Here is a 57671-nt window from a genome sequence, read left to right as displayed (position 1 = left end):
GATTTTGTTTTCTCTTCATCCGAAGCAAAAACACGTAAAGCATAACTTTCTGTTTTCTCAAATTGGCTCAATGCCTCATTCATAGCAATTACCTTTCCTCCTTTTGCAATCCAATTTTCTAATTGTTTGCTAAAATCTTCAGAAAAGTTATAATTTCCATCCGCCAAAATTAGCGTATTGTATTCTGACCAATCTATTCTTCCTACATTACTAACATCTACAATACTCGTTGGATATTGAATAACTTCGTCTAAATAATGCCAAACCGCTCCAAACTCTGTTGGATTTACTCCTTTTCCTGACAACAATAGAATTTTTGGCATCTTAATTAATGAGAAGTTTTCTCCACCTAAATCACGTGCATTCACTGAAAAACCTGAAGTTAAGTAATTATAATCCGCTTTTGATTGAATTAAATCACCTACAGTTTTTTCAAAGTTAGTTATGGTTGGATTGTCCCCTTTACTAACAATCAATCCGCCAGACTCAACAATAACATCTCCGAAAACGGCTTTCTGTGCTGCTGTTCTCACTTTTATTCCGTTTTGAAGCAATTGAGAAACTATCTTTGCGGAAGTTCTATTATTCCAAGGAATATGAAAGGCGTATACTTTTTCTGGTGCATTGAATTGCTTTTTCTCAATCGCAGCTTTGGTGCTTAAAGCCACACTATTTTTTAACGCATATCCTTCTAATCCATAAGCCAATGGCAAATCCCAAGCCGTGATATCATAAGACAAACTATCATTCAATTTTTGGTTGGGTTCAAATAAAACTTGGGTCATTACACCTCTTGGTTGATCTGCCTTGATGATTAAATCATTTGGCTCGATAGAAAATGTATTGTCTTTTTTGGTTTTATAATTGTATCCAATGTTTTTTTGACTAGCATTGGCGTACGAATATTCAATTCCATTTTTCTTTAATAATTCAACTAATTGTTCCGACTTCGGATTGTTCTTCATCACATAAGTGGCATATACTCCTTTGGCTTTTTTTCTGGAATTAGTCATAAAACCTCTAAAACCTTTTAACAATTGATCCGACTGATTAGATGCCGTTTCAATTATGGTCAAAACTGCTTTTGCATGATGAGTTAATCGATCTTTAGTAGTTAAATGAGTTCCGTTAGCTAATTTAATTTCGCGACCAGCTCCTATCCCCCCTTGCTCCAAAGTCATACCAACCGCTCCATTATAGGTTGGATACGTATCTCCATAACTTGGATAAAACAAATCAAAACGTTCACGCGTATTGTACAACCAGTTTTCTTTATCAAACTTGGCTGCGATATTTTTTCCAAGAGAAAAATGAAAGTCTTTTTGGTATTGGTCAATAAATTCATGCAACGGCTCCGCAGATGGTGGAAAAAAATACGGAGATTCATACCCCATTTCGTGAATATCTGCGTGAACTTGTGGCATCCATTGATTGTATAACGCAATTCGCTTTTGAGATTCAACTTGTGTTTGCCAAGCCCAGTCTCTATTCAAATCAAATACATAATGATTGTATCTTCCGCCTGGCCAAACTTCCATATGTTCTCTATCAGACAAACCTGGATGGGTTTTCTTTCCTGAAATTTCACGCAACCAATTAGCATAACGAGATTGACCATCAGGATTTTCACAAGGATCTAAAATTACGATTGTATTTTTTAACCATTCTTTGGTTTCTTTATTCGCAGGATTTAATAATTCATATGCCACAGTCATAGCACTTTCCATCCCAGCATATTCATTTCCATGCACACTAAAACTAATCCAAACAATCAGCTTATCGCCAATTTTCTGATTTTGTTGATTGGAAAGACCAATAGCGCTCAAATTATTTTTCCTAATTTGATCCAAATTAGCCAAGTTTTCAGGAGTCGAAACAAAATAAACATTCAGGTTTCGCTCTTCATTGGTTTGACCATAGACCTGGTGTTTAATCAACGATGACTCTTTAACTAAATGACTAAAGTAGGCTTCAGCTTGATGGTGAAATGTAATTTGTTTGCCATAATTAGGCAAAAATTCAGAAGGAGATTTAATTTGAGCTTGTGAGTGTAAACCATACAAAAACAAAAAAGAAATCAAAAAAATAGATTTTTTCATAGGAATAGTAAAACTAATTTATAGAATATCAAATGTAGATATATTTAGAATATACATACAAAAATTAAAATTTGAAATGCAATAATTACGATTAATTAAAAATATCATTGTTAAATCAAATTAATTATCAAAATATTTCTAATTATTTTTATAATTTTGAGAAAAGTTTAATTTTTATGGAAGAATGTATTTCTGTTTTCGATATGTTGAAAATCGGTGTTGGACCATCGAGCTCCCACACCTTAGGTCCGTGGAGAGCTGCTGAACGTTTTTTAGCAGAACTTCGAAAAGAAAATAGACTAATTCAAGTTAGCTCCATACGAGTAGATTTATACGGTTCACTTTCGCTTACAGGCAAAGGACACGCAACTGATTTAGCAGTAATGCTAGGACTTAGTAATCAAAATCCAGAAACAATTCCAGTTGAAGACATCAAAGGAATTACAGATCAAATTATAAAAGAGAAAAAAATTAATTTAGGTGGAGAAAATACAATTGAATTTGATCCAAAAACTGCAATTGTTTTCAACAAAAACTTTCTTCCTTTTCATTCTAACGGTATTAAATTTTCCGCTTTTTTCAACGAAAATGATCATTATGAAGCCACCTACTATTCTATTGGAGGAGGTTTTGTTGTCGTTGAAGAACGAGTGAATGCGAAAAAGAAACAAGCCATCAAATGTGCTTTTCCGTATATTATAAATAATGCAGCCGACTTACTACAGTTTGCTACATCAGAAGAAAAATCAATTTCAGAAATCGTTTATGAAAATGAAAAATCAATGCGTTCTGAAAATGAGATCCATGAAGAACTGCTACGTATATGGAACACAATGCTAGAATGCATGTATTTGGGTTGTCATTCTGAAGGTGTTTTACCTGGCGGACTCAATGTTCGAAGAAGAGCTTTTGATATGCACCAAGATTTGATTGGACTATCGAACTATGATTCGCCACAAACTTGGTTAGAACAAATCAGAAAAACAGATGTAAAATTCCGCCAAATCTTAAAATGGGTGAGCTGTTTTGCTTTGGCTGTTAATGAAGTAAACGCTTCCTTAGGCCGAGTAGTGACTGCACCAACTAACGGAAGTGCTGGAGTTATTCCTGCTGTTCTGATGTATTATATGGTGATTGAAAACCACCAAGCAGGAGAAAAAGAAGTCAAACAATTTTTATTAGTTGCTGGAGAAATTGGCAGTATTTTTAAACAAGGAGCCACTATATCAGCTGCTATGGGTGGTTGTCAAGCAGAAATTGGCGTGTCATCCGCTATGGCTGCGGCAGCTTTGTGCGAACTGATGGGCGGAAGTCCGAGCCAGGTTTTAATTGCTGCCGAAATTGCGATGGAGCATCATTTGGGATTAACTTGTGATCCAATAGAAGGCTTGGTACAAATTCCATGTATTGAAAGAAATACAATGGGTGCAATTAAAGCGATTAATGCTGCTGAATTAGCATTGGCTACTGATCCAAAAAATGTAAAAGTTCCTTTGGATAAAGTAGTAGATACCATGTGGCAAACGGCCAAAGACATGAACTCTAAATACAAAGAGACTTCTCAAGGAGGATTAGCAGTAGCTGTAAATATGTCGGATTGTTAGAATTCGAAACACAAGCTGGAGGTGAAAAATAAATTGGATGTAGTGTTCATTGTACTAGTAGTAAACAAATTGTTTTCACTACTAAAATGACGTAATTCGGTTCTAAATTTAGTTTTGTCATTCAATAGATAATCCAAGTTCATAGAAAAACCAACAGTTTTAAATTCATCTAAAGTGGCGATGAGTACATTGTGTTTGTCTTGATAATACTCTGCTCTGAATGCGGTTTGCCATTTCGGGCTAATGGTATATTGAGAAATTACTACTGGACTATACCACAACTTTGTTGAATTACCGACTTGACTTTTATTTTGCAAACCAAAATCAAATCCTACAATAGTTCGCCATCGCGAATCCCATTTTTTATCCCAATACAAATTACTAAAATAGCGAGGGGAAAAATCAATCCCATTAAATTCTTCTCCTACAAATGTACTCCAATTGAACAAAGAGTTATTTGCGGTAGTATATACCAATTGAGTACCTATTGAAGGAGTCTGTTTATTATCAGCACGACTAATTCTTTGCCATCCGTTAGTTATAAAAATTGAAAAATTTAATCGCTCACTAAGCGTATTATTGTACTTTATACCAGTCATAAAATAAGGAGAATTTTCGGCTAAAATAGATCGTGTAAGTGTCAAGTTGGTAGCAGTAGCCGCAGACTCAAATCCAATATAACTTGGCATTATTCCAACCTCAATTGAATGCTTTTTTAGATTATCCAAATACAAGCCTATAAAGGCTTCGTTGATGTATTTTATTTTCTCATTAGCATAATTATCATCTACATAGGTTCCCGAATGAAAAGCAATACTGGCATAAGTATTATCGTAATCTACTTTAGCACGAAGTAATCCAAGGTTCAGATTAACTTCGTTATGCCTATTGTAATTGTACATAAACGGCAATTTTGATTCAGAACCACTAGAATTAAAATCATAAGCATAGTAGGTTTCTACAAACCCTGATAAAGTAATTGCAAACTTTTTGTCATTTTGGGCATTTAAAATTAATCCAAAAAAAAGGAGCCCTTTTAAAAAAATAGATTTCATTTCAGTGGTGTAATATTATCCTAAATTAAAGCATAAATTGGGTTTACATATATATAATCAAAATTACTTTCGCCTGGTATCTATTAAATACACAATCTTCCAGAGTCCATTATCCTTGAATAAAGTAAATGCATTTACTCCTTTGTGGCTCAACTTATTGTTCACATAAAATTCGTAAGGTGTCCATACGTGAGCCATAGCGCCATCTACTTGAATAGAATAATCCAATAGTCTTTCTTCAAAAAGCATCGTGCTAGGAATTGAAGCAATCGAACGATAAAAGTCTTGAGGAATTTGATTCTTTAATTGAGTACCTTTTGAAGATTCGGCAATAGATTGTAAAATCATATTCTCAGCACAAACCGATTTAATTATTGTAGAGTCTTTGGCATGAAAGCCTTTAAAAAAAGTAACGATTACGCCTTTTACTTCCTCGTTTTGAGAATATAATGAACTGGAAAATACAAGTAATAAAACAAATACAATTCTTTGCATAGCACTAAATAATTAAACAAATATCAAATTAAACAATAATTCTACAATGTAGAGCTAAAAAAAATTGATTTTATTACCTTTACCGCAATTAAACACATTACTATGTCTGTCGCAAAAAAAGATTACAAAAGAATTACTACAAAGTCATTAATTGAAATGAAAGCCAATGGCGAAAAAATTTCAATGCTTACTGCCTATGATTTTACTATGGCGAAAATAGTAGATTCGGCCGGAGTTGATGTAATTCTCGTGGGAGACTCTGCTTCCAATGTAATGGCAGGACACGAAACTACCTTACCAATTACTTTGGACCAAATGATTTATCACGCATCATCTGTAGTTAGAGCAATTGAACGTTCATTAGTAGTGGTTGATTTGCCTTTTGGAAGCTACCAATCAGACTCGAAAGAAGCACTTCGTTCAGCAATTCGAATTATGAAAGAAAGTGGCGGTCATGCTGTTAAATTAGAAGGTGGAAGTGAAATTAAAGATTCTATTAAAAAAATATTAAACGCCGGAATTCCAGTGATGGGGCATCTAGGTTTAACTCCTCAATCCATATATAAATTTGGAACCTACACTGTTCGTGCCAAAGAAGATGCTGAAGCTGAACAACTAATGGAAGATGCTAAAATGTTAGAAAACTTAGGGTGTTTTGCAATAGTTGTAGAAAAAATTCCAGCCCATTTAGCTGAAAAAGTAGCCAAAAGCATTTCTATTCCTGTCATCGGAATTGGTGCTGGCGGTGGCGTTGACGGACAAGTATTAGTTATCCATGATATGTTAGGGATGAATAACGAATTCAGTCCGCGTTTCTTGAGACGCTATATGAATTTATACGAAGGAATGACTTCGGCTATAAGTCAATATGTAGACGATGTTAAATCATCTGATTTTCCAAATGCTAATGAACAGTACTAGTTTAGATTGTTAGATTGTTAGATTGTTAGATTATTAGATAGTTAGATAGTTAGATTGTTAGATATTCAGATTTTTGGATTCTTAGATATTTAAGAATACTAGGTTAGAAGAAAATTGAGTTTTTATTTAAAAGATAATTAGGGTTTTATGCATCGATTTAAAGATCTAGAGATTTGGAAAAGAAGTAGAATTTTTTGTTCCAAAATATATGCTGAAACCGCCAACTTTCCTGAGAATGAAAAATTTGGAATAACTAATCAATTGCGAAGAGCTTCTGTTTCAATACCATCCAATATTGCAGAAGGTTTATCAAGAGCATCAAACAAAGAATTTTCTAGATTTCTCGAAATTGCAATTGGTTCGGCCTATGAAATTGAAACTCAATTATTAATTTCTAATGATTTAAAATTTTTAGAATTTGAAACATTGGAATCACTATTAAATGAGTTAGAGGAAATTATCAAAATGATTTCGAAATTTAGGTCTACTCTAAAAATCTAATCCTCTAAAAATCTAAATTATCTCAATGAAAATCGTTTCTAATAAATCCAACCTACAAGTGCTTCACGAAGACAATCATCTTATCGTAGTGAATAAACGCGTGGGAGATATTGTGCAAGGCGATAAAACCGGCGACAAACCCTTAAGTGAAGTGGTCAAAGAATACATCAAAGAAAAATACAACAAGCCCGGTGAAGTTTTTTTAGGAGTGGTGCATCGTTTGGACAGACCTACAACTGGTATCGTAGCTTTTGCACGAACAAGCAAAGCGCTATCACGAATGAACGAACTTTTCAGCAACAGAGAAACTCAAAAAACCTATTGGGCAGTTGTCAAAAACAAACCTGAGAAATCTAAAGATAAGTTAGTTCATTATCTTAAAAGGAACGAAAAAAACAATACTTCTAAAGCACATCTTAAAGAAGTTCCTGATAGTAAATTGGCTAGTTTAGAGTATCAAATTATCAAAGAACTCAACAATTATACTGCTTTAGAAATTGAACTGCATACGGGAAGACATCACCAAATTAGAGCACAATTAGCTGCTATTGGTTCGCCAATTAAAGGCGACTTAAAATACGGATTTGACCGAAGTAATCCCGACGGTGGAATACATTTGCATGCAAGAAAGCTTTCTTTTATTCACCCTGTTTCCAAAGAAGCTTTGACTATTGTTGCTCCTACTCCAGATGATGTGATTTGGAATGCTATCTAATTTTATTTAGAGAATTAGTTTATAATTCAATTTTATAAATTAAATTGCATATCAATTTTAAGTAGCTTTAATTATGAATTACAAATCGGATATTGGTTACCGCAAACAAATTTTAACTCGCTTATTGAACACAATAATCGTTCACGAAAACGAAATTGTTAGTGCTTTAAAAGCTGATTTCAATAAACCTGAATTTGAAACCGTCGTAACTGAAACTAGTTATGTCATTTCCGATTTAAAATATACCATAAAAAATATTTCTAATTGGGCCAAACCTGAAAGCGTTTTTCCTTTCATAGTGAATATACCTTCTTCAGACACCATTTATAAAGAACCTTATGGTAAAGTACTTGTGATTTCACCTTGGAATTATCCTTTTCAATTGGCACTTTGTCCAGTAATTGCTGCTGTTGCCGCAGGAAATCAAGTCGTTTTAAAACCCTCTGAATTAACTCCCAATACGGCGGCAATTATTCAGAAGATAATTAATGATGTTTTTCCTGAAGATCATGTGTCAGTGATCCAAGGTAATGCCGAAGTAGCCACTCAATTATTAGAACAACGTTGGGATTATATTTTCTTCACAGGAAGTGTGGCAGTTGGTAAAATTGTAGCCCAAGCTGCAGCAAAAAACTTAACTCCAGTTACTTTAGAATTAGGCGGCAAAAACCCATGTATCGTTGATGAAACTGCCAATTTACAATTGGCTGCCAAACGAATTGTTTGGGGTAAGTTCGTCAATTGCGGGCAAACTTGTATTGCACCTGATTATATTTTGGTTCATCAAAAAAGTAAATCCCAATTCATTGATTGTTTGAAAGCAGAGATTGTAAATGCATATGGTGAAAATCCTGAAATTTCTCCTGATTTTGCTCGAATTATTAATGGTAGAAATTGGTCTCGATTAATAGAGATGATTGAACCTGATAAAGTAATTTTTGGCGGACAATACAATAACGAAACGAACTACCTTGCTCCTACCCTAATTGAAGAGAATAATCTTGATAGTTTGATAATGCAGGATGAAATTTTTGGACCATTACTTCCCATAGTTACCTATACTGAAGAATCAGAAATTGATAGTATTATTGCTCGATACGAAAAGCCTTTAGGATTGTATATTTTTAGTGAGAGAAAGAAATTCTGTGATACAATAATTGCTAAACATTCTTTTGGAGGTGGTTGTATTAATGACACCATGATTCATTTTTCGAATAAAAAATTACCTTTTGGAGGCGTAGGACACAGTGGAATTGGAGCTTATCATGGTAAATTAAGTTTTGATATCTTTTCGCATCATAAAGGAGTGGTTAAAAAAGCAACTTGGATTGATTTACCTTTACGCTATGCGCCTTACAAAGGAAAATTAGCTATTGTAAAGAAAATATTAAATTGGCTATAATACTAACTAATCATTTAATCCCAAACTAACCTAAATATGAAAACAATTTCTGAAAAAATAACAGACCTAAAGAAAAACGGATACGAATTACAATTTGAAACGGTATTCAACAAAGCATTCGAAAACTATAAAAAAATTGCTATCTACGCAGGACTTGCTATTCTTGTATTTGGATTTCTTATAATCCTTATTGCCGGATTAGGTGTCGTTGGTTTTATAGGTGCCGAAAATATCAATCCCCATGCTATGAAACAATTGGAAGCTAAAATGCTCCAACCCGAATATATAGGGTATCAATTAATTGGCGCAATAATTTTCAGCACACTATTTAGCCCAATAAGTGCAGGGTTTTTAAAAATGTGCCAAGCGGGAGATAAAGATACCGAATTTAAAATGCGTCATTTCTTCTCTTTTTATAATTGGTCTTTTTTTAAAGAATTAATTATAGCTACTTTCATCATCACATTAGTAAGTACAGGAATTAATAGCCTATTCACCTATTACAAAATAACATTTGTTGGGAATCTTTTATCCTTTATTATTGGAATCTATACTACACTCGCCATTCCATTAATCATTTTTGGTAAACAAAAAGCAATAGAAGCAATACAAGCTAGTATTAGTATATCTAGCAAACAGTTTTTCACAATCTTCCTACTATTATTAGTAGCTTTTTTTGGTTCATTAGTGGGTTTAATTGGGTTCTGTATCGGAGTTTTATTTACCGTTCCGTTCAATATATCCATGCAATACGCCATTTATGATGTGATTATTGGTACAGAAGCAATAGATGTTATAGAATCAAAAGAAAACTAACCTAACCAACCGTCACGATCTAAACTTCGGTATTGAATTGCTTCTGCAATATGATGAGATACGACTCTTTCGGCAGCTTCTAAATCGGCAATAGTTCGAGCTACTTTTAAAATTCGGTCATAGGCCCTTGCTGAAAGATTCAATCGCTCCATAGCGTTTTTTAATAATTCTTTTGAGGTTTCGTCTAAAGCACAAAATTCCCGAATATGTTTGGTACTCATTTGGGCATTATAATGTATTGTTGGCATCAATTCAAAACGAGCCGATTGAATTTCTCTAGCGTTTGTAACTCTTTTGCGGATTTCGACACTACTTTCTGCTTTTCTGTCATCGGATAATTTTTCAAAGGGAACGGGAGTTACTTCTATATGAATATCAATTCGGTCTAATAATGGTCCTGAGATTTTATTCATATAGCGTTGCATTTCGTGAGGAGAAGAAGTTTGTGGTGCATCAGGATCGTTAAAAAAACCACTCGGACTAGGATTCATACTTGCTACCAACATGAATGATGACGGATAGGTAACTGTAAATTTCGCTCTGGAAATAGTCACTTCTCTGTCCTCTAAAGGTTGGCGCATTACTTCAAGAACGTCTCGCTTGAACTCTGGCAATTCATCCAAGAACAAAACCCCATTGTGTGCCATCGAAATTTCACCAGGTTGCGGATAACTTCCGCCTCCAACAAGCGCCACGTTGGAAATCGTGTGGTGTGGACTTCTAAAAGGGCGTTGATTCATCAATCCGACTTCTTTCAATTTACCAGCAACACTATGAATTTTAGTCGTCTCCAAAGCTTCTCGCAAAGTCATGGGAGGCAAAATACTTGGTAATCGTTTGGCTAACATGGTCTTTCCAGCTCCAGGTGGACCTATCAAAATAATATTATGACCTCCTGCAGCGGCTATTTCCATACACCTTTTAATACTCTCTTGCCCTTTAACATCAGAAAAGTCGAATTCAGGAAAATCTAAGGTTTTATAAAACTCAGCTCTTGTATCAATAGTTGTAGGTTCTATGGTTCCCTTTCCTTCAAAAAAATCAATAACCTCTTGCAAATTTTCTACACCATACACCTCTAAATCCGAAACAATGGCAGCTTCCTTTACATTCTGTTTTGGCAAAAAGAATCCTTTAAATCCTTCTTCCTTAGCCTTAATAGCAATTGGTAATGCTCCGCGAATGGGTTGTAAACTGCCATCCAAAGACAATTCACCCATAATTATATAACGATCTATTTCATCTCCTTTAATTTGGGACGAAGCAATTAAAATCCCGATCGCCAAAGTCAAATCGTAGGCTGAACCTTCTTTTCGTAAATCAGCCGGTGCCATATTGATGGTGATTTTTTTACCTGGCAAAGTGTAGCCGTTATTCTTTAAAGCAGCAGCAATTCTATAGCTACTTTCTTTAATAGCATTGTCTGGCAAACCCACTAAATGATATCCAATTCCTTTATCGATATTCACTTCAACAGTTATTGTTGTAGCTTCTACACCAAAAACTGCGCTACCAAAAATTTTTGTCAACATAATTCAATGATTTATAACCAAAATAAAAACTTAAATATAGTTTATTTTAAATAAAATAAACATATAAATTAAAATTTTACTGATAATTTGAATTAAAGGCATAAAATATTCTTATGTAACAAATGTTAAATTTTTATAATAAGTACAATGAATTTTAAATAGTATTATATTTATAAAATATTTAAACTAGTAATTATGAAAAAAATTATTCTATTTCTTCTTTTGGTTACTTCTGTAACACCATCAATCTCACAAAATTATTTCCCAAATAATGAGAGTGTGCAGAACAAAAACCAAAATTTTACTGCATTAATTAATGCTAAAATTTATGTTACACCTAGACAAGTAATTGAAAAGGGAACCTTACTTATTCAAAATGGAAAAGTAATCAGTACAGGAAAAGACATTGTAATTCCAAAAAATTCGATTATCGTCAATCTAGAGGGTAAGACAATTTACCCCTCTTTCATAGACATGTACACGAATTTTGGAGTTGAAAAACCAAGAAGTTCAGGACCTATGGCAAGAGGTGCGCTTTATGATACTAAAAAATCGGGCTACTATTGGAACGAACATTTAAGAGCTGAAGTAAATGCATTTGATACTTTTAAATACGACGAAACAAAAGCCGAGGAGTTTTTGAAAGCTGGATTTGGAGTTGTTGGTACTCACGTACCAGATGGAATTGCTAGAGGAACTGGTACTCTAATTGCTTTGAATAACTTTGATAAAGGAGGTCGTTTAATTGCTCCAAAAATCACCAATCATTTTGGATTCACACGAAGTGCAATTTCTGGTCAATCCTATCCAAGTTCATTGATGGGTATGATGGCGCTATTGCGTCAAATGTATCATGATATGGATTGGTATAAAAAAGGGAACTCAGATACTAAAGATGTTTCTTTAGAAGCGATGATAGAAAATCAAAAACTAGTTCAATTATTTTCTACAGAAGACAAGTTGAATAGCTTGAGAGCGAGTAAAATTGCTAAAGAATTTGGTATTACATACGTAATGAAAGGAAGCGGAAATGAATTTGAGCGTATTGAAGAAATTAAAAATACCAATTCAAAGTTTATCATTCCTATTAATTTCCCTGAAGCCTATGATGTTTCAGATCCAAATCAAGCCAATCAAATGGAGTTGAAAGATTTCCGTTTTTGGAATCAGGCACCTTCAAATTTAAAAGTATTGGCAGATAATGGAATTACATTTGCATTAACTACTGAAAATATCAAGAAAATGGATCAGTTCAAAACCAACTTATTGAAAGCTATTCAATATGGTTTTGATACTACAAAAGCATTGGAAGCATTAACTACTGTTCCTGCATCAATTTTAGGAAAGAGTAATGAAATCGGTTCATTAAATAATGGAAGCCAAGCTAATTTTATCATTACCTCTGGTGATTATTTTGATAAAAAGACCGTTTTACATGAAAACTGGGTGCAAGGAAATCGATACGTAGTTAACGATATGAATTCACAAGATATCCGTGGAAACTATGACTTAGTTATTGATAATGAAACTTATAAATGGAAAATTTCAGGAGAAATTGGAAGTCCTAAATCAGACTTAACTAAAGCTGATGCTAAAAAAATGAATTCAAAAATTACGATTGCTAACGAATGGATGTCGGCTGTAATTAAGCCAGCTGATTCGTTAAGTACTAATTTTATTCGTTTGAGTTCTTATTTAAACAAGACTTCTAATTTAAGTGGTAAAGCCATTTTTAGCGACGGAAAAGAAGTAAGCTGGAAAGCTACTAAAACTGCTGATTTTAAAGCTGAAGCCGACGGTAAAAAAGAAACTAAAACAAACCCAGTTCAGCCAGTAACTTATCCAAACGTTGCTTTTGGAAATTTACAAAAACCGACCGTTCAAAATATGTTGTTCAAAAATGCTACTGTTTGGACTAATGAAAAAGAAGGGATTTTACAAAGTGCTGATGTTTTGATCAAAAATGGTAAAATTGCTGCAGTAGGAAAAAATTTATCTGATCCAACTGCAACAGTAATTAATGCTGAAGGAAAACATTTAACAGCTGGAATTATTGATGAGCATTCTCATATAGCAATTTCAAAAGGAGTAAATGAAGGAGGTCACAATTCAAGTGCTGAAGTTACTGTTCAAGATGTAGTAAACTCAGAAGATCCTAACATTTATAGAGATTTGGCAGGTGGTGTTACTGTTTCACAATTACTTCACGGATCTGCAAATCCTATCGGAGGTCGATCTGCCATTGTTAAATGGAAATGGGGTATGTCTCCTGACGAAATGTTATACAAAAACCAACCTAAATTCATCAAATTTGCTTTGGGTGAAAATGTAAAACAATCCAATTGGGGTAATGTAAATCCAACTCGTTTTCCACAAACCAGAATGGGTGTAGAACAAGTTTTTACAGATTATTTCCAACGTGCAAAAGAATACGATCTAGCCTGGAAAAGTTACAACAGCTCTAAAAAAGGTAAAGCTCCAAGAGTAGATCTTGATTTACAAACCTTAGCAGAAATTTTAAACAAGGATCGATTCATTTCTTGTCACTCTTATGTACAATCTGAAATATTGATGTTAATGAATGTTGCCGAAAAATTCAATTTTAGAGTAAATACTTATACTCATATTCTTGAAGGTTACAAAGTCGCTGATAAAATGAAAGATCATGGTGTTGGAGCATCTACTTTTTCTGATTGGTGGGCTTATAAATTTGAAGTAAATGATGCCATTCCTTTTAACGGGCCAATAATGCACAATAAAGGAATTGTTGTTGCTTACAATTCAGATGATGCAGAAATGTCAAGAAGATTGAATCAAGAAGCGGCTAAAGCTGTGAAATATGGTAACGTATCAGAAGAAGATGCATGGAAGTTTGTAACACTAAACCCTGCTAAATTATTACATATCGATGATAAAGTAGGTAGTATCAAAGTGGGTAAAGATGCAGATGTAGTTTTATGGAATACTAATCCACTTTCGATTTATGCTAAAGCTGAGAAAACTATTATAGAAGGAGTTGTTTATTTTGACATCCAAAAAGATGAAGAACAAAGAAAAGCAATTGCTAAAGAACGTACTACATTAATAGGACAACTTCTTGAAGAAAAAAACAAAGGAATGATTACGCAAGAACCTAAAAAAGCAGAGCGAACTGAGTATCACTGCGATTCTATGGAATATTAGTATTAGATCCTTTTAATTTAAAAAATATTTTAGTCATGATACATAAAAAAATAGCGCTACTAGCATTTGCATTCACCATTACATTTAATTGTGTTGCACAACAAACACCCGCAGCTAAACAACAAAAATCAATTTTGATCATTAATTCTACCACCCATGTGGGAGACGGAACTGTATTGTCAAATTGTGCTGTTGGATTTAAGAACGGAAAAATTGATCTGGTTTCTAATGCAACAACTGTCAATAAATCAAACTATGAAATAGTGATTGATGCAAAAGGTAAAGACTTGTATCCTGGATTTATAGCTCCTAACTCTACATTAGGTTTAGTTGAGATTGATGCGGTCAAATCCTCTGATGACGAGTCTGAAATTGGAACTTATAATCCTCATGTACGAAGCTTAATTGCTTATACTGCAGATTCAAAAGTAGTAGAAACTGTTAGACCGAATGGGATTTTAATGGCACAAATAACACCTAGAGGAGGTCTAATATCTGGAACTTCATCTATTGTACAATTAGATGCTTGGCATTGGAGTGATGCAGTTGTAAAAGAAAATGACGGAATTCACATGGATTTTCCTTCTAGCTTTAGAAGAAGTGGTTCTTGGTTTGAGCCAGGCACTATCGAAGCAAATAAGGACTATAGTAATCAAATAAAAGATCTAAATTCTTTTTTGGCTAATGCCAAAGTGTACAATGCTACAACTTCTAAAGAGAGAAATATCGTATTAGAGGCAACTAAAGGTCTTTTTACTGGTGAACAAACACTTTTCATTCATGCTAATGAAGAAAAGCAAATGATTGATGCTATTGAACTTGCAAAGAGTAATGGAATTAACAAGATTGCTATTGTTGGTGGTTATGAAGCTTATAAAATTGGTGCCTACTTAAAAGAAAACAAAGTAGGTGTTTTGTTAAGAAGAGTTCATGACATGCCGGAAAACGATGATGACGATATTGATTTACCTTATAAATTGGCTTATTTACTTACTGAACAAGGTGTAACAGTTGGTTTAGAAAATAGTGGTTCTCATGAAAGAATGGCAACTCGTAATTTACCATTTCTAGCAGGTACTTGTGTAGCTTATGGTTTAGACAAAGAGAAAGCTTTGCAATTAATCACTTCTAATACTGCTAAAATTTTAGGAATAGACTCTTTTTGCGGAACTATAACTGTAGGTAAAGACGCTACTTTATTTTTATCTGAAGGTGATGCGTTGGATATGCGTACAAATAAATTAACCGAAGCCTACATACAAGGAAGATCAATAAGTTTAGAAACACACCAAACTAGATTAAATGATCGTTATAAAGCAAAATTCAATCAGAAGTAATTAGTTTTATTTCAAACCATTACCAAAGGGTCAATTGTAATTAATTGACCCTTTTTTTATTCTCTAAATATCCTCAAAACTAGAATTATTTCAATAATTAAAATTGCCAAATCCAAAAAATATAGTATTATATTAGTTAAACCCTAAAAATTTATGGGTATAAATTTATTATTTAATAAAAATTTAAAATATACCCCTACAAAAAATAGAGTGTAATAATAAAATACATACTTTTATTGAAATTTAAAAATAAAAGTTATGCGTAAAATTGTTTTAAGTGTGATTCTAATCACTGTTTTGGGACTTACTTTTTTCTCAAATTATTTTGTTGTGGAATCTACACAATTAGGAGCTCATATTGTTGAGTTAAAATTAGACACCGGTGATACAGCTTGGATGATCGTTGCCTCTGCATTAGTTTTAATCATGACACCTGGTCTTGGATTCTTCTACGGAGGAATGGTTGGAAAGAAAAATGTAATTAGTACTATGCTACAAAGTTTTATGGCAATGGTGATTGTAACTGTATTATGGGTGCTAATTGGCTTCGGTTTGTGTTTTGGTCCATCTATCGGAGGAATCATTGGAGATCCTTCCTATAATTTATTATTCAATGGAGTAAGCGCTAATACTGCTTGGGAATTAGCTCCAACCATTCCATTACTTTTATTCGCATTCTTTCAGGCTAAATTTGCCATCATTACACCTGCATTAATTACAGGTGCTTTTGCAGAGCGTGTTCGTTTCTGGGCGTATTTGCTATTCATGGTATTATTCATATTAATTATATACGCACCACTTTGCCATATGACATGGCACCCTGATGGATTATTCTTTAAAATGGGAGTTCTTGACTTTGCTGGTGGTACTGTTGTTCACATGAGTGCTGGTTGGGCTGCCTTAGCTGGTGCTATTTTCTTAGGAAAAAGAAAAGTTCAAAAAGTAAACCCTGCTCGCATTACTTATGTATTATTAGGTACTGGGTTACTTTGGTTTGGATGGTTCGGATTTAATGCTGGTTCTGCTGTAGGATCTAGTGGTCTTGCTGCACAAGCATTAGGAACAACCACTGTTGCTGCCGCTGCTGCTGCGATGGCCTGGGTATTCCTAGACAAAATTATGGGACATAAATTATCTGCAATGGGTGCTTGTATTGGAGCGGTTGTTGGTTTAGTTGCCATCACACCTGCTGCTGGTTTTGTAAGTATTCCTCACGCTATTTCCATCGGTATTATTGCAAGTATCATTAGTAACTTCATGGTAATGAAATTTCCTAAAGGAAAAATTGATGATGCTTTAGATGTATTTGCTTGTCACGGTGTGGGTGGTATGACAGGAATGCTACTAACTGGTGTTTTTGCATCCAATGCTGTTAATCCAATTGTGGGTGACAACCAAGGTTTAATCTTTGGTGATACAACTTTGTTTTTAATCCAATTAAAAGCATTAGTATTAGTGTCTATTTTTGCTTTTTCAGCATCTTACGCTTTGTTCTTTATCGTAAACAAAATCACACCATTACGTGTGAGCGAAGACAAAGAAGAATTAGGTTTAGATATTACGCAACACGGAGAGTTCTTATAAGCTACTCTCATTTAATAAATAAAAAACCGCAACTAATAGTTGCGGTTTTTTTATGATAGAAAATTAATGTTTATTTTTTAAAGTTCGAGATTCCTATTTTTAACCAAGCTTCATATTCTTCTATTCCAACAAAACTAATAGTAGGTTGTTTAGAATTCAAACTAGTACCTTCTAAATCTGTTAAAACATACAAAGGCTGTGTATTGGTTTTGTATTTCGAAATCATAAAGTCAGTCCATTTATCACCAATAGTTTCTATACTAGATCCTGAAGTTGTAGAAACAGTTTGTTCATTTTTAGGTAATTCTCTTTTATCATCTACATACAAAGAAATAAGAACTACTTCATTTTTCAATAAGGGTAGTATTCGTTCATCTGACCAAACTGTATTTTCCATTTTTCTACAATTAACACAAGCATGCCCCGTGAAGTCTAATAAGATGGGTTTATTTACTGTTTTGGCGTAAGCCAATCCTGTATCATAATCGTCAAAAACTACAATTTGATGCGGACCTAATTTCGCTCCTTCCGGCAAAACTGTTCCTGAAGTACTTGAAACAGAATTAGTACCAATTCCTAATGGACTTTCGCTATACTCCATTGGTGGTGGAAAAGCACTGATTAATTGCAACGGAGCTCCCCATAATCCAGGTATCATATAAATGGTAAAGGATAGTACAACTAATCCAAAAGATAATCTTCCCACCGAAATATGTGACATGGGGCTATCGTGAGGCAAGCTGATTTTTCCAAATAAATACAACGCCAAAGTTCCAAAAATAGCAATCCATATGGCTAGGAATACTTCTCTCTCTAATAGATGTAATTGCAAAACTAAATCGGCATTAGATAAAAATTTAAATGCCAAAGCCAATTCCAAAAATCCCAATACCACTTTTACAGTATTCAACCAACCACCTGATTTTGGCAATGAATTCAACCAACCTGGAAACATCGCGAAAAGCATAAATGGAAGGGCTAAAGCCAGTGAGAATCCAAACATTCCAACAATAGGTGCTATTCCGCCCTTAGAAGCTGCTTGTACCAATAATGTTCCTACAATTGGACCAGTACAAGAAAAAGAAACAATAGCTAAGGCCAATGCCATAAACAAAATTCCGATTACTCCTCCTCTATCCGCTTGACTATCTACTTTATTTGCCCAAGAATTAGGCAACATAATTTCAAAAGCTCCCAAAAACGAAACTGCAAAAACTACTAATAAAGCAAAGAAAAATAAGTTAAACCAAACATTCGTCGAAAGTGCATTCAAGGCATCAGCACCAAAAATCCAAGTCACTAAAACACCCAATATCACATAAATTACAATAATTGAAATTCCGTAAAAAAGCGCATTTCGAACTCCAGCACTTTTAGACTTGCTTTGTTTTGTAAAAAAACTAACTGTCATTGGTATCATTGGAAACACACAAGGGGTTAACAAAGCTGCAAATCCCGAAAAGAAAGCAATAATAAATATGGACCATAACCCCATTTCTTCTTCAGTCGGTTCCGTTGCTGGTGTTGTCTCAACAGTTGTAGCGACCTCGGTTTGATTCACAACTGCAGCGGTGTCAACAGCAGTATTTGTTGTATCCGAAACTGGTTCCGCTGCAACTAAATCCGCTTCTGGAGATGGAATAATAAATGTAAAACTCTTCTCTAAATTGATACAAGCCTCTTTACAAACTTGATAATTCAGAGCCACCTCTACTTTAGCAAGCTTTGAATTTGTCAATTTGATTTCTTGTGTCAACTGCGCTTTCTTCTCAAAAAAAGTTTCGTTAACCTCAAATATATCATTGTAAGCCGTTTTTGTTTTGCTCTCTTTGGTTTTACCAATCAATTCAAAATTACCTTTTTGATTTTTAAAAAGGATCTCTAAAGGCAACGAACCTCCTTCAGCTGTAAATTGTGAATACAAATGCCAATCCTTCTCTATCACTCCATTAAAAGTGAGCAGATAATTGCCATTCGCTTTTTTATCAATTTGTGTAGTCCATTTAACAGGATCTAAAATTTGAGCATTTCCTTTGGCGAAAGCCAATACTATCAATACTAATACGACTAATTTTTTCATTCTATACATTCAATTTTTAATAGGTTTTTTGAATTAGGATCTATTTTAAAACGTTCGTCTTGTCGGATTCCAACCACCCAAACTACTTGATTATTGGAACACAAAAGCCAAACTTTTTCTTTGTCTATCAACGATAATTTCTCGTCTTTGAATAACTTACTTACTTTTTTTGATTTGCCTTCCATACCAAAAGGCTGAAAAACATCTCCCTCATTCCAATGACGCAAAGTCAATGGAAATACTAATTTGTCTTGATCTACAAATATAGTTGAATTAGAAGCGACTCCTATCTTCGAAACAATCGAAAAAACAAGATTTAAGGGAAATTTAACTTTGGATTCGACCGATTCAATTTCGAATTCTTGTTGATTATCTTGAGATGGTAACGGACTTAAAATCAAACAATCTCGATCTTTTATCAATCTAAAATACGGTGCTACCACTTGTTTACCTGACTGACTAGTAACTAATTCATAAATATCATCCCATGCTGTAAAACCAAATTCCTTTAGCCATTGGTATAAATACGAACTGTAATTTGGCAATTGCAATAAGCGAACCAAGTCAAAATAAATATCCTCTCCTTCTTCCCGCGCCACTTGTTGATACACCATAATAGCAGCATCGTCAACTAATTCTTGTGCTTCAGATAGAAACGATTGCGTTTTTTCGAAAGAACTCATAAAATTAGGATTTAGCTCTTTCAACAATGGGACCAAGTGATGACGAATTTTATTTCGCAAATACTTATCGGAGGCATTACTACTATCTTCTCGCCATTTCAACTTATTCACAGAAGCATATTCTTCCATTTGTTGTCGAGAAAAAGACAATAACGGTCGGATTACTTTTTCATTTTGAGCAGGTATACCTGTTAAGCCTTCCAAACCAGTCCCTCTTGAAAGATTAATCAAAAAAGTTTCTAGATTATCATCAGCATGATGAGCAGTTAAAATAAAATCTCCTTTTTGAATCGCTAATTGCTCGTAAAACCAACTATAGCGTAACTCACGAGCGGCGACTTGGATAGAAACCTTACAATCAGCAGCAAATGCCTCAGTATCAAATTGAGTAAACACAAACGGAATAGCATTCGTATTCGAATACTCTTGAATAAACTGTTGGTCTTCAAAACTTACTAAACCACGCAATTGAAAGTTACAATGCAACACTACAATTTCATAGTTCAATTGTTGGAAAAGATGCACTAAAACCATACTATCCAATCCCCCACTAACAGCTAGCAAGAGTTTTTTTCCTTGTAAAAAAGAAAAATGATTAGATATATGATTTTCGAATTGCCCCAACATATTCAAATGTAATTAATTCATATAATTTAACGCAACACTTCGTGCATTGCTTTTGCCTTTAACAAACATTCCTCGTATTCTTTTTCGGGATCAGAAAGTGCCGTAATAGCACTTCCAACCGAAAAAGAAAGGTATTTTTTTTCTTGATTGTACAAAATACTTCGAATGACTACATTGAAATCAAAATCGCCATTCGGACTAAAATAACCAATAGCACCACTGTACAAACCTCTTTTTGTTTCCTCCAATTCTTCAATGATCTTCATTGCCGAAATTTTAGGAGCACCAGTCATACTTCCCATAGGAAAAGTTAACTTCAACACATCAATTAATGAATGTTTAGTATCTAATTTTGAGGTAATTGTGGAAATCATTTGATGTACTTGTTGAAATGAATAAATCCCACACAACTCCTTAACTTCAACTGTTCCTTTTTGTGCTGTACGCGATAAATCGTTCCGAACTAAATCGGTAATCATTATATTTTCAGATCGTTCTTTTGGATCAGAAGCCAAATTTAATTTGGCAAGTTCATCTTCCTTAGGATCTGAAAAACGTTTTGCAGTTCCTTTAATGGGTTGCGAGATTAATGTCTCTCCTTCCTTTCTTAAATACCGTTCAGGTGTAGCAGAAAGTAAAAAATGATTATTATTTTTAAAGTAAACGGCAAATGGAGTTTGAGAAATTGCATTCAATTTATTGAACTTCTCCAATGGATTAATCGTAGCATTCTCAGCATAAAATTCCATACAAAAATTAGCTTCATAGATATCTCCTCGATGAATGTGTTCTAAAAATGTAGTTGCCTTTTGAATGTATTCGTTTTTGGAAAAACGAGCCTTAACCTCAGTACTTTGACTCTTTTCGAACTCAATAGTGGCTAATTCCGTGATTTCCTTATAGTCTATTTCCACCTCATCATCACACAAATTCAAATACTGAATAGTGAGTTGATTCCCTTTCAAAAAAAACAATTTCTTAGGTTGGAAGAAAAACAAATCGGGAAACGCCAATCCGTCAAAATTATCGGATTGTAAATCTTCGCTATCATTCTTTAAATCATACGATAAATACCCAAACAGCCAATCTTTAGTCGTTTGCTGGTATTGCTGTAAATCCTCAAACGCATTGTGATAATCGGTCTGAATCAATGTAAAAGCATCTACTGCTAGAATAGCATCATAGCTTGAAAACTCTTGTGGATAATCATTACTATCCATAAAAACAACCTCCCTAAATTGTTGCGACCAATCCAATAATTGCTTTTTAAAAGCTAATGGGTTGGTAATCGATTTATGAATTTCTGTTCGCAATGTGTTTCCTTTTAGAATGCCAAAAATACAACAAAATTCATTGTTAGAAACGGAAAAATAAAGCTGAATAATAGCTCATTGAAATAAATATATTTGACAAGAATTTTGTATTTATAAAATAAGTATTTTTGAAATACTAACCTTAAAACCAAAAAATAATGAAAATTGCAACATTGATTATTCGAATTTTACTAGGAGCATTTATGGTATTTGCTTCTGTAGCCTATTTCTTTGAATTGTTTGAAGCAGAAGCGCCTACAGGAAACTTATTGACTTTCATGAACGGTATCATGGCTTCAAAATACCTATTACCGTTAGCAAAAGCCGTTGAATTAATTGTTGGTCTAAGTTTGTTAAGCGGTAAATTTATGAAAGTAGCTTTATTGGCCTTATTACCAATTTCAATTAATATCTTTTTAATTCACACTGTAACCCAAGTATCAGAAGTACCTGTTGCTATTTTTGTATTGGGTGCCAATTTATTTTTAATATACGCACATTGGGATTCCTATAAAGGATTATTTAAAGATTAAATATTCTTCCATAAAAAAGCCCGTTCATTTGAACGGGCTTTTTTTATTTAAATAGTACAGTCTTAAACGTGTAATGCTCTATTATCAGTGGCAGCTAAAGCAGCTTCTTTGATTGCTTCTGCAAATGTTGGATGTGCGTGTGACATTCTTGAAATATCTTCAGCAGAAGCTCTGAATTCCATTGCGGTAACCGCTTCTGCAATTAAATCAGCTGTTCTAGCTCCAATCATATGAACACCAAGAACCTCATCTGTTTTAGCATCGGCTAGGATTTTTACAAATCCATCTAAATCGCTACTTGCTCTAGCACGACCTAATGCTTTAAATGGAAAACTTCCTGATTTGAATTCTACTCCAGATGCTTTCAATTGCTCTTCTGTTTGCCCAACAGCCGCCACTTCCGGCCAAGTGTATACCACGCCAGGAATCAAATTATAATTAATATGTGGTTGTTGACCCGCAATAATTTCGGCAACCATAGTTCCTTCTTCTTCCGCTTTGTGAGCCAACATAGCTCCACGAACCACATCACCAATAGCATAAATATTAGAAGCCGAAGTTTGTAAATGATCATTAACTTCTACTTGTCCTCTATCTGTAATTTTTACACCTGCCTTGTCAGCATTCAATCCATCGGTATAAGGGCGACGACCTACAGATACTAATGAATAATCTCCTTCTAATGTGATGATTTCTCCTTTTGCATTTTCTGCTTTTACAGTCACAACATCTCCCGTTCTTTCTACTGATTGTACTTTGTGAGATGTATAAAATTTCATTCCTTGTTTCTTCAAGACTTTTGTCAATTCTTTAGATAACGAACTGTCCATTCCTGGAATGATGCGGTCCATAAATTCCACTACAGAAACTTGCGCTCCTAAACGTAGATATACTTGTCCTAATTCAATTCCGATTACACCTCCACCAATGATAACTAAGTGTTTTGGCACTTCTTTCAAAGCCAAAGCTTCAGTAGACGTGATAATTCTTTCTTTATCAACTTTGATAAACGGTAAAGAAGATGGTTTTGAACCTGTAGCAATAATGATATTTTTTCCTTCAATAGTTTCTGAAGTTCCATCTGCTTTAGCAATTGCCACATGTGTAGCGTCTACAAACGAACCTAAACCATTAAAAACAGTTACTTTGTTTTTGTCCATTAAGTAGTTGATACCTCCCGAAGTTTGATCTACTACTGCTTGTTTACGCGCAATCATTTTTTCTAAATTCACTTTTACCTCACCAGAAAGTTCAATTCCGTGTTCAGCAAAATGTGCAATTTCTGAATAATGGTGTGAAGAAGATAATAATGCTTTTGAAGGGATACAACCTACATTCAAGCAAGTACCTCCCAAAGTAGAATATTTTTCAATAATGGCTGTTTTAAAACCTAATTGTGCGCAACGAATGGCCGAAACATATCCGCCTGGACCAGAACCTATAACAATTACATCAAATTGACTCATGTTTATATAAATAATTTATAGTTTAACTTCAATTAAGACACAAAAGTAAGGCTTTTTGAATTAATTATTCTAAGATAAATTAGTAATTTACTATAGCTCAACTACAAACTAAATGCAGTGGTGTTTTTAACTTCTCCAATCATAAATGAACTATGTGTACTTCCAATATGTTGGAGACTCGTCAACTTTGTTACCATAAAAGCCCTATACTCATCCATGTCTTTCACATTCACTTTCAAAATATAGTCATAATCTCCACTTACATGAAAACATTCTGAAACTTCCGAAAGTTGTACCACTTCACTCTCAAAAGTGTGAATAACATCTTTAGTATGTTGAATTAGCTTGATATGACAAAACACCACAAAAGCCTTTTCTATTTTGTTACGATCTAATAGTGCAACATATTTATGAATTATTTTTTCTCGTTCGAGTTTTTTTATTCGCTCATATACTGCTGTTACAGAAAGATTCAAAACCAACGACAATTCTTTAGTTGTCTTTTTAGTGTCTTTTTGTAATAACATCAATAACTTTTTATCGATTGCATCCATGCTTTATATTTTTTGATGACGATTGGTGAATAACTGAACTAAAAAAGGCTATTATTTGAAACAAATTTAGATTAAAAATCTACAAATAAATTTAATTACCAATTTAAAATCTATATTTTGACTAATGTATTGAAAAATAAATTAAATATAATGAATTTTGATTACATAATTAACTAAAACTATATTGCTATGGAATCTTTTAATCCTGCAGATTGCATTCAAGACTTACAATTTTTTGGCGAATATGGAGATGTTAACCCTTCCATTTCGGACAGCTCAACCTATACTTTTCTTTCAGCAAAAAAAATGTTTGATACATTTGAAGGTAATGTAGAAGGTTGCTATTTGTATTCAAGACATACCTCTCCTAGTAATTTATATTTAGATAGCGCTCTAGCAGCTATGGAGGGTACCGAGTCAGCAAGTGTTACAGCTTCTGGAATGGGAGCCATTACTTCTACTCTATTACAACTTTGTGGTAATGGCGATCATATTGTATCCAGTAGAACTGTGTATGGAGGAACCTATGCTTTTTTGAAAAATTTTGCCCCTCGAATGGGAATCAAAACTAGTTTTGTAGATATAACAAAATTAGATTTAGTAGAGGCAGCCATCAATTCGGATACCAAAATTTTATATTGCGAAACAGTAAGTAACCCACTTTTAGAAGTAGCCGATATTGCTTCTCTATCAAAAATTGCAAAAAAACACAATCTTAAACTTGTAGTTGATAATACCTTCTCTCCCTTATCTGTTGCTCCAGCACGACTAGGAGCGGATATTGTGTTGCATTCACTAACTAAATACATCAACGGAACTAGTGATACGATAGGAGGAGTTGTTTGTTCGTCTGTTGAATTCATCAACAGTTTAAAAAATGTGAATGATGGAGCTACCATGTTATTGGGTCCAACAATGGATAGTTTACGTTCTGCAAGCATATTAAAGAACTTAAGAACGCTACACATCCGAATGAAACAACACAGTCACAATGCAATGTACTTATCGGCTAAATTGGAAGCAGACGGAATTAAAACCGTATATCCCGGTTTACCAAGCCATCCAAGTCATGAATTATACAGAACAATGATTCATCCGGATTATGGTTATGGTGGGATGATGACTATTGATGTAGGTAGTTTTGATAAAGCCAACGCATTGATGGAATTAATGCAAGAGAGAAATGTTGGATATCTAGCCGTTAGTTTAGGATTTTATAAAACTTTGTTTACTGCTCCTGGAAATTCAACCTCATCTGAAATTCCTTTAGACGAGCAAGAAGCTATGGGCTTAACAAATAGCTTGGTTCGCTTTTCAATAGGCCTTGATAATGATATAGAAAGAACGTATCAAATGATAAAAAAGTGCATGCAAGAATTGCATATCCTTTAAACTGGGTTAAAAAAAACACCCTCAAAAAAGTAAAATCTTTTGAGGGTGTTCAATTGTATAAAAGTTTTTTTTACTTCACTTCTATTTGATTCATTTTACTGTTTTTTCGACTGTAACCAAAATAAATCAATAATCCTAGAAGCAACCAAATGGAGAAATAAATCCAATTCCAAACACTCAATTCAGCCATCATATACAAGCAGGAAACCAAACCTAATAAAGGAATCAAAGATAAATTTTCTTTATACGCCCAAAAAGCAAGTCCAATTAAAGAAATTAAAAATATCCACATTGGGATTTTGTGTTTGAACAAATCAAACCCGCTTTCATATTTAACAGTATCAGCAATTGGTAATTGAGCCACAATGGCAGCATAGTTAACCTCATCGTCTTGGTACTGACTTAATAGCTCTTCAACGTCGTTAGTCGTTGGTTTCGATTCTAAGGAAACTAAATAGTGATATACTTTATCTGTATCCGATTTATCCAAAGAGGTAATTATTACTTCTGGAGAATTTACTTGAGTTTCATTATTTAGAAAACCCATAGTAGCTTCATTGTTATACAAAAAAGCATAGGCTAAACCAACAACTAAAGCGATTGGAAAAATGAATTTCGAATTCACATAAGGCGTTTTGAATTTTCCTCTCGGAATATCTTTCTTATTCTGCAATACCAAAACTCCAGCACAAACCAACACAAAGGCAAATAAAGTCCCAATACTACATAAGTCGGTTACCATAGTTAAATTCATAAACAAAGCCGGAATCCCAACTACAAAACCTGTAACAATTGTAGCGTAAGAAGGTGTTTTAAACTTTGGGTGTACTCTTGAGAATTTTTTAGGTAACAACCCGTCTCTACTCATACTCATCCAAATACGAGGTTGTCCCATTTGGAAAACCAATAAAACACTTGCCATAGCAATTACTGCACTTACGGCAATAATTCCTGACATCCATTTTAAATCTAACTTTTCAAATACAAAGGCCAATGGATCTCCTACATTCAATTCATTGTAACTGACCATTCCTGTTAACACCAATGCAATGACAATATACAAAACAGTACAAATGATAATTGCCCACATCATTCCGCGTGGTAAATCACGTTGTGGATCTTTACATTCTTCAGCAGTGGTAGAAATAGCATCAAAACCAATATAAGCAAAAAACACTGCTGAAACACCTTTCAAAACACCGCTAACTCCATTAGGAGCAAACGGATCCCAATTTGTTGTATCAACATAAAAAGCACCAACAGCAATTACTAGTAAAATGATGAATAATTTAACAATTACCATCAAATTACTTGCATTACGGGATTCTTTCATTCCTCTATACACCAATGCAGTTATCACTATAATGATCAACATAGCCGGAATATCGGCCACAAAATGAAAACCTCCAATAACAGGACTTGTAGTCCAAGCTGTATAGGCATCTTGCAAATTAGAACTTAAATTATCAAATGATTTCCCACCTTGCATTAATGCCGTTGCATCTTTGAACCCATTAGAAGCCGATAAATAATCCATTTGAATCCATTGGGGCAGTTCTAGCCCTCCTGTACGTAGTAATCCTGTGAAATAATCACTCCACGAAATTGCCACAGTAATATTACCTACGGCATATTCCATAATCAAAGCCCAACCAATAATCCAAGCAATAATTTCGCCAAAAGCAACATAGGAATAGGTATAAGCTGATCCCGAAACTGGAACCATAGAAGCAAACTCGGCATAGGCAAAAGCAGCAAAACTACAAGCTAAAGCAGTGAATAAAAAAAGAAAAATTACAGCAGGACCACCATCAGCACTTGCTTTACCAATAGTACTAAAAATCCCTGCACCTACAATAGCTGCAATTCCAAAAGCCGTTAAATCTCTTGCGGTCAGATGTTTTCCTAAGGCATTATGTCCATCACTTTCATTTTGCTTGACTTGTTTCAAAATATCTTGAACCGTCTTTTTTCTAAACAAACCTTTTATTGCCATAGTATTGTATTATTCAGATAATTTAATCAGTGACAAACTTAAAACATCATTTTAATCTTTCAGAATTAAATTTCAATTATTTTAAACAAGATTTTAAAATTGTAACCGGATGTTGTGCTTCTCTCGATGTTCCGTCAAATATTTGATGACGACAACTCGTTCCGGCTGCAGCAATCGCAACAGCAGCATCAGTGGCTCTAATTTTTGGAAACAAGGTATCTTCCCCCATTTGCATACTTATCGCATAATGCTCTTCTTCATATCCAAAAGAACCCGCCATTCCGCAACAGCCCGAGTTGTAAATAGTAACTGTGGTGTTTTTTGGAATATTGAGCATTGCAAAAGTTGCTTGAACCGAACTCAATGATTTTTGATGACAATGTCCGTGGATTTTTATTTCTTTTACTTCATCAGAAAATTGATCTGAATGAATTGTTCCTTTCTCTATTTCATTTTTGAAAAATTCTTCAATAGTATAAACGTTCTTAGCCAATTGCTCCGCTCCTGACTTATCTTCTGCCAAACGAATGTATTCATCTCTAAATGTCAATATCGCTGAAGGTTCAATTCCAACTAAAGGAATTTCATCAGTAACCAAGTCCTTGAAAATATCCACATTAATTGTAGCAATAGCTTTGGCTTGTTCCAAAAATCCTTTTGAAATAAACGCACGTCCGCTTTCTTGGTGATCTACCACCAAAACTTGGTAGCCTAAGTTTGTTAAAAGTTCATAAGTATCAATTCCTACTGAAACATCATAAAAATTAGTAAATTCATCACAGAACAAAATAACTTTCCCATTAGGAAAACTTCCTTCTTCAAGTTCTTTATGATGTTTATCCAACCATTTACGGAAAGTCTTTGGAGCCAAATGCGGTACAACACGTTGAGGCGCAATTCCCATTTTCTTTTTCACAAAGGAAAGATTGGCAAACCAATTGGTTAATTTGGGTGTTAAACTGCCTAAATTGTTCAATTTGGCATTGTAAGCAAAAGTTTTATTTCGTTTAGAAAATCCGTTTGCTTTTTGGTATTGGTATAAAAATTCCGACTTCAAAGCTGCAACATCAACATTGCTTGGACATTCACTCGCACAAGCTTTACAACTCACACACAAATCAAAAACTTGGTACAATTCTTCTTGATCAAACTTATTCTGTTTAGTGGAATCCGTCAAATACTGTCTCAAAGCGTTGGCTCTAGCACGAGTCGTATCTTTTTCATTGCGAGTAGCTCTGTAACTTGGACACAAGGTCCCTCCAGCCGAAGGTAATTTCCTGCAGTCGCCAGAACCATTACATTTCTCAGCCAAACGCAAAATACCTAAACTATCTGAAAAATCTTGAATTGTTTGGATTTCAGGTTCTTCTCGACCCGCTTCCATACGTAAATTTTCATCCATTTTTGGTGTATCCGTAATACGTCCTTTATTGAAAATCGCATTCGGATCAAATGCTTTTTTGATACGTTTAAGCAATTCATAATTAGATTCACCAATCATGAATGGTAAAAATTCACCGCGAACAATTCCGTCACCATGTTCACCACTTAAAGAACCTCTATATTTTTTTACTAAAACGGCTACTTCAGTAGCAATCGTTCTAAATAATTGTACATCTTCTTTCTTCTTTAAATTCAATACGGGACGCAAATGCAATTCTCCGGCACCTGCATGAGCATAATAGATTGCTTCTTGCCCATATTTTTTCATCATAGCAGCAAATTCTGCAATGTAATTAGGTAAGTCGCTGAGTTCAACAGCGGTATCTTCAATAGAATCGGCTGCTTTATCATCGCCCACAATACTTCCTAAAAGCCCTAAACCTGCTTTTCGAAGTTCGTTTATCTTGTCAATATCTTGTCCGTACAACTTTGGTAAAGCATAGCCAAAATTGTTTTGTTCTAAATCAGCAATCAAAGCATTCGCTTGGCGTTCAGCATCCTCTAAAGAATCAGAAGCTACTTCCAACATAATTACTGCCTTAGGTTCGCCTTGTATAAAGAAACGATTTTTAGCTTGTTCCCTGTTGGTTTTCGTACAATTCAAAATGGTATCGTCCATCATTTCGCAAGTATACAAATGATGTTTCATCGCAATCATAACCGCTTCCAAACTTTCTTGAATGGTATGAAAATGGGCTGCCACCATAATATTATGCGTAGGAGGCAAATCATCCACTTTCAGCGTAACTTCAGTTGTAAAAGCTAATGTTCCTTCGCTACCACAAAGCAGTTTCCCAAGATTTATAGTCGGCTCGTTTCCTGAAAACAAATCTGATTTCAACAACAAATCGACAGCATAACCCGTATTTCGTCTATGAATTTCAGGTTTTGGAAACTCTTTTATAATTTCATTTTGTGTGTCAGCATTTGAAAGTTCCTCGTAAACCGTTTTGTAAATCTGATTTTCTAAAGAATCACCTTTCGTTTTTTCGACAAACTCAGCCGAACAAAGTGAGGTAAATACTGTTTCCGAACCATCACTCAAAATGGCTTTTAATTCAACTATTTTATCTCGTGTCACTCCATACCGAATAGAAGTCGTTCCTGAGGAATTATTTCCAACCATTCCTCCAATCATACATCGGTTAGATGTTGAAGTATTGGGACCAAAAAATAATCCGTACGGTTTTAAAAACAAATTCAATTCATCTCGAATTACTCCTGGCTGAACTGTTACAGTTTTATTTTCTTGATCTAAAGCAACTATATTTGTGAAATATTTGGACACATCCACTATAATTCCGCTACCTACTGTTTGTCCTGCTAAGGAAGTTCCTGCTGTCCTTGGAGTTAATGGAATTTGATGTTCATTTGCAAAATGAACAAGCGTTTGTATATCTGTAACCGACTTTGGTCTTGCAATAGCAATGGGTTTAATTTGGTAAACGGATGCATCCGTAGAATAGATTACCTTATGCAATTCGTCATAAAATAAATCGCCTTCTAAAGAGGACGCTAATTGTTGTAAAGGTAAAATATGCGACATGGTATTACTATATGAGTACTATAAATTCAGTAGTGAATGACAAATATAAAAATTCTAGCGCTCTAAACTGAAATAAATCAATTTATAAAGCGCTAGAGGGTGGTAAACAAACCTTTACCAAAATTCTCTCAATTAAGTGTTGTATATTTAAAAATGATAGCGTTTAAATGCTTCCATAGCAGCATAACTAGCCAAGCCAAGGTCTTTGAATTTCTCTGCAGTATCTTTATTGCGTTCTTCCACTCGTACCCAAAATTCTCTAGAATCATCTCCTTGAAACATGACACCATCTTTTTGCGATTGGTGATAAAAGATAGCGGTTCGTTTTCGCAATACTTGATTAGGACTCATTGGGACAGCCATTTCAATTTCGTGAATATCCCATTCGTGCCAAGCGCCTCTGTACAACCATACCCAACAATCATCCATAAATGGTTTGTGCTTGATTTCTTCTAATGCCATGAATAATGAATCGAGACATACTTTGTGCGTTCCGTGAGGATCAGCTAAATCTCCTGCAGCATAAATTTGATGCGGCTGTATGGATTCAATAATAGCTATCATTAAATCGATATCTTTTTTTGATAACGGACTCTTTTTAATGGTACCTGTTTCATAAAAAGGTAGATTTAAGAAATGAACTTGGCTGTCTGGCAAGCCTAAAAAACGAGTAGCGCCTAAGGATTCTTTTTGACGAATTTGCGCTTTTAAATTGCGCAATGGTATGCTATCTGAAATCGAACTATTTTTTTGCTTGATAAATTCGACAATTTCAGAATAGGTTTTATTTTGGGGATCAAACACCAATCCGATTTCAGCAAATTTCAATGCTTCATCATTGGAAACCGCAATATTTCCTGAGGTTTGATATACCACATGCACTTCGTGTCCTTGGGTAATCAAGCGGTCGAATGTTCCCCCCATAGAGATTACATCATCATCTGGGTGCGGACTAAAAATAATCACTCTTTTCTTTTCTGGCGTAGAGCGTTCGGGACGTTGCTGATGATCCGAATTGGGTTTTCCGCCAGGCCAACCTGTAATTGCATGTTGTAGCTGATTGAACATCTTTATGTTTAAATCATAAGCGGTTCCTTCGATAGCCAATAAACTTTCCATACCGTGTTCAAAGTAGTCTTTATCGGTAAGATGCAATATCGACTTCCCTGTCTTTTTACAAAGCCAAACTATAGCTTTACGTATTAAGTCGGAGTTCCATTCACAGCCATCTACAACCCACGGAGTATTGATTCGAGTAAGTAATGAAGCCGCTTCTACATCTAAGACAAAAGTTACATTCGGATGATTTTGCAAATAGGTTGCAGGTTTTTTCGAAGTTACTTTTCCTTCAATCGTTTCATAAATCACCTCCGCTTTATTTTGACCCCATGCCAACAATACAATCCTTCGCGCCTCTAAAACTGTCGCTACTCCCATCGTAATCGCTTTTTTAGGAACATTGTCCATCCCTAAGAAAGACGATGCTGCATCTGAACGCGTAAGATGATCAAGCGTAACCATTCGAGTGGTTGAATTTTGATGCGAACCAGGTTCATTAAAACCAATATGTGCAGTTCGACCAATACCTAATAGTTGAAAATCTAAGCCGCCATAATTACGGATTTTCTCTTCGTATTGTGAACATAAAAGGAGACTTTCTTCAACTGTACAGTCCCCATTTGGAATGTTGATGTTTTCAGAGGCTATATCGACATGCTTGAATAAATACTCTTGCATGAAAAAATAATAACTTTGAATATTATCCGTTTTCATTGGAAAATATTCATCCAAATTAAATGTGATAACATTTTTAAAACTCAGCCCCTCCTCTCGGTGAAGACGAATTAACTCTTCATACACTTTTATAGGAGAAGATCCTGTAGCTAAACCAAGTACACAATAGGAATTTGTCTCCTGCTTTGCTTTAATTAATTCAGCAATTTCATGTGCTACAGCAATAGAACCCGAAACAGAATTATCAAAAATTACATTGTGGATTTTTTCAAAACGGGACGATTCGTATTTTCCGGGTTTAACAAAAGATAAAGGATTAATTTGAGCCATAATAAATCGGGATTTTTAATTTGTTATAAGCAAATATACAAATACGATTTAACAAATTGCTTTTTTATGCAATAATTAACAAATTATAGTTTAATAACGCAAAATAATGCATTTTTAAATAATAAAACCTCCTGATGAAATATATTCCTTTAACTTAGGATCTTTAGGATTAAGATCTGTAATAATACTATGTAGCTGATTTAAATCGCAAACAGAATGCGGCATTTTTGTATCTAATTTACCCGAATCTACCATGGCAACAACTTTTTCAGAAACTTGAATCATGGCTTTTTTCACAACCGAAACTTCATATCCTTTTTCAGTTAAACCAGATTTAACATTGATGCTACTTACCCCCATAAAACAAATATCAGCTTTGATAGCAGATAGTACCTGAACTACATCCATACCAATAGTAACCATGGCGTTTTTTTGCAATTTTCCACCAATAAAAATCAAATCAATATTGGGATGTTGAGACAGTTGCATCGCAATAGGCAAACTATACGTATAAATGGTTACTTTCAGATCCGGGGGAATTAACTTTGAAAAAACCAAATTAGTTGTACCTCCACTCATGATAATTACTTGTCCGTCACGCAATAAAGAAAGCGCTTTTGTGCCTAACGCAATTTTCTTTTTTTCGTTTGAAATTTCAATATCAAAAAAATTCTTGTTTTTATCTGATACTGGAATACCTCCACCGTACACTTTTTCGAGCTTGCCTTGATCGTGCAATAGTTGTAAATCTCTTCTGATTGAATCCTCTGAAACTGACAATTCTACAGCTAACTCTATAGTATTAACACTTTGTTTTTCAGCAAGTTTTTTAAGTATGTATTGGCAACGTTCCTTCTTTAACATATCAGCAATTATAATGTTTTTACAAATATATTAATAACACCTATCAAATTCGAAGATTGTTGCATTATTTTTCAGTATTTGATAAAATAGAAATTCAAAACTGATATTCAATTATTTTCTAAATCGATACTTCAGAATAGTAGAGCACTGTCAAAAAAATGAAACTTATTTTAACCTAAAATTGTGTATGAATATTTATATAAAAAAAACGAGTTGCTATAAAAGCAACTCGTCAAATTTAAAAACAAAACAAAATTAATTAGCTGGATTAGCTGGTGTATTAGGATTGTTAAAACGCTCAGAATCAGGATAAGGATACCAGTTTCTATTGCGCTCAGCTCCAGGAGCTCCTGCTCCAGGGCGATTAAATCTTCGAGTATCTTCGAGTTTCAATCCTGACATAAAAAGTTCTATACAACGATTTCTGTATATTTCAGTTAACAAACTTGGTTGGTCAACAGTACCAGAATAGGCTGGTAGATTTGCACCTACACCCCAAACGTCAGCAGCAGCAGTTTTTTGCAAAACTCTATTGATTTCAGTTACTGCCTCTGGTAATTGATTTTTACGTGCTAATACTTCAGCTCTAATCAAAATCATTTCACCAGGTAGATATACCGGAACAGTACTAGATATAGCTCCCCAAAATCCTGCACCTTTAACTGCAGAAACAGTTGAAGTTGGGTTAATATAAAAATTAATTCTTCCATCAGCTGCATTAGGTTGTAATGAAGCTGGAAGTCCAAGTGACTTTCCAATTGGTTGGTAATTATTAGCTACCAAAAATGCTGTTGCAGCAATCGCATTTTGATTTACTGCATCAAATTGGAATCCAGAACGTACAGTTAAGTTAACTAGTGTAGCATGTTCAAAAGCTTTATCCAAATTTCCTGAAATTAAATAAAAGCGCGCTAAAAGTGCATTTACAGTATTTGTATAGTTAATTCCAGGTGCTATACCAGTAAAACCAGTTGCGCTAGGCAAAGATGATTTTGTATCTTCCAAAGTTTTAATTACCTCAGCAAGTACCTCAGCTCTTGAATTAAAAGTTGCATTTTTAGCAGTTGAAATTGGAACTCTTTCAAAAAACTGAATTAAATTACCAAGAGCAAGCGCTTTAAAAATAGAAGCGTGAACTAACACCGTTGCTTTTTCAACTGGTACTGTCAAACGATTAATATTATTAATCACCTTTTGAGATTCAGAGTTCAAAATTAAACTTTGCGCCCAAATATTCGATACAATACCATTATTTGGAAGAACCTCTCCTGAACCAGAATACAAGGCAACTTCATCTAAATTTCCTGCTTGTGGCACACCTAATTCATTAGTTGTAAAACCATTTCCAGTAATCAGAGCATATCCAAAAGGACTTTGTCTACCAACACTATAACGAGACTGAAGTCCATTTGCAGCGCCAATCAAACCATCGCGTGAAGAAAAAACATCTTCTTCTGAAGCACGAGTTGGGTCTAAAAATTCTTCGTCACATGAGGTTAAAAATAAGCTCATGAAAACCGATACTATTATAAATTTTTTCATTTTCATTTGTATTAAAATTTAAACTTAAGTGCTAATGCAATAGTTCTTGGAATTGGAATTGTTCCAAAGTTATATCTTGCTACTGCAGATTGACCTCCTGAATTAACTTCAGGATCATAGCTTGTAAATCTATCCCATGAATAAAGATTTCTACCACTTAGATTAACAGTGAAATCTTCAAAGAAATTGTTTACTTTACCAAAAGAGTAGTTAACAGAAACTTCTCTTAATTTTAAATAACTTCCATCTACAACTCTAAATTCTTCAATAGCATAAATAGAGTAAATGTAACCTCTTGGTAATTCACCTTTTAACTCTTTAGCTACTAATTGTCCTGCTCCTGTACCTTGACGTGTTCTGTAGTCGGCATCAAAAATATCTCCTCCACTCACTCCATCAAAAAGTACCGATACTCCCCATTTTTTATAATTAATGTTAGTTCCGAAAGCATAGATGAAATCTGGATTTGGATCCCCAATTTCTTTAGTTAATACATCTCCAAATGGCTGACCACTTGAGTTTCTCTGTGGCTGACGAGTTGCAGTGTTCCCTCTTTCAGTTTGTGGCAAACCGTTTGGCTGCAACAATAAACTTCCGTCAGGATTACGAGCATAATAACTTCCAAAATAAGTTCCAATAGGGCGATTAAGTTGCACTGCAACCGGAGCACCTGCTGGATTAGAATCTAATAAAAAGAAAGGTTGATTCAGTTTAGTCACTTCGTTTCTATTGCGGCTCATATTACCATATACTTCAACATTGAAGTCTTCCGATTTCACCACTAATCCTTTAACGGTAAACTCAACTCCTTTGTTTGTCATTTCACCTAAATTTTCAATAGATGAAGTAGCACCAGTTGAAGGGGCTGACTGTACACGTAATAATAAATCTTTAATGTCTGCTCTATAATAAGTTCCCGAAATAGTTAATCTATCATTAAAGAAACCTAAATCAGCACCTACTTCAAACGACACATTACGTTCTGGAATTAATCCTAAATTTCCTCGACTGTTTCCAGCAAGAGTAAATGAAGTTTGTCCAAAAAGGTTACCAGTTGAATAATTTGTAAATCTAGAATAAGCTCCAATTGCAGTTAAATTTCCTGATTCTCCCCAAGAAGCTCTTAACCTTGCTGTACTTACTTTAGTATTTTCCATAAACTTTTCACTAGAAAGTACGTAACTACCACTAATTTTTGGATAAATTTGATTTCTTACATCCGCAGCAAAAATTGTAGATGCATCTTGTCTAATGGCAGCCGTTACAAATAATTTATTCTTGTATCCAAGAGTTTCTTGAAGATAAACTCCCCATAAGTTATAGTTAGTTTCAGCTGATCCTGCTGCTCCTCCAATAATAGTATTTGCAGCATTAATATTTTCAATAAATGGCTTTAAATCTCTCCCTTGAACAGAAAAAAGTTTGTCACGATAGAATTGTACATTATATCCGCCATAAGTTGTTGCAGTAAAATCTTTACTTACATTCCAAACATACCTAAGGTTCAAATCATTATTCAATTGATACACCTTATTATCTGTTTCAGAAACAAATCCATCAGGGAAAGTACCAATATTTACAGGTGCGTATGGAAATCTAGGAATGAATCCATACCCTTTTTGGTTAAAATTATCTAAACCTACAATAAAATCAGCATTAAAGTTTTTGAACGGTTTGTAATTTAATTGTACGTCAGCAATAATACGATCTGTTTGTTGTCCAAAATCGAAAGTTTCTATTACAGACAGTGGGTTTACACGTCCTGGATCCACCGCTAATAAATTGCCGTTAGCATCTCTACGATTGTTTAGATTATAAACATTGTTATTGATTGTAGCCGAATTCATTGGACTATAAAAAACATTTCCATCAGGTTTGTCTTCTGATCTTGAAGTTACATAATTAACTCCGAAAGAAGCCGATAGTTTTTCGCTGATTTTATTTTGAATTTTTAAATTAAGTCCTAATCTTTTGAAATCCGTGTTTTTTACAATTCCATTATTAACTAAATAACCAACAGATGCAAAATATTTAGTTTTAGTGTCTCCACCATTTACAGAAAAATAAGTGTCGGTACCTACACCAGTTGTAAAAATATCATCTTGATAGTCATAACGAGTTACGTCCATTAAACGAGTATCCATATTAACCAAACCTTGAGGTACTCCAGCTTGATTTAATCCTCTATGAACAGGAACTGTTGTTGCTGATGCAGGAGATCCTGTAATTGGAAATAAAGCACCATGTGCTGCAGGTATCACAAATTGCTTATTTACTAAGTTAGTATCTAACTTTTTACGAAGTGAATTAACTACTAAATTAGTAGAAAAAGTATAGGAAGCCTCTCCCGTTTTACCTTTTTTAGTTGTAATAATAACAACACCATTAGCTGCACGAGAACCATAAATTGCTGCTGCTGCTCCACCATTAAGGACTTCAATACTTTCAATATCATTTGGATTGATATCTGCCGTACGGTTTTGTCCAATTACTAAATTGGTACTACCGCCAATTTCAGGATTGGCAACATTGGCACTACTGTTACTAATAACTACACCATCAATAACATACAAAGGGTCAGATGCTCCTAATATAGAAGACGTACCTCTTAATTTGATAGAAAAACCTCCTGATGGATCTCCAGAGTTTTGAGTGATTTGCGCTCCAGCTATCTTACCTTGTAAGGCAGAAGAAAATCCAGTTGGCTGTGCTTTAACTAAATCACTTGATTTAATTGTAGTTACAGCATTACCCATCTCTTTTCGTGTAGTACGAATTGTAGAACCCATTACAACAACTTCGTTTAATGCACTTGTTTCCGTGTCCATTTTAACATTAACTGTTGTACCAGTTACTTTTACTCGAATTGTCTTAAATCCTATGTAATTAAAAAGAAGGATGTCACCCTCTTTTGCTTCTAAGGAATAATCCCCATCAAATCCACTTGACGAACTTGACTTAGTTCCAACTACCGATACAGAGGCACCAACAATTGGTAATCCAGTATCAGCTTCTTTAATTGTACCTGTAATCCTCTTATTTTGTGCTTCTACAAAATAAGAAGTAAATACAAGCAAGCAAAAAGTAAAAATTAATTTTTTCATAATTGTTTGTAAAATTTAGAATGAATTTCAAATCTATAAAAAAAATATTATACTCAACATAAAAAATGCTTTTTTTATCAAATTTATTTAAAAAAATGCAAAATAACGCATAATTTAGCTGATTTTGAGTAAATATTTAGCTAATCAATGAGTTGCAATTCTAAAATTTAATTTGAAATGACATGCTCTATACAACAAAATGCATACTTTTGCGTTATTATATCTGAAATTGACAAATAATGCAATAAAAATTGCATTTCTAAAAGTTGTTTCTATATTTGCATTACAAATTAGGACTTTAACAAATTAGTGTTACAACTAACTATATTTTCATTTAGTTTCCATTTACATTACTATTACATATTTTTTACTGTTATTAAATTTATTTTTAATTACAATTATTATACATCTATTTAATATAAAACACATTTTTCCGAACTATGATAAAAAACAATCCAGATACAGAAAAAGAATCTCATTATAACAATTTAGATCAAATGAGCGTAGAAGAAATTCTAATTGGTATTAATGCAGAGGATAAAAAGGTAGCTCAAGTAATTGAAAAAGAAATACCTAAAATCGAATTATTGATTAATGCGATCGTTAAGCAACTTAAAATAGGTGGTCGCTTATTTTATATCGGAGCTGGCACCTCTGGACGCATTGGCGTTTTAGACGCCTCAGAATGCCCTCCTACTTTTGGTGTGTCTGACAATGTAATAATCGGAATTATAGCTGGAGGTGATACTGCAATTCGAAAGGCAGTTGAAAATGCAGAAGACGATACCAATCAGGCTTGGGAAGATTTAAAGAAATACAATATCAATAGTTCAGATGTTGTTATCGGAATAGCCGCTTCTGGAAACACTCCCTACGTTATTGGCGGACTTAAAAAAGCACAAGAAAATGGTAGTATTACTGGTAGTATTTCTTGTAATAGTAATTGTTTAATCTCTAAAGAAGCCGATTATCCAATAGAATTAGTTGTTGGGCCAGAATTCTTGACTGGTAGTACCAGAATGAAAGCAGGTACTTCTCAAAAATTAGTCCTTAATATGATTTCGACTGCTGTTATGATCCAACTGGGTAAAGTAAAAGGTAATAAGATGGTCGATATGCAGTTATCCAATGAAAAATTAGTAAACAGGGGCATCAAAATGATTATGGACGAATTAGATGTTGACAGTCAAAGTGCATCTTTACTTCTAAAAGAACATAAAAGTGTTCGAGCTGTACTAACTAAAATGAAATAATTTACCATATTTGTTTAATAATATAAAAAGATCCTATGAGTCCTAGCATAATTTTACTGTTAATCATTACCTACTTCAGTTTGTTGTTCTATATATCCTATGCTGTAAGCAAAAAAGATAGTGGCAATACTGTATTTTTTACCGCAAACAAAAACTCCAAATGGTACTTAGTTGCTTTCGGTATGATTGGTACGGCACTTTCTGGTGTCACTTTCATATCAGTACCAGGAGAAGTGGGTTCACCAAATGGCGAACAATTTAAATATTTCCAGTTCATCATTGGAAATGCCATAGGATTCATTATTGTAGCCAAGTTACTTCTACCCTTGTATTATAGAATGAATTTAACTTCCATATACAGTTATATTGAACAACGTATGGGTTTTTATAGTTACAGAACTGCTGCTTCTATCTTTTTAGTAAGCCGAACTATTTCTTCGTCCTTCCGATTGTATTTGGTGGTAATCGTATTGCAGCGTTATGTGTTTGATTATTATCATATTCCATTTGCAGCCACAGTGTTAATTTCATTACTACTCATTTTTTCCTACACCTACAAAGGCGGTTTGAAAACAATCATCATTACAGATACCTTGCAAACATTTTTCTTAGTTGCCTCTGTATTTATGACTATTTATTTCATTTGCAGTAGTCTTGATTTAAATCTTATAGGCGCTTTTGAAGAGGTTAAAAACAGTAACTATTCTCAAATTTTCTTCTTTGAAGATTTTACTGAAAGTAAATTTCACTTTGTCAAACAAATCTTGGGCGGAATTTTTGTTACTCTCGCAATGGTAGGATTGGATCAAGATTTAATGCAGAAAAATTTGAGTTGTAAGAACATTGGGGAAGCCCAAAAAAATATGTTCAGTTTCACCGCAATTTTTGTAATCATCAATTTGTTTTTCTTAAGCGTTGGCGCTTTATTGTATATTTTTGCTGCCAAAAATAACATTGCCGTACCATTAGATTTAATATCTAATAAACCGAGAACCGATTTGCTTTTCCCTGAAATTGCGTTGAATCATTTAACGATAGTACCCGGTGTAGTATTTCTTTTAGGACTAATTGCTGCTACGTTTGCTACCACTGATTCCGCTTTGACTGCCTTAACTACTTCTTTTTGTGTTGACTTTTTAGGAATGGATAAAGAAGAAAATAGTCATAAAACTAATTTAGTTGCCACTAGACATTGGGTACATTTTGGTTTTTCAATAGTAATTTTCATAGTAATTCTTATTTTTAACTCCATCAATGATAGTTCGGTTGTAGGAATGATTTTTAGAGTTGCTTCGTATACTTACGGACCGCTTTTAGGGTTGTATGCTTTCGGATTGTTTATGAAATCCAAAAAAGTACAAGACAAGTTAGTACCAATCATTTGTATCGTGTCTCCTGCCCTCACCTTCATTATCAACGACAATTCAAAAGTGCTTTTGGGCGGTTATGTTTTTGATAACGAATTGATTATTCTAAACACCCTAATCACTTTTGTTGGGTTATGGTTAACTAGTACAACTGTTCAAGAAAAGTACGATTTTTAAACTCTTTGATAATGAACCCGAACATCGAATCCTTATATCAGTTAGCGAAAAAACCAACACGAACGATTATCGGTTTAATGTCGGGCACCTCTTTAGACGGATTAGATGTAGCGCTTTGCGAAATTTCAGGCGCTTCAAAAAACACAACTGTTTCTCTTAAAGAGTTTGAAACCATTCCTTATTCAGATGAAGTTAAAACTGAAATACGTAAGGTATTTGCAAAAAAAACAATCGATTTCCAGCATCTTGCATTGCTAAATGAATGGATAGGGATTTTGCATGCCAATATGATTAAAGATTGTTTGAAAAAATGGGGAATTCCAAATTCAGAAATAGATTTAATTGCATCTCATGGTCAAACCGTGATGCATTTACCTAAAATATTACACCAATTGCCTCGGTTTACGAATGCTACTTTACAAATTGGAGATGGAGATCATATAGCAGTTCATACTGGAATTACAACCATTTCCGATTTTAGACAAAAACATGTAGCTGCCGGTGGCGAAGGTGCTCCTCTAGCAGTATATGGCGATTATTTTATTTTTGGAAGTTCGGAAGAGCATCGAATAATGTTGAATTTAGGGGGTATTGGAAATTTTACTTTTTTACCCAAAGATCAAAATCCAGAACAGGTTTTTGTTACCGATACCGGAACAGGAAACACCTTAATTGATGCTTTTATTCAATTGCATTTTCCTGAGTTAAGTTTTGATAAAGATGCAGAAATTGCAAGAAAAGGCAAAGTAAATCAAACTCTATTGTTTGCTCTAAAAGATAATTCTTTCTTTACAGAACCATTCCCAAAAACGACAGGACCAGAACTTTTTAACTTGGACTACGTTCACAAAGCAATGCGTGAAAGTAAAACTGAACAACTTTCTGTAGAAGATGTAGTAGCTACATTAACTCGTTTTAGTGCTGAAACTGCTGCTGAAGCGATTTTGGACGCAATAAGCCAAAGTGAATATAAAAACGACGACTACCTCATTTATGTTTCTGGAGGAGGTGCACACAATCCATTACTTATGGAATATTTGAAAGAATTAGTGCCTTACTCATTCAAAAATACTGATGAATTAGGAATTTCTGGCGATGCAAAAGAGGCACTACTTTTTGCAGTTCTTGCCAATGAAACTGTAGCCGGAGGCCCTACTAATTTTGGCTCTAGAAAGGGAATTCCATCGATTACCATGGGTAAAATATCTTTTCCTAACTAAAATAAATCATTAATTTATGAAAAATAGCCGTCTTATTTCACTTGATATACTTCGTGGGATCACTATTTTAGTAATGGTTATTGTAAATAATCCAGGAAATTGGAGTGCTACATATCCCCAATTACTTCATGCAGAATGGGATGGCTGTAAACTCGCTGATTATGTTTTTCCATTCTTTATTTTTATTGTAGGAATGTCAATTCCTTTAGCAAATCCAACCAAAGAAAAATCATTTAAAAGTATTCTGAAATTTCTAGTGCGTGCTCTCCGAATAATTTCCTTGGGTTTATTTTTAAATTACTTTAACACCATCACTGTTTTTAATTTAGAGGGGCTGCCTTTACTGGTATTCCGAGTTGCTATTACGCTTCTGATTGGTTTTGCATTGATGGGAAACTATAACTATGAAATAAAAAAATATAGCGCATTCTTACTCTTTGGTTGTTTTATGTTTTTGGCTTTTGGGACCACTCAATTTGAAGAAGTTCGAATTATGGGTGTATTACAACGTATTGGAATAGTATACTTCTTTGCATCACTAGCCTATACCTTTAGCTCAACAAGAGTACAAATTATATCAGCAGTTTTCATTCTATTGGGCTATTGGGCAATCATGAGTTGGATTCCTGTACCTGGATTTGGAAATCCTAATTTTGAAATGGGCACTAATCTGGCTAATTGGGTAGACCAAATTATTTTAAAAAATCATGTTTATGTAGGTACTAAACCATGGGATCCCGAGGGAATTTTGTCTACTTTACCTGCAATTGCTCAAGGTATTATAGGCTTTTTAATTGGTTATCTAGTCCTTGATACTTATAATAAAATTGAAATGATGAAAAAACTAAATCAAATTGGAGTTGTACTCCTAGTATTAAGCATCATCATCGCAAATTATTTTCCAATAAATAAATCCATTTGGTCTAGCTCATTTGTTCTTTACACTTCTGGTGTTGCTATTTTACTTTTTACTTTACTATACTATGTGGTGGATTATAAAAAAATAGCTACAAAGAGCAATTTATTAGTAATGTGGGGCGTAAATCCTATGATCGTTTTCTTTCTTTCAGGGATAATTCCTAGAACCTTAGCGATGATTCAAATAGAGAAGCCTGATACAATTGGCGAGAAAATAAGCATCCAAAAATACTGCTATACCTATGCTATTGAACCTTATTTTACTAATCCTATGACGGCATCCTTAGTTCATGCAATACTATTTATCGTGATGTTCCAAATTCTATTGTATTTATTATACAGAAACAATACAATAATTAAAGTATAATATTGAAAGTTTAAATCAAAATACAATTACAAAAGTGTAATTTTGTAGTATACAAATGAACCTCCAAATGATGAATTTAAAGTCCCTTACTATCTTATTTGCCTTCCTTTTTTCAACGGGAAATGCTGTAGCTCAGGCTAAAATTATGTATCCCAAGAACGAATTTAGAGCCGTTTGGATTGCTACTGTGGCTAACATCGATTGGCCTAAAAATAGTACTGACCCAGTAGAGAAGCAAAAAAGTGATTTTGTTGAAATTTTAGATACTTACAAAAAGTTACGCTACAATGCTGTAATAGTGCAAATACGAAGTAATGGTGATGCATTTTATCCAACTGATTTAGCACCTTGGTCACGAAATCTAACTGGAAAAGAAGGAAAAGCACCTTCGCCTTATTACGATACATTAGAGTGGATGATTCATGAAGCACACCACCGCGGATTTGAATTTCATGCTTGGCTAAATCCATATCGTGCCACTTCAAGTGCCAATTTAGAAATCGTAAGCAAAAAACACGACCTGATTCAACATCCTGAATGGATGATTAAGTATGCTGGTAAATACTATTACAATCCTGGTTTGCCAGAAGTTCAAAACCATTTGACTAGAGTGGTTGAAGAAGTAGTCAAAAAATACGATATCGATGCGATACACTTTGATGATTATTTTTACCCATATACTGTTGATAGTGAAAAATTCAATGATACGGATTCGTTTAATAAATACTCTAATGGATTAGAATTAGCCGATTGGAGACGTAATAATGTGAATGTTTTTGTTCAACAAATTGCAACCAGTATCAAAAAAATTAAGCCGTGGGTGCAATTTGGCATAAGCCCTTTTGGAGTCTGGAGAAATCAATCTGTAGATCCAAGAGGTTCAGATACACAAGCGGGTCAAACTAATTATGATGATCTATTTGCAGATCCATTACATTGGATGGAAAATAATTGGATTGACTATATCTTACCTCAATTGTACTGGAGTTTCAATCATCCAAAAGCCTCGTACAGTAAATTACTGAAATGGTGGTCCGAAAACTCAAAAAACACAGCCATTTACATTGGAAATGGATCTTATAAAATTAAATCGGATTCGGATAAAAGTTGGGATTCTCCTTTTGAAATCCCAAATCAAATCGATTATTCTCGTAGTTTTAATAATGTACAAGGCAATGCTTTTTTTAGCGCCAAATGGTTCCTCAATAAAAATCAGGAAGTAACGCAGTTACTGGCCGAAAATCAATACAAATACCAGGCTATACCTGCAGCTGTTCCCAATTTTAAAAAATTAGTTTTTGATGTTCCTAGAGTAACTAGTGTCATAAAAGATAAAAATGAATTGGTCATTTCTTTACAACCTACTCGAAATCCTATGCGCTATGTTGTTTTTTATGGAACTGATGCTAATGCAGAGCTAGACAGCGATGACCCAAGTCAGATAGTCGATAAATTCTTGGTACAAAAAAACAACAATCGATTAGCTATTCGTGTGCCAATTGCCTTATTAGAAAACAAGTCTAAATTTGCTTTATCATTCATTGACTTGTATGGTAACGAAAGTAAAGAAATCCTAACACAACTGCCACAAACAGTCGTAAAACCTAATTAATACACTACGAATGAAAGCAGAGAAAAACCCTTGGTATTGGATCCCTATTTTAAACTTTGCATCTGGTTTCCCCTATGCGATCATTATTTCGGTGTCTGTAATCATGTATAAGAATTTAGGTATTAGTAATGAAGATATTGGGATTTATACCAGTTTGCTTTATTTACCTTGGGTAATTAAACCATTATGGAGTCCGTTTATTGACTTGCACAGTACCAAAAGAAAGTGGTTTTTAAGCATGCAATTGCTCATCTCTATCGCTTTTTTAATAGTTGGATTTACCATTCCGATGAACCATTTCTTTTTTCTGAGTTTGGCTATTTTTTGGGTGGCGGCATTTGCTTCTGCTTCCAATGACGTGGCTACAGATGGTTTTTATTTATTATCATTGTCCAAAGACCAACAATCCTTTTTCCTAGGAATTAGGAGTACTTTTTATCGCCTTTCTATGCTCACCGGTAACGGATTGATTGTCATTATTGGGGGCTATTTAGAGACTGAATTTGGAGATAAAACTAAAGCGTGGTCGTATACCATGATTATTGTAGGTTTGCTTATGGCAACAATTACTGTTTACAATCTATTAACCACACCAGTATCAGAAAATGAGACATCGGAGGATGTTGTAGAACAGCAAAAAGATTTTGTAACTGTTTTTACGAGCTTTTTCAAAAAGAAACAAATTGGAATTGTATTGGCTTTTATCCTTTTATTTCGTTTAGGTGAATCGCAATTAATGAAGATGTTAACTCCTTTTTTAATTGATCCTAAAGACGCTGGAGGAATGGGACTCACTACCGAAGATGTTGGTATTATATACGGAACTTTTGGGGTGATTGCCTTGCTTGTGGGAGGAACATTAGGAGGAATAGCAATCTCTAAGCATGGATTAGGCAAATGGATGTTACCCATGATTTTAATTATGCATTTACCTATTGTCGGGTTTATTTTACTCTCTCATTTTCATCCAGAAAATACTATTTATATTTATTTAGTGGTCATTGTAGAGCAATTTGGTTATGGTTTTGGATTCGCTGCCTTTTTAATGTTCTTAATTTTTGTAGCAGAAGGCGAATCAAAAACTTCTCACTATTCCTTAGCAACTGGTTTTATGGCTTTGGGAATGATGTTGCCTGGGATGATCAGCGGCTATATACAAGAATATTTAGGGTATGGCAATTTCTTTATTTGGGTACTTTTGGCTACACTTCCGGGGGTTGTTATATCGCGGTTTTTAGTATTTCCGGCTGATTTCGGAAAAAAATCAGCAATCAATCAGTAAAGACAATGATGACTTTAAAACAAAAAATAGGACAGTTTTTCTTTCCTGCCGTTTTTATTAACGATACCGAAGAAAACATTCAAGCAACCGAAGCTTTAATTCGGGATCACAACATTGGTGGACTTACTTTTTTTCATAGTCGTGCGAGTGCGGCTACCAATTATGAAAGCAAACAAAAAGTGGTTTCGTATGATGATAGTTATTTCAAGTTAAAACAATTGATAACGCGTTATCAAAAATGCGCCACTACCCCACTATTAATGAGTATTGATGCCGAATGGGGTTTGGCTATGCGAATTGAAAAAACACCGCAATATCCCTATGCAATTACCTTAGGCGCTTTGCCAGAATCGCAAATTGATTTGGTTTACGAAGTGGGCAAACAAATTGGATTGGATTTGAAAGCAGCTGGCATTCAGTACAACTTAGCGCCTTTGGCTGACATCAATAACAATCCAAACAATCCTGTCATTGGCTACCGCTCCTTTGGTGAAAACAAGGAAAAAGTGGCTTTGTTTGCCAATGCTTATCTAAAAGGAATGTCAGATGCTGGGATTTTAGGCTGCCTGAAACATTTTCCAGGTCACGGAAATACCAATGTCGATTCACACCTTGGTTTGCCAATATTAGAAGAAAATCTAGAACAATTACTCCATAATGAGTTGTATCCTTTTATCAAAGGAATTGAAAATAAGGTCGATTCGATTATGATTGGTCACTTAGCCGTTCCTGCTTTAAACGATGGCAAAAATACTTCGGCTACTTTGTCGAAGAACATCATTGAAAATCTACTTCGCAAGCAACTTGGATTTGAAGGATTGGTTATATCCGATGCCTTAAATATGAAAAGTGTTTCCGATTTGTTTGAACAAAAAGGGCAACTAGAATGGGAAGCATTCCAAGCAGGCAATGATATTTTATGTTTTACAGATGAAGTAGCTGCTGGAATTGAAGCCATTCAAAATAATGCTGCTGAAGAACGTATTAATGAAAGTTACAACAGAATTCAGCATTACAAACAAAAAGCAGGTCTTTTTGAAAACGGATCCATTTATCCTGATACAAGTCAGTCCAAAATTGATTTTTCAATAAGCGAAAATTTAAATCGTAGGATCGCTGAGCAGATTTTGACTAAAGTAAAAACAGATACCAATACCAACCGAATTCAAGAGGCTATTGCTAACAACTCTCTGGCTCAAGTAAGCATTTACAAGGATGGTTTTGCTACTAAGGTAACGCAAAATAGTACTACTCCTATTTTTTCATTAACTGTTGAAAATCCAATGCTCAAACAGGAAGATCTAGCCCAGTACGATACCATTGTGATTTCAATATTTGTTCCCAAAGCGAAACCTTTAAATCAATTTGATATACAACCGCAAGTGATAGAAAGTATTAGTACACTTCTACACAATAAAAATTGCATCCTGTATGTTTTTGGAAATCCATACGCACTTCAAGTGATTCCTAATTTGGCTTTAGCCAAAGAAATTATAATGGTATACCAAGATTTTGAAGTTTTTCAAGAAGTCGCAGCCCAACAATTTCTCAATAAATTAGCCTGTCCTGGACTACTTCCCGTTTCGATTAAGAACATCTAAATCAATTGAATAGATGTAATTCAATCTGCTTTAATAGTAAATACTTATTACTTAATAAATATTTATAATTAAAACTTATTTAACTATCTTTACATCTAACGTATATTTGCACCATACAATTTAACTTAAAAACAAAAAATATGTCATTAGTAGGAAAAAAATTCCCAAACATCACTGTAGATGCCATCTCTGAAATGGGAGATAATTTGAGAATCAACATTTTTGAAGAAGCTACAAAAAACAACAAAAAAGTACTTTTGTTTTGGTATCCAAAAGATTTCACATTCGTTTGCCCAACTGAATTGCACGCTTTTCAAGCTGCTTTGCCAGAATTTGCAAAAAGAAACACTATCGTAATTGGAGCTTCTTGTGACACCAACGAAGTACACTTTGCTTGGTTGAACACTCCAAAAAATAACGGTGGTATCGAAGGGGTAACTTACCCACTTTTAGCAGATACAACTAGAAACTTATCTAACATCTTAGGAATTCTTGATGTAGAAAGTGCTGAGTACAACGAAGAATTAGATACTGTATTAGTAGAAGGTTCTAATGTTACTTACAGAGCTACTTACTTAATCGATGAAACTGGAAAAATTTTCCACGAAAGTGTTAACGATATGCCATTAGGTCGTAACGTAAACGAATACTTACGTTTGGTTGACGCTTACACTCACGTGCAAGAAAAAGGAGAAGTTTGTCCTGCTAACTGGGAAGCTGGTAAAGATGCAATGACTGCTGATAGAAACAGTACAGCTGCTTACTTAGGATCTCACTAATAACAAAAATCAATAACAATGGCACTATCAATTTAAGATTGCCATTGTTATTGTAAATAAAAAAATAAAGCTATGTTAATTGAATTAAACGAAGACACATTACAGGATTTAGTTTCCAAAAACGAAAAAGTAGTAGTTCAGTTTTCTGCCTCATGGTGTGGAAATTGTCGTATTATGAAACCAAAATTCAAAAAATTGGCTTCAGAAAATGAATCACTTACTTTTGTTTTAGTAGATGCCGAAAACAATCCTGAATCAAGAAAATTAGCTAACGTAAGCAACTTGCCTACTTTTGCTACTTTCGTTAACGGAAAATTAGTGAACGAAACACAAACTAATAAACAAGAAGTATTGACTGATTTAGTAAACGAAATCGCTTAATAATTCAAAAACAAACACCTGAAATATGAAATTACCTGTTATCAAACATTTGACCCAATTCATCGAAGAAAATGATCAAGATTATATCATTGAAACTATTGAAGTATTAGAAGCAATGACGGAAATATCTTCTCTAAAAGATGAAGAATTGGATGTAATTGGCGAATTAATTTCAAATATGTATGGTGCTTTAGAAGTACAAAAATTAGTCAAAGACGGAGTAGATAAGAAAGAAGCTTTGAACACCTTTATGAAACGCGTTTTAGGGGCTATCGATAAATAATACTTCGCTTACTAAGTAAATAAATCAAAACGTACGCAGATAGGGTACGTTTTTTTTATGCCTTATAGCGAAACAGTATTCAAAGGAAAACCAACTAAAAAAAGCGGCTTCAAACTAAAATCTGAATTAATTTTCATACTTTTGATGCTCACTAAAAAACGCATATTATGTCAACGATAACTTTAGGCGGTAATCCCGTTCATACTTCAGGCGAACTTCCAAAAATAGGTTCGCAACTAGCTGATTTTAATTTAGTAAAGACAGATCTCTCTATCGCTACTCTGGCAGATTATGCTGGTAAAAAAGTAGTTTTCAATATTTTTCCAAGTATCGATACAGGAACTTGTGCTGCTTCAGTGAGAAAATTCAATGAAACTGCTGCTGGATTAAACAATACTGTTGTGATTTGCGTTTCAAGAGATTTACCATTTGCACAAAAACGTTTTTGCGGTGCTGAAGGAATCGAGAACGTAGAAAATCTATCGGATTTTAAAGACGGAAGTTTTGGAAAAGCCAATGGTTTAGAAATTACGGATAGTGTTTTAGCAGGTTTACACTCAAGAGTGGTCCTTGTCATTGACGAAAAAGGAACTATTGTTCACACCGAACAAGTGGCAGAAATTGCAGATGAACCGAATTACGATGCTGCCTTAGCAGTACTTTAATACCTATTGAATGGAATTTCAAAAAGACAATCGATTTGTTTCTGGCCGATTAAAAAGCGTTATTTATGCTTATCAAGGGGCTTACAAATTAATTACAACTGAACACAGCGTAATGACTCAATTTTTTATTGGGATCATAATGACTATCGCTGGGTTTTATTTTAACATTACTACTACTGAATGGATTTTCCAAATCTTTGCCATCGGTTTAGTGATGAGTGTAGAAGGATTGAATACTGCTGTTGAAAAAGTGGCCGATTTTATTCATCCAGAATACCACGAGAGAATTGGGTTTATCAAAGATATTGCTGCTGGAGCTGTGTTTTTCTCGGCATTAACCGCAGTGGCAGTAGGCTTACTGATTTACCTCCCTAAATTCTAAATTTACTAGTTTACAAAGAGAATGGCAAAGAAAATAAAAAACGATTCTGAGGGTAGCGGAAAAAGACCTTGGGAATTATCAAAAAAATATAAAATTGTAATCGGAAGCCTTTTAGTATTGCTATCGGTAGCTTTACTGCTTGCTTTTATTTCTTTTTACTTGCACGGTCAATCTGACCAAAGCGTCGTAGACCAATTAGCAAACAGAAATACTGAAGTAGCCAATTGGTTAGGCAAAATTGGCGCTTACATTGCGGATTTGATGGTGTACCAAGGATTTGGTATAGCTGCCTTCCTATTTGTACGCTTGTTTTTCTTAACAGGTTTGTATTTGTTCTTGGGGTTACCACTTGCCAAACTACGATCGACTTGGTTTTGGGATTTATTTGCTATGATTGTCGTTTCGATCATCTTTGGTTTCTTTGCAACAAATGCGCCTGAATTAGGCGGTGTCATTGGTTACGAACTCAATTTACTTTCGCAAGACTATTTAGGTAAGACAGGAACTTTATTACTTTTAGTATTCGGTTTGATTATTTACCTGATTTTCAAAATCAATTTGTCTCCTGATTCTATTTTAAATTTCATTGAAGGTTCCAAAAAAGAAATGGAAGCTAAGATGAACTCTATTGTTGAAAAAGCAGCTGATAAAGGTTATAATCTTGAGGAATATGCCGTTCCTACTGCAGAGCAAGAAGCAGATGAAGCAGTAGAAGGCATTCATTTGAAATCAACTACTTCTCAATTTGAAATCAACAAAGAAGCCTTAAAACCAACAATTAGTTCGTCTTCTGAAATCAATTTAGATACATTGCCTAAACCAGTGGTACCGCCTACCTATACCCCTGCTCCACCAGCTCCAAAAGAGCCAACTATCATTACTACAAGCGATGAAGCTTTTGTAATCGAAAAGGCGGAAGAAGAAGATATCGTAGAAGAAAACTTAGCGTCTCGATTAGTGGCTGATTTTGGTTTGTTTGACCCCACTTTGGAATTATCCAACTACAAATTCCCAACCATTGATTTATTAAAAGAATATTCAAGCGGCGGAATTACGATTAACCAAGAAGAATTAGAAGAAAATAAAAACAAGATTGTAGATACCCTTCGTAACTACAAAATTGAAATTGCACAAATCAAAGCTACCGTTGGTCCATCGGTAACCTTATATGAAATCGTTCCTGAAGCTGGGATTCGTATTTCAAAAATCAAAAGTTTAGAAGACGATATTGCTTTGTCTCTTTCGGCTTTGGGTATTCGTATTATTGCGCCAATTCCTGGAAAAGGAACTATTGGTATTGAAGTACCTAACAAGAATCCAACTATGGTTTCTATGAAAAGTGCTATTGGCTCAGCCAAATTCCAAGAAGCTGAAATGGAATTGCCTATCGCTTTGGGTAAAACCATCTCTAATGAAACCTTTGTAGTCGATTTAGCTAAAATGCCTCACTTGTTGATGGCGGGAGCTACTGGTCAAGGAAAATCGGTAGGATTGAATGCGGTATTAACTTCGCTTTTATACAAAAAACATCCTGCTGAAGTTAAATTTGTTTTGGTTGACCCAAAGAAAGTAGAATTAACGCTTTTCAATAAAATTGAAAGACATTATTTAGCCAAATTACCCGATTGTGACGACGCTATTATCACTGATAATGCGAAAGTAGTCAATACCTTGAATTCCCTTTGTGTGGAAATGGACAACCGTTATTCTTTATTGAAAGACGCTATGGTGCGTAACATTAAAGAATACAACGACAAATTCAAATCAAGAAAATTAAATCCTGAAAACGGTCACCGCTTTTTACCTTACATCGTTTTGGTAGTGGATGAGTTTGCTGATTTGATTATGACTGCGGGTAAAGAAGTCGAAGTACCTATAGCGCGTTTGGCTCAATTAGCGCGTGCCATTGGAATTCACTTGATTATTGCTACCCAACGTCCGTCGGTGAATGTAATTACCGGTTTAATCAAAGCCAACTTCCCGGCTCGAATTGCTTTTAGAGTAACTTCTAAAATTGATTCGAGAACTATTTTAGACACTCAAGGGGCGGATCAGTTAATAGGTCGTGGAGATTTATTGTACTCTAACGGCAACGATGTGGTGCGTGTTCAATGTGCTTTTATCGATACGCCTGAAGTAGAAAAAATAACCGAATTCATTGGTTCGCAAAAAGCCTATGCTACTGCTTACCTCCTACCTGAATTTGTGGGAGAAGAATCAGGTATCAATTTAGACATCGATATTTCAGAACGCGATTCCTTATTTAGAGAAGCCGCCGAAATTATAGTAAACGCACAACAAGGTTCGGCATCGTTATTGCAACGTAAATTAAAATTGGGTTACAACAGAGCCGGTCGTTTAATTGATCAATTAGAAGCAGCCGGAATTGTAGGTCCTTTTGAAGGAAGTAAGGCGCGTAACGTAAACATCTCGGATATGGTGGCGCTTGATGAATTTTTCAATAACGAACAAAATTAATACCGCAATGCAATTCACACTTCAAAACAAAACTAGATTCAGCAGATTATTGTTGATCGCCGCTTTTATCCTAAGCAGTTCGCTACAAGCGCAAGACAAAAAAGCAAAAGCACTTTTGGATCAAGTTTCGGCTAAAGTAAAAAGTTACAATTCTATTATCATTGATTTTAAATACACCCTTTCTAACCTAAAAGAAAACATCAATCAAGACAGTAAAGGGAATGTGGTTTTAAAAGGCAACCAATATGTGTTGAATTTTATGGGGGTGACTAAACTATATGACGGTAAAAAAACCTACACTATTGTTCCAGAAGACGAAGAAATTACGATTTCTAAACTAGACGAAAACGACAATACAGCAGTAACGCCATCTAAAATGTTGACCTTTTTCAATTCGGGTTACAAATACACTTTAGACGCAACTACTACCATCAAAGGGAGAAAAATACAGTATGTTAAATTGGTACCTATGAGTTCCAAAGACCAACGCAAAGAAATTTTGTTGGGCATTGATACCCAAACCAAAAACATCTATAATTTGATTGAAATTGGTAAAAAAGGAACGAAAACTACGCTAACTGTTAATTCTTTTAAAACCAACCAACCTTTATCAAAAAATCAATTTACCTTTGTCAAAAGTAAATATCCCAATTACTACATCAATTCATTAGACTAAATCCTAGGTGAAAATAATTGACAAATACATTTTAAAAACCTTCTTGATTACATTTACTGTGGTATTTGTAATCCTTTTTTTTATATTCATTTTGCAATCCGTTTGGTTGCTTATTGGTGAGTTGGCAGGTAAAGATTTAGATGCCATAATGATCTTGAAATTTTTATTATTCTCAATGCCCCGCCTCGTACCACTCGTTTTGCCCCTGTCCATACTCTTGGCTTCGATTATGTCTTTTGGCGATTTATCAGAAAACTATGAGTTGGCGGCAATGAAATCGGCAGGAATATCGTTACGACGTACTTTACAGCCCTTGTTCTATTTGATCACTATTTTTAGCATTGCAGCTTTTATTTTTGCCAATAGTGTCATTCCATATGCCGAATACAAATTCATCAATTTTAGAAAAAATATTGCGCAATCTAAACCAGCATTGGCAATTGCTGAAGGCCAATTTAGCGATGTAGGAATTTACAATATTAAAGTGAATAAAAAATCAGGCGAAAACGGTGAAAATCTAACAGGCATTACTATTCATAAAAAATCAGATGTGGGCGATGGCAGCCGCATTATTATCAAAGCCAAAAAAGGAAAGTTAGTCAGTAGCGAAGGTTCGAACACCCTTCAAATGATATTGAACGACGGTAATTATTATGAAGATATTTTACCAAAAAACTACGAGGACCGTCCTAAAATGCCTTTTGTAAAATCGGCCTTTAAAAAGAACATCATTACCATTGATATTTCGGAGTTCAATAAAATTGATGTGGACAAAGAAAACATTACCAACACCAATTCGATGTTGACCACAAGTGAATTGCAGTACACTATAGATTCCTTACAAAAGAATTATAAAGTAGATGTTACAGCTTTTACAGAAAATATGAATCAGCGTGTTGGACTTCAAAAATCGACACAAGCTGCGGTAAAAATCAAAAAAACAAAGAAAAAATTCAATCCTAACTTGTTGGATTATTTCAATACCAAACAGCAATTGGATATTTTAAATTTATCCCATAGCAATTTAGAAAGTGTGAAATATTCGATAGAAAGCTCTGCCACGGAATTCAAATTAAAAGAAGTCAATATCAACGGGCATTTAAGTTCGCTTAACGATAAGTTTGTCATTGCCTTTGCTTGCTTTCTGATGTTCTTTATTGGAGCACCCTTAGGCGCCATCATTCGAAAAGGCGGATTGGGATTACCGGTGGTTTTTGCTATGCTTATTTTCATTTCGTTCCATTTTGCCAATACCTTTGGTAAAAAACTAGCTGAAGAAGGCGGATTAACCCCATTTTTAGGCGCTTGGATGTCCTCATTAGTGTTGACACCGCTGGCCATTTTATTAACCTATCGTGCGACCAATGATATCGGTTTAATCAATATGGATGTCATCTTGGCTCCCATTCAACAATTTATTAAAAAAATAGTTCCCCAAAAATAATCGTCATGAGCACTACCAAAATACAACTCAACACTATCGAAGAAGCCATTGAAGACATTCGTCAAGGCAAAGTAATTATCGTTGTAGATGATGAAAACCGTGAAAACGAAGGCGATTTCTTGGCTGCAGCCGAAAAAGTAACACCCGAAATGATCAATTTTATGGCAACACACGGTCGTGGATTGATTTGTGCACCTTTGACCGAAAGCCGATGCAAAGAATTAGGATTGCACGTGATGGTGAATAACAATACCGATCCAATGGAGACTGCCTTTACCGTTTCGGTGGATTTAAGAGGCAACGGAGTCACCACAGGAATTTCAGCAGCGGATAGAGCCAAAACGATTTTGTCTTTAGTCAATCCAGATACCAAACCACACGATTTAGCACGTCCAGGACATATTTTCCCGTTAATTGCGAAGCAAGGTGGTGTTTTACGAAGAACAGGTCATACCGAGGCTGCCATTGACTTTGCAAGATTAGCCGGATTTAAATCAGCGGGAGTGATTGTAGAAATCATGAACGAAGATGGTAGCATGGCGCGCCTACCCCAACTGGTAAAAGTGGCTAAAAAATTCAATTTAAAACTGGTTTCTATTGAAGATTTAGTGGCTTACCGTGTGCAACACGACAGTTTGATTGTGAAAAAAGACGACTTTGATATCGAAACCCGTTTTGGTACTTTTAGATTGCGTGCTTATGAACAAACGACTAACAAACAAGTACATATTGCTTTGACCAAAGGCACATGGAACTTGGGCGATGCCGTTTTAACGCGCATCAACTCTTCGCAAGTCAATAATGACTTATTGGGAACTTTAACCCACAATGCCGATCATCAATTGGATAAAATGTTCCAAACGATTAATGACCATGGCAAAGGCGCTGTGATTTTTATCAACCAAGACATGCAGTCTGTGAATTTATTGAGCCGTATTGCCGAATTGAAACAATTACAAACCGAAGGCGAAATGAAAGCCCCTCGTATTATTATTGATACCAAAGATTTTGGTATTGGCGCACAAATTCTACACGACTTGGATATTTCTAAAATCAGATTAGTGACTAATACCAGCTTAAGCAAGCGTGTAGGTATGATTGGCTACGGTTTAGAAATTGTTGAACACGTGAATTATTAATCGCGCAGCTAAAAAATAACTATTTTTTTATTTTCTAAAACAAAGAAAATGAAACAATTAAAAAAGCCCGTTCAAAATTGCGGTGTTTTTTATACAAATAGATTTGCATAACCAAAAAAAGCACTTATATTTGCACTCGCAACCAGAAAATGGTAGCATCTTATTGGAGAAATGGCAGAGCGGTCGAATGCGGCAGTCTTGAAAACTGTTGACTGTAACAGGTCCGGGGGTTCGAATCCCTCTTTCTCCGCTAGCTGAAAAGCAAACGGTACTAAAACCCACTAAATTCAACAATTTAGTGGGTTTTTTCTTTTAGGGCTATATCAAATTATTCATTAAATCTCAAAGTTTAGGTGTCTTTTAAGGTGTCACTAAAAAAATAAATTTTAAGTGACACCTCGCAACGAAAGCACCGCTACTACAAGGTGTTCAACAACATATTCAAAAAATGTACATCTTGTGTGTAGTTATTAAATCGAATAAATTTAATACTAACTTTAAGGTCACCAACAATGAACACATCAGTATCAATTCTCTTCTACATCAAGAGAGCAAAAGCCAACAATTTAGGGGTTTGTCCTATCTACACTAGAGTTACTGTCAATACCAAACGTTTTGAGTTTAGCACCAACAAATATATCAATCCTGATAAATGGTCCTCAGAAGGCAGCAAAGTAAAAGGTTCCACAGAAGAAGCTAGAACAATCAATAGTCATCTTGATTACTTAAAAAGTCAAGTTTTAGAAGCTGAGAAGAAACTTTTCAAAAAAGACATCAGTTTAAATTCAGAAAATCTAAAGAATGAATTGTTTGGTCTATCAGAAACCAAGCGTATGCTTGTTCCCATCTTCCAAGACCACAACAACAAAATAAAGGAATTAGTTGGAAAAGAATACGCTCCAGGAACATTAGAACGCTACACTACTTCACTCAAGCATACTATTGAGTTTATGCAATGGAAATACAACGTTTCAGATATCGATATTACAAAGATTGATCATGCCTTTATAACCGATTACGAGTTTTGGTTGAGAAGTGTTAGAAACTGTGCTAATAACACAGCAGTTAAGTACCTTAAAAACTTCAATAAAATAATTAAGCTTTGTTTGGCCAATGACTGGCTAGATAAAAACCCATTTGCAAACTATAAGTCAAAAGTCAAAGAAGTTGATCGAGTTTATTTAACAGAAAATGAA

General features: G+C 34.5%; 43 protein-coding genes and 1 tRNA gene (2 of these 44 running past the window's edge). 29 read left to right on the top strand and 15 right to left on the bottom strand.

Annotated features, from left to right (window positions below):
• Positions 1–2099, bottom strand: partial view of a M14 family zinc carboxypeptidase gene (locus LPC20_RS07880; RefSeq protein WP_229324195.1) — the 5' portion only. 409 nt of this gene lie to the left of the window's left edge; the window shows 2099 of its 2508 coding nt (coding positions 1–2099); it begins with the start codon at positions 2097–2099; its stop codon lies off the left edge, out of view.
• Between the two features lie 176 nt (positions 2100–2275).
• Between LPC20_RS07880 and LPC20_RS07875 the strand changes: the two genes are divergently transcribed.
• Positions 2276–3703 carry an L-serine ammonia-lyase gene (locus tag LPC20_RS07875; RefSeq protein WP_229324193.1) on the top strand — a complete coding sequence of 476 codons (1428 nt, stop codon included), beginning with the start codon at positions 2276–2278 and terminating at the stop codon, positions 3701–3703.
• Here LPC20_RS07875 and LPC20_RS07870 read toward each other — a convergent pair.
• The gene (locus tag LPC20_RS07870) at positions 3700–4758 is read right to left on the bottom strand and encodes an outer membrane beta-barrel protein (protein ID WP_229324191.1); all 1059 of its coding nucleotides are present in this window, start codon (positions 4756–4758) and stop codon (positions 3700–3702) included. The two genes, LPC20_RS07875 and LPC20_RS07870, sit on opposite strands and share 4 nt — an antisense overlap.
• 63 nt (positions 4759–4821) lie before the next feature.
• Positions 4822–5253, bottom strand: a complete 432-nt coding sequence (locus tag LPC20_RS07865) for a nuclear transport factor 2 family protein (protein WP_229324188.1) — start codon at positions 5251–5253, stop codon at positions 4822–4824.
• A 102-nt stretch (positions 5254–5355) separates the two neighbouring features.
• Between LPC20_RS07865 and panB the strand changes: the two genes are divergently transcribed.
• The 5 genes from panB (at position 5356) to LPC20_RS07840 (ending at position 9608) form a co-directional block, all read left to right on the top strand.
• Positions 5356–6174, top strand: a complete 819-nt coding sequence (gene panB / locus LPC20_RS07860) for a 3-methyl-2-oxobutanoate hydroxymethyltransferase (protein ID WP_229324186.1) — start codon at positions 5356–5358, stop codon at positions 6172–6174.
• 147 nt (positions 6175–6321) lie between these two features.
• Entirely contained in the window at positions 6322–6675 is a 354-nt protein-coding gene (locus LPC20_RS07855) for a four helix bundle protein (protein WP_229324184.1), read from the top strand.
• Positions 6676–6700: 25 nt separating this feature from the next.
• The gene (locus LPC20_RS07850; protein ID WP_229324182.1) at positions 6701–7390 is read left to right on the top strand and encodes an RluA family pseudouridine synthase; all 690 of its coding nucleotides are present in this window, start codon (positions 6701–6703) and stop codon (positions 7388–7390) included.
• 73 nt (positions 7391–7463) lie between these two features.
• Positions 7464–8792, top strand: a complete 1329-nt coding sequence (locus tag LPC20_RS07845; protein ID WP_229324180.1) for an aldehyde dehydrogenase — start codon at positions 7464–7466, stop codon at positions 8790–8792.
• Positions 8793–8828: 36 nt separating this feature from the next.
• Positions 8829–9608, top strand: a complete 780-nt coding sequence (locus LPC20_RS07840) for a hypothetical protein (protein WP_229324177.1) — start codon at positions 8829–8831, stop codon at positions 9606–9608.
• On the opposite strand, the gene LPC20_RS07835 is transcribed toward LPC20_RS07840, so the two are convergent.
• Positions 9605–11140 (bottom strand): YifB family Mg chelatase-like AAA ATPase, encoded by a 1536-nt coding sequence (locus tag LPC20_RS07835; RefSeq protein ID WP_229324175.1) that lies wholly within the window; start codon positions 11138–11140, stop codon positions 9605–9607. The genes LPC20_RS07840 and LPC20_RS07835 overlap by 4 nt on opposite strands.
• A 195-nt stretch (positions 11141–11335) precedes the next feature.
• Between LPC20_RS07835 and LPC20_RS07830 the strand changes: the two genes are divergently transcribed.
• The 3 genes from LPC20_RS07830 to LPC20_RS07820 all read left to right on the top strand — a co-directional run bounded on the left by LPC20_RS07830 (position 11336) and on the right by LPC20_RS07820 (position 17244).
• Positions 11336–14323 carry an amidohydrolase family protein gene (locus LPC20_RS07830; RefSeq protein ID WP_229324173.1) on the top strand — a complete coding sequence of 996 codons (2988 nt, stop codon included), beginning with the start codon at positions 11336–11338 and terminating at the stop codon, positions 14321–14323.
• Between the two features lie 35 nt (positions 14324–14358).
• Positions 14359–15660 (top strand): amidohydrolase family protein, encoded by a 1302-nt coding sequence (locus tag LPC20_RS07825; protein ID WP_229324171.1) that lies wholly within the window; start codon positions 14359–14361, stop codon positions 15658–15660.
• Positions 15661–15918: 258 nt separating this feature from the next.
• Entirely contained in the window at positions 15919–17244 is a 1326-nt protein-coding gene (locus LPC20_RS07820) for an ammonium transporter (RefSeq protein ID WP_229324169.1), read from the top strand.
• A gap of 70 nt (positions 17245–17314) precedes the next feature.
• On the opposite strand, the gene LPC20_RS07815 is transcribed toward LPC20_RS07820, so the two are convergent.
• The 3 genes from LPC20_RS07815 to LPC20_RS07805 are packed head-to-tail and all read right to left on the bottom strand — an operon-like array spanning position 17315 to position 21947.
• Positions 17315–19324 (bottom strand): protein-disulfide reductase DsbD family protein, encoded by a 2010-nt coding sequence (locus LPC20_RS07815; protein WP_229324167.1) that lies wholly within the window; start codon positions 19322–19324, stop codon positions 17315–17317.
• Positions 19321–20634, bottom strand: coding sequence for a tRNA lysidine(34) synthetase TilS (gene tilS, locus LPC20_RS07810; protein ID WP_229324165.1), 1314 nt, complete (start codon positions 20632–20634; stop codon positions 19321–19323). Before tilS ends, LPC20_RS07815 begins: the two co-directional genes overlap by 4 nt.
• Positions 20635–20660: 26 nt before the next feature.
• Positions 20661–21947: an anthranilate synthase component I family protein gene (locus LPC20_RS07805; RefSeq protein ID WP_229324163.1), complete on the bottom strand. Its 1287-nt coding sequence runs from the start codon at positions 21945–21947 to the stop codon at positions 20661–20663.
• A 158-nt stretch (positions 21948–22105) separates the two neighbouring features.
• Between LPC20_RS07805 and LPC20_RS07800 the strand changes: the two genes are divergently transcribed.
• A complete protein-coding gene (locus tag LPC20_RS07800) occupies positions 22106–22480 on the top strand; it encodes a DoxX family membrane protein (RefSeq protein ID WP_229324161.1) in 375 nt (124 codons plus the stop codon).
• Positions 22481–22542: 62 nt separating this feature from the next.
• Here the strand turns inward: LPC20_RS07800 and lpdA are convergent, their stop codons facing one another.
• Together lpdA and LPC20_RS07790 are read right to left on the bottom strand one after the other, a co-directional pair.
• The gene (lpdA, locus tag LPC20_RS07795; protein WP_229324159.1) at positions 22543–23946 is read right to left on the bottom strand and encodes a dihydrolipoyl dehydrogenase; all 1404 of its coding nucleotides are present in this window, start codon (positions 23944–23946) and stop codon (positions 22543–22545) included.
• Positions 23947–24047: 101 nt separating this feature from the next.
• Positions 24048–24500 (bottom strand): Lrp/AsnC family transcriptional regulator, encoded by a 453-nt coding sequence (locus LPC20_RS07790; RefSeq protein ID WP_229324157.1) that lies wholly within the window; start codon positions 24498–24500, stop codon positions 24048–24050.
• Between the two features lie 189 nt (positions 24501–24689).
• Between LPC20_RS07790 and LPC20_RS07785 the strand changes: the two genes are divergently transcribed.
• Positions 24690–25892, top strand: coding sequence for an aminotransferase class I/II-fold pyridoxal phosphate-dependent enzyme (locus LPC20_RS07785; protein ID WP_229324155.1), 1203 nt, complete (start codon positions 24690–24692; stop codon positions 25890–25892).
• A 70-nt stretch (positions 25893–25962) separates the two neighbouring features.
• Here the strand turns inward: LPC20_RS07785 and LPC20_RS07780 are convergent, their stop codons facing one another.
• The 6 genes from LPC20_RS07780 to LPC20_RS07755 form a co-directional block, all read right to left on the bottom strand.
• Positions 25963–27888 carry an amino acid permease gene (locus tag LPC20_RS07780; RefSeq protein ID WP_229324153.1) on the bottom strand — a complete coding sequence of 642 codons (1926 nt, stop codon included), beginning with the start codon at positions 27886–27888 and terminating at the stop codon, positions 25963–25965.
• A gap of 76 nt (positions 27889–27964) precedes the next feature.
• Positions 27965–30877, bottom strand: coding sequence for an FAD-binding and (Fe-S)-binding domain-containing protein (locus LPC20_RS07775; RefSeq protein ID WP_229324151.1), 2913 nt, complete (start codon positions 30875–30877; stop codon positions 27965–27967).
• A 147-nt stretch (positions 30878–31024) separates the two neighbouring features.
• Positions 31025–32941 (bottom strand): glucosamine-6-phosphate deaminase, encoded by a 1917-nt coding sequence (gene nagB, locus LPC20_RS07770; protein WP_229324149.1) that lies wholly within the window; start codon positions 32939–32941, stop codon positions 31025–31027.
• A gap of 114 nt (positions 32942–33055) precedes the next feature.
• A complete protein-coding gene (locus LPC20_RS07765; protein ID WP_229324147.1) occupies positions 33056–33805 on the bottom strand; it encodes a DeoR/GlpR family DNA-binding transcription regulator in 750 nt (249 codons plus the stop codon).
• Positions 33806–34060: 255 nt separating this feature from the next.
• Positions 34061–35347 carry a RagB/SusD family nutrient uptake outer membrane protein gene (locus LPC20_RS07760; protein WP_229324145.1) on the bottom strand — a complete coding sequence of 429 codons (1287 nt, stop codon included), beginning with the start codon at positions 35345–35347 and terminating at the stop codon, positions 34061–34063.
• An 11-nt stretch (positions 35348–35358) separates the two neighbouring features.
• Positions 35359–38451 (bottom strand): SusC/RagA family TonB-linked outer membrane protein, encoded by a 3093-nt coding sequence (locus LPC20_RS07755; RefSeq protein ID WP_229324143.1) that lies wholly within the window; start codon positions 38449–38451, stop codon positions 35359–35361.
• Between the two features lie 440 nt (positions 38452–38891).
• Between LPC20_RS07755 and murQ the strand changes: the two genes are divergently transcribed.
• From murQ to LPC20_RS07665, 18 genes are all read left to right on the top strand, one after another.
• Complete coding sequence (gene murQ / locus LPC20_RS07750; RefSeq protein ID WP_229324140.1) at positions 38892–39704, top strand: N-acetylmuramic acid 6-phosphate etherase; 813 nt, start codon at positions 38892–38894, stop codon at positions 39702–39704.
• A gap of 35 nt (positions 39705–39739) precedes the next feature.
• Positions 39740–41248 (top strand): sodium:solute symporter, encoded by a 1509-nt coding sequence (locus LPC20_RS07745; RefSeq protein ID WP_229324138.1) that lies wholly within the window; start codon positions 39740–39742, stop codon positions 41246–41248.
• A gap of 11 nt (positions 41249–41259) precedes the next feature.
• Positions 41260–42468, top strand: coding sequence for an anhydro-N-acetylmuramic acid kinase (locus LPC20_RS07740; RefSeq protein ID WP_229324136.1), 1209 nt, complete (start codon positions 41260–41262; stop codon positions 42466–42468).
• A 16-nt stretch (positions 42469–42484) separates the two neighbouring features.
• Positions 42485–43753 carry an acyltransferase family protein gene (locus LPC20_RS07735; protein WP_229324134.1) on the top strand — a complete coding sequence of 423 codons (1269 nt, stop codon included), beginning with the start codon at positions 42485–42487 and terminating at the stop codon, positions 43751–43753.
• Positions 43754–43820: 67 nt separating this feature from the next.
• Entirely contained in the window at positions 43821–45365 is a 1545-nt protein-coding gene (locus LPC20_RS07730) for a glycoside hydrolase family 10-like protein (protein WP_229324132.1), read from the top strand.
• A gap of 10 nt (positions 45366–45375) precedes the next feature.
• A complete protein-coding gene (locus LPC20_RS07725) occupies positions 45376–46647 on the top strand; it encodes an MFS transporter (protein WP_229324129.1) in 1272 nt (423 codons plus the stop codon).
• An 8-nt stretch (positions 46648–46655) separates the two neighbouring features.
• Entirely contained in the window at positions 46656–48248 is a 1593-nt protein-coding gene (locus LPC20_RS07720; RefSeq protein WP_229327146.1) for a glycoside hydrolase family 3 protein, read from the top strand.
• Between the two features lie 140 nt (positions 48249–48388).
• Positions 48389–49027, top strand: coding sequence for a peroxiredoxin (locus tag LPC20_RS07715; protein ID WP_229324127.1), 639 nt, complete (start codon positions 48389–48391; stop codon positions 49025–49027).
• A 72-nt stretch (positions 49028–49099) separates the two neighbouring features.
• A complete protein-coding gene (locus LPC20_RS07710) occupies positions 49100–49408 on the top strand; it encodes a thioredoxin family protein (protein ID WP_229324125.1) in 309 nt (102 codons plus the stop codon).
• Between the two features lie 25 nt (positions 49409–49433).
• A complete protein-coding gene (locus tag LPC20_RS07705) occupies positions 49434–49691 on the top strand; it encodes a DUF6952 family protein (protein WP_229324123.1) in 258 nt (85 codons plus the stop codon).
• Between the two features lie 167 nt (positions 49692–49858).
• Positions 49859–50356, top strand: a complete 498-nt coding sequence (tpx, locus tag LPC20_RS07700; RefSeq protein WP_229324121.1) for a thiol peroxidase — start codon at positions 49859–49861, stop codon at positions 50354–50356.
• 10 nt (positions 50357–50366) lie between these two features.
• On the top strand, positions 50367–50738 hold the full coding sequence (locus LPC20_RS07695; RefSeq protein ID WP_229324119.1) for a diacylglycerol kinase: 372 nt from the start codon (positions 50367–50369) through the stop codon (positions 50736–50738).
• A 21-nt stretch (positions 50739–50759) separates the two neighbouring features.
• The gene (locus tag LPC20_RS07690; RefSeq protein WP_229324117.1) at positions 50760–53216 is read left to right on the top strand and encodes a DNA translocase FtsK; all 2457 of its coding nucleotides are present in this window, start codon (positions 50760–50762) and stop codon (positions 53214–53216) included.
• A 7-nt stretch (positions 53217–53223) separates the two neighbouring features.
• Complete coding sequence (lolA1, locus tag LPC20_RS07685) at positions 53224–53892, top strand: outer membrane lipoprotein periplasmic chaperone LolA1 (protein WP_229324115.1); 669 nt, start codon at positions 53224–53226, stop codon at positions 53890–53892.
• Between the two features lie 7 nt (positions 53893–53899).
• The gene (locus LPC20_RS07680) at positions 53900–55336 is read left to right on the top strand and encodes an LptF/LptG family permease (RefSeq protein ID WP_229324114.1); all 1437 of its coding nucleotides are present in this window, start codon (positions 53900–53902) and stop codon (positions 55334–55336) included.
• Positions 55337–55341: 5 nt separating this feature from the next.
• Positions 55342–56475: a 3,4-dihydroxy-2-butanone-4-phosphate synthase gene (gene ribB / locus LPC20_RS07675; protein ID WP_229324112.1), complete on the top strand. Its 1134-nt coding sequence runs from the start codon at positions 55342–55344 to the stop codon at positions 56473–56475.
• A gap of 165 nt (positions 56476–56640) precedes the next feature.
• Positions 56641–56725: transfer RNA gene (locus LPC20_RS07670), tRNA-Ser, on the top strand.
• A gap of 262 nt (positions 56726–56987) precedes the next feature.
• On the top strand, positions 56988–57671 hold the 5' portion of the coding sequence (locus LPC20_RS07665; protein WP_229324110.1) for a site-specific integrase. Its footprint extends 561 nt past the window's final position; 684 of the gene's 1245 nt are visible here — the first part of the coding sequence; the start codon lies at positions 56988–56990; its stop codon lies beyond the right edge, outside the window.

Origin of the sequence: Flavobacterium ammonificans (assembly GCF_020886115.1) — a bacterium.
Lineage (GTDB): Bacteria > Bacteroidota > Bacteroidia > Flavobacteriales > Flavobacteriaceae > Flavobacterium > Flavobacterium ammonificans.
The sequence above is the reverse complement of the archived record's forward strand: the minus strand, read 5'-3'. Positions and strand labels throughout refer to the sequence as shown.

Coding starts and splice junctions, on each gene's coding strand:
- LPC20_RS07815 (WP_229324167.1), bottom strand. CDS start 19,324: ATGAAAAAATTAGTCGTATTAGTATTGATAGTATTGGCTTTCGCCAAA.
- LPC20_RS07715 (WP_229324127.1), top strand. CDS start 48,389: ATGTCATTAGTAGGAAAAAAATTCCCAAACATCACTGTAGATGCCATC.
- lolA1 (WP_229324115.1), top strand. CDS start 53,224: ATGCAATTCACACTTCAAAACAAAACTAGATTCAGCAGATTATTGTTG.
- LPC20_RS07800 (WP_229324161.1), top strand. CDS start 22,106: ATGAAAATTGCAACATTGATTATTCGAATTTTACTAGGAGCATTTATG.
- LPC20_RS07780 (WP_229324153.1), bottom strand. CDS start 27,888: ATGGCAATAAAAGGTTTGTTTAGAAAAAAGACGGTTCAAGATATTTTG.
- LPC20_RS07785 (WP_229324155.1), top strand. CDS start 24,690: ATGGAATCTTTTAATCCTGCAGATTGCATTCAAGACTTACAATTTTTT.
- LPC20_RS07855 (WP_229324184.1), top strand. CDS start 6,322: ATGCATCGATTTAAAGATCTAGAGATTTGGAAAAGAAGTAGAATTTTT.
- LPC20_RS07775 (WP_229324151.1), bottom strand. CDS start 30,877: ATGTCGCATATTTTACCTTTACAACAATTAGCGTCCTCTTTAGAAGGC.
- LPC20_RS07725 (WP_229324129.1), top strand. CDS start 45,376: ATGAAAGCAGAGAAAAACCCTTGGTATTGGATCCCTATTTTAAACTTT.
- LPC20_RS07705 (WP_229324123.1), top strand. CDS start 49,434: ATGAAATTACCTGTTATCAAACATTTGACCCAATTCATCGAAGAAAAT.
- LPC20_RS07765 (WP_229324147.1), bottom strand. CDS start 33,805: ATGTTAAAGAAGGAACGTTGCCAATACATACTTAAAAAACTTGCTGAA.
- lpdA (WP_229324159.1), bottom strand. CDS start 23,946: ATGAGTCAATTTGATGTAATTGTTATAGGTTCTGGTCCAGGCGGATAT.
- LPC20_RS07690 (WP_229324117.1), top strand. CDS start 50,760: ATGGCAAAGAAAATAAAAAACGATTCTGAGGGTAGCGGAAAAAGACCT.
- tilS (WP_229324165.1), bottom strand. CDS start 20,634: ATGTTGGGGCAATTCGAAAATCATATATCTAATCATTTTTCTTTTTTA.
- murQ (WP_229324140.1), top strand. CDS start 38,892: ATGATAAAAAACAATCCAGATACAGAAAAAGAATCTCATTATAACAAT.
- tpx (WP_229324121.1), top strand. CDS start 49,859: ATGTCAACGATAACTTTAGGCGGTAATCCCGTTCATACTTCAGGCGAA.
- LPC20_RS07820 (WP_229324169.1), top strand. CDS start 15,919: ATGCGTAAAATTGTTTTAAGTGTGATTCTAATCACTGTTTTGGGACTT.
- LPC20_RS07850 (WP_229324182.1), top strand. CDS start 6,701: ATGAAAATCGTTTCTAATAAATCCAACCTACAAGTGCTTCACGAAGAC.
- LPC20_RS07730 (WP_229324132.1), top strand. CDS start 43,821: ATGATGAATTTAAAGTCCCTTACTATCTTATTTGCCTTCCTTTTTTCA.
- LPC20_RS07720 (WP_229327146.1), top strand. CDS start 46,656: ATGACTTTAAAACAAAAAATAGGACAGTTTTTCTTTCCTGCCGTTTTT.
- LPC20_RS07735 (WP_229324134.1), top strand. CDS start 42,485: ATGAAAAATAGCCGTCTTATTTCACTTGATATACTTCGTGGGATCACT.
- LPC20_RS07845 (WP_229324180.1), top strand. CDS start 7,464: ATGAATTACAAATCGGATATTGGTTACCGCAAACAAATTTTAACTCGC.
- LPC20_RS07875 (WP_229324193.1), top strand. CDS start 2,276: ATGGAAGAATGTATTTCTGTTTTCGATATGTTGAAAATCGGTGTTGGA.
- LPC20_RS07840 (WP_229324177.1), top strand. CDS start 8,829: ATGAAAACAATTTCTGAAAAAATAACAGACCTAAAGAAAAACGGATAC.
- LPC20_RS07695 (WP_229324119.1), top strand. CDS start 50,367: ATGGAATTTCAAAAAGACAATCGATTTGTTTCTGGCCGATTAAAAAGC.
- LPC20_RS07825 (WP_229324171.1), top strand. CDS start 14,359: ATGATACATAAAAAAATAGCGCTACTAGCATTTGCATTCACCATTACA.
- LPC20_RS07835 (WP_229324175.1), bottom strand. CDS start 11,140: ATGTTGACAAAAATTTTTGGTAGCGCAGTTTTTGGTGTAGAAGCTACA.
- LPC20_RS07745 (WP_229324138.1), top strand. CDS start 39,740: ATGAGTCCTAGCATAATTTTACTGTTAATCATTACCTACTTCAGTTTG.
- LPC20_RS07790 (WP_229324157.1), bottom strand. CDS start 24,500: ATGGATGCAATCGATAAAAAGTTATTGATGTTATTACAAAAAGACACT.
- LPC20_RS07710 (WP_229324125.1), top strand. CDS start 49,100: ATGTTAATTGAATTAAACGAAGACACATTACAGGATTTAGTTTCCAAA.
- panB (WP_229324186.1), top strand. CDS start 5,356: ATGTCTGTCGCAAAAAAAGATTACAAAAGAATTACTACAAAGTCATTA.
- LPC20_RS07865 (WP_229324188.1), bottom strand. CDS start 5,253: ATGCAAAGAATTGTATTTGTTTTATTACTTGTATTTTCCAGTTCATTA.
- LPC20_RS07740 (WP_229324136.1), top strand. CDS start 41,260: ATGAACCCGAACATCGAATCCTTATATCAGTTAGCGAAAAAACCAACA.
- ribB (WP_229324112.1), top strand. CDS start 55,342: ATGAGCACTACCAAAATACAACTCAACACTATCGAAGAAGCCATTGAA.
- LPC20_RS07830 (WP_229324173.1), top strand. CDS start 11,336: ATGAAAAAAATTATTCTATTTCTTCTTTTGGTTACTTCTGTAACACCA.
- LPC20_RS07755 (WP_229324143.1), bottom strand. CDS start 38,451: ATGAAAAAATTAATTTTTACTTTTTGCTTGCTTGTATTTACTTCTTAT.
- LPC20_RS07870 (WP_229324191.1), bottom strand. CDS start 4,758: ATGAAATCTATTTTTTTAAAAGGGCTCCTTTTTTTTGGATTAATTTTA.
- nagB (WP_229324149.1), bottom strand. CDS start 32,941: ATGGCTCAAATTAATCCTTTATCTTTTGTTAAACCCGGAAAATACGAA.
- LPC20_RS07760 (WP_229324145.1), bottom strand. CDS start 35,347: ATGAAAAAATTTATAATAGTATCGGTTTTCATGAGCTTATTTTTAACC.